Below are 51269 nucleotides of genomic sequence, written 5' to 3' on the forward strand. Positions count from 1 at the left end.
ATCTAGTGCCCTGCCATATGCTGGCCGATGGTGTTGCGATCGGTATCCTCGATCCGGCTCACATAGGTGATGGTCCCCCCGCTCATCACCGCGACCCGGTCGGACAGTTCCAGAATCTCATCGAGGTCCTCGCTGACCAGCAGCACCGCGGCGCCGCGATTGCGCTGTTCCATGATCTGGCTGCGGATTTCCGAGACCGAGGCGAAATCGAGCCCGAAGCAGGGATTGGCGACGATCAGCACGTCGACATCGCCGGAGAGTTCGCGCGCCAGCACGGCGCGCTGCACATTGCCGCCCGACAGGGTTTCGATCGGCGCATCGGGCGAGGTGGTCTTGACGCGGTAGCGGGCGATCAGGTCCTCGGCCTTCTTGCGCATCGGGCCGGGCGACATCCACCAGCCGAAGCGGGCGACGGGGGGCTTGTCGAAGCCGCGAAAGGCGATGTTTTCGGCCACACTCATCTTGGGTGCCGTGGCATTCTTCAGCGGCTCCTCTGGCAGGCCGAACACCTTGAATTTGTCGAAGGCGGCGCGCCTGGGAAAGAAGTTCTGGCCATGAATGCGGATGGCGCCATCGGACAGTGAGCGCTGGCCGGCGAGGGCCTCGACCAGCGCCGATTGGCCATTGCCGGAGACGCCGGCAATGCCGACGATTTCGCCGGCATTGACCTTGAGATTGACCGCCTCGATGACATTGGCGCCATCGACATCCTCGGCAAAGAGCCCGGCCAGTTCGAGCACTTCTCTGACCTCGTTGTGGACGCGGCGGGTTGCGCGTTCGCGCACTTCCGTGTCGCCGATCATCATCTGGCTCATCTCGGCAATGGTGGCCGATTGGGCATCGCCCGAGCCGGTGAAGCGGCCACGACGCAAGACGGTAAAGCCATCGCAGAAGGCCTTCACCTCGCGGAATTTGTGCGAGATCATCAGGACGGTGATTTCCTTGCGCGCGGCCATGTCGCCGAGCAGGCCCAGCATTTCGTCGGCCTCGCCCGGCGTCAGCACCGAGGTGGGTTCGTCCAGAATCATGAAGCGCTGGTCGAGATAGAGCAGCTTGAGGATTTCGAGCTTCTGCTTTTCGCCGGCCGAGAGCGAGCTGACCTGCGCATCGAGGGGCACCTTGAAGGGCATCTGCTCCATGAAGGCTTCGAGCGCCTGCTTTTCTTTTTTCCAGTCCATCACCGCAGGCGCATCGGCGCGCGAGATGACGAGGTTTTCCGCCGCGGAGAGGCAGGGGACCAGGGTGAACTGCTGATAGACCATGCCGATGCCATGGGCGCGGGCATCCCTGGGCGAGCGGATCGACACCTCCTTGCCGTCGAGCAGCACCTGGCCCTTGTCGGCCGAATAGAAGCCCATGATGGATTTGACCAGGGTCGACTTGCCGGCGCCGTTCTCACCCAGCAGCGCATGGAACGAGCCGGCCGGGATATCGATGCTGACATCATCGAGCGCCACCAGCGGCCCGAAGATCTTGGTCATGCCGATGGCCTTGAGCGAAGGCGCGCGGCCGGCGGCAAGGATGGGCGCGGCAGCGTTCATGGCAGCACCGCCAGCAGGTCAGCCGAATTGCTCACCGCCCCGAAGACGCCCCCCTGCATCTTGATCATGTCGATGGCGGCGAGGTGGTTTTCCACCTTGGTGGCGGCGCAGCAGTCCTCCAGCAGCAGGCATTCATAGCCGCGGTCATTGGCGTCGCGCATGGTGGTGTGGACGCAGACATCGGTGGTGACGCCGGTGAAGATGAGATTGCGGATATTCTTCATGCGCAGCACCAGCTCGAAATCGGTGGCGATGAAACTGCCTTTGCCGGGCTTGTCGATGATCGCTTCGCCGGCCAGCGGTTGCAGCTCGGGAATGATCTCCCAGCCGGGCTCGCCGCGCACCAGGATACGGCCGCAGGGCCCCTGGTCGCCGATGCCGGCGCCGATGCGCTGGCTCCGCCAGCGCTTGTTGGCGGGCAGGTCGCTCAGGTCCGGCTTGTGGCCTTCGCGGGTGTGGATGATGGGGTAGCCCTTGGCGCGCATGCCGGAGAGAACCGCCTGGATGGGGCTGATGGGTGCGCGGGTCAGGCTGATGTCATAGCCCATCGAGTCGACATAGCCACCGGGCGCGCAGAAATCGACCTGCATGTCGATGACGATGAGCGCCGTATTGTGCGGCCCCCAATTGCCGTCGAAGGGCCAGGGATAGGGATCGGCGCTGGTGATGGTTGTGCCGCCGGGGACCATGGCGTCGTCCACGCGTTCGTCACTCAAGCTCATGGTCAGCCTCATCGGTGCAAAGCCTCATTTGGTGATCGACAACTCGCCCGGCACCTCGCGCGCGGCGCCCTTGGAGCGGGCCGAGGCGATCATGATGAAGAGCGTGAGGATGTAGGGGGCGGCGTTGAAGAAGTAGTAGCCCTGCGAAATGCCCACCGATTGCAGCGAGGGGCCGATGGCGCCGGCGGCGCCGAACAGCAAAGCGGCCCAGATGCAGCGGATCGGGTCCCAGCGGGCGAAGATGACGAGGGCTACCGCCATCAGGCCCTGGCCTGATGAGAGCCCCTGGTTCCACGAGCCGGGATAGTAGAGCGACAGGAAAGCCCCGCCCACGCCGGCCAGGAAACCGCCGGCGGCTGTCGCGAGGAAGCGGACCCAATCGACCGACACGCCCATGGCCTTGGCCGAGGCGGCGCTGTCGCCGGTCATGCGCACGATGAGGCCCCAGCGCGTATTGGCGAAGGCCCAGCTCATGGCCACGGCGAGGATGATGCCGACAAAGAACAGCGGATTGACCTGCAACGCCTGCGCCAGCGCGGGATTGCCGGTCCAGTCGCCGAGGTGGATGGCATCGAGGCGCGGCGCAGAGGGCTGGATATAGGGCTTGCCGAAGAAGAAGGCGACGCCCGTGCCGAAGCTCATGATGGCGATGCCGACGGCGATATCGTTCACCTTGGGCAGCTTGCAGATATAGCCGTGCAGCGCACCCAGGATCAGCCCCGAGCCCCCGGCGGCGAGCACGCCGATCCAGGGATTGCCGGTGTGGAAGCTGATGGCATAGGCGACCATGGCGCCCAGCACGAGATTGCCCTCGAGCCCGAGATTGATGCGGCCGGATTTCTCGGTGAGGCATTCGCCCAAAGCCACGAACATGAAGGGGGTCGAGACGCGGATGGCGCCGCCCAGCATGGCGATGAGGACGGTGATGAAGGCACTTTCCATCATGTCCGGTCTCCCCTGGCTTCAGGCTGGAAGAACTTGATGCGCCCGTAAAGTGTGTCGCTGGCCAGCAGTACGACGAAGATGATGCCCTGCAGCACCAGCACAGTGGCGTCGGGCATGCCCATGCGGCGCTGCACGAGGCCCCCCGCCGCGGCGATGGCGCCGAAGATGATGGCGACGGGCACGATCATCAGCGGGTTATGGCGGGCGAGGAAGGCGACGAGAATGCCGGTAAAGCCATAGCCGGCCACCAGCGACGCATTGGCCTGGCCGTGGATGACGGTGACTTCGAAGAAGCCGGCAAGGCCGGCGCAGCATCCGGCAATGGCGCAGCAGGTGACGACAAGGAAGCCCACCGGCAGGCCCTGCGCCTTGGCGGCGCGGACATTGCCGCCCGTCATGCGCGCGGCAAAGCCAAAGGTGGTGCGGGACATCAGGATGTAGAGGATGATGGCGAGAACGACACCCGCCGCAAAGCCCCAATGTACATCGGTGCCGGGGATGGAGCCGATGCGATAGGCATCGCCAATGGGCATGGTGCTGGGCTTGTTGGCCGAAGCTGGATCGCGCAGCGCGCCTTCAACGAAGAAGTTCATGATGGCGATGGCGATATAACTCAGCAGCAGCGAGGAAATCGTCTCGTTGACCCCGCGATAGTGGCGCAGCCAGCCGGCCAGCCCGATCCAGAGACCACCCGCCGCCATTGATGTGATGGCCATGATGAGCCAGGCCACGGGTGCCGCAGCGCCTGATGTCACCAGCGGAATGGCAATAGCTGCCGCTGTGAAACCACCCAGCACCAGCGCCCCCTCTGCCCCGATCATGGTGAGCCCGATGCGGGCGGGTATGGCAAAGGCCAAGGCGGTCAGGATCAATGGCGCGGAACGCTGCAGCGACTGCTGGATGGAAAAGCTCGAGCCGAAGCCGCCGGTCCAGACCAGGGTGAAGAAATCGACCGGCGATTTGCCGATGACGAGGAGGAAGAGCGAGAAGATCAGGAACGAGCCCACCAGGGCAAAGACCGGCACGAACACGGATTCGGCGAGTTTTAGGGTACGCACATTGGGGGTGCGGGTCGTTGGAATCGGTCCGGCTGCTTCTGCGCTCATGAGGATACTCCGCTGTCCCCCTCCTGGCCTCCCCCCGAAGGGGGAGGAACGGTTCGGTTGACGTGGCGCCTGTCTGGCCCCGATCGGTCCCTCCCCCTTCAGGGGGAGGTTCGGTGGGGGCGCCGCTTGCGCCGGATTCCGATCAGGTAATTGACCCCACCACCCCTTCGAGCAGGTAGTTCATGCCGTCGAGCACCGGGTCGTAATTGTCCATCTCGCCTTCGATGACGACATTGCCGGCATTGTCCTTGAGCGGGCCGACATAGATGGGCTTGCTTGCCTTGAGGTCGGCAATGGCCGCGTCGGCTGCCGCGATGGCTTCGGGCGTGGCGCCGGCGCCATAGGGCGAGTTCTGCAGCATGTCATTGTGGTAGCCGCCGGCGACGAAATTGGGCAAAGGCTCGCCCTTGGCCAGGAGGTCGGCATACATCGCGTAGATGGTGCTCCACTTGTATTCGGCGCCGGTAATGAAGCCGTTGGGGGCAAGCGGGGCCTGGCTGGCATTGTGCCCGCAGGTCTTGACGCCACGACCCTCTGCCGTTTCCACGACCACCTTGGGACCATCGACATGGCAGGTGATAACGTCGCAACCGGCATCGATCAGCGCGTTGGTGGCCTCGGCCTCGCGCACCGGCATCGACCACTCGCCGGTGAAGATCACCTGCACGGTCGCGGCGGGATTGGTCTTCTTGGCGCCGAGCAGGAACGAGTTGATGTTGGACAGCACCGACGGGATCGGCTTGGCGGCGACGAAGCCGAGCTTGCCCGTCGGCGAGGACAGGCCGGCGGCGACGCCGTCCACATAGTGGCCCTGGTTGAGGTAGCAGAAATAGGAGCCGGCATTGGCCGGGTCGCCTTCCTTCCACAGCGGCGCCGCGTGGCGGAACTGCACGTCCGGGTATTTCTTGGCCAGCTCCACCACGAAGGGGCTGTAATAGCCGAACGAGGTGGCGAGGATCAGGTTGGCGCCATCGAGGTTGATCATCGATTCCATCGACTGGCTGACGGCGTCGGTTTCGGGAACGTTCTCTTCCTCGATGACGGTTACGCCCGGCACGGTCTTGAGGATTTCCATGGCCGTGGCATGCGCCTGGTTCCAGCCGAAATCATCGCGTGGGCCGACATAGACGGCACCCAGCACGATCGGGGATTGCGCCCGGGCCAGGCCCATGGGCAGCGCCGCCGCCGCAAGACCGGCAGCGCCGGCTTTGAGCAGTGAACGACGGGAAAGATTGAGTCGCGACATGTTTTGCTCCCTGCATCCGCCCGTAGCGAGCGGCTGCAAATCCCGTTGCAAGCCGCATGCCAAATGTCGCGTTGGAATGATTTGCAGCAAAATCAATAGATTAGCGCAAGCGACCCCATTTCGCTCGCGGGGTGGTTGCCTCAGATGCATACAATAATCTCACAAATGCTCAAAAAATAAGCAGAAGCGTGGCTATTGCATACAATACCTTTACGATGCCATTCTGCGCGAACTTGCTCAACGAGACCCCGCAATGCTGTCCACTATTCTCGACCTCTCCGCACTCAGCCAGTTCTACGCCCAGGGCGGGACGCCGCTCGACATGGTGGATGCGGTGCTGGCCCGCTGCGATGCCTGGCCCGACAAGGCAGTCTTCATCACGCCCGCCAGCGCCGGGCAGTTGCGTGCGGCGGCGCGCCAGTTGATGGAAAGCCACCCCGATCCGGCCAGTCTGCCGCTCTGGGGCATTCCGTTTGCCGTCAAGGACAATATCGATGTCGCCGGCTTCCCCACCACCGCGGCTTGCCCGGCCTTCGCCTATTCGCCCAGCGCGGACGCCGCCGTGGTTGCCCGCCTGCGCGCGGCCGGCGCCATCGTTATCGGCAAGACCAATCTCGACCAGTTCGCCACTGGCCTCAATGGCACGCGCTCGCCCCATGGCGCGCCGCGCTCGGTCTTCGATGCCAGCTATATTTCGGGCGGGTCCAGTTCCGGCTCGGCCGTGGCCGTGGCAGCAGGGCTGTGCAGCTTCGCGCTTGGCACCGACACCGCCGGTTCCGGCCGTGTCCCCGCCGCGCTCAACAACATTGTCGGCATCAAGCCGACTCTGGGCCTGCTGTCGACCTCGGGCGTCGTGCCAGCCTGCCGCACGCTCGATTGCGTCAGCATATTCGCCGCCAGCGTCGGCGACGGCACCGTCGTGCGGCAGGTCGCCGAAGGCTTCGATGCCGCCGATCCGTTCTCGCGGCGCGCCGAGCCGGTCGCGTTGCCCCGGCAGCGGCGCATCGGGGTCCTTGCGGGCAGCGAGCGCGAATTCTACGGCAATGCCGAGGTCGAGCGCCGCTACGATGCCGCCATTGCCGCGGCCCAACAGGGCGGCGCCACCATCGTGCCGATCGCCTACGCGCCGTTCCGCGCCGCCGCCGATCTCCTCTATGGCGGGCCCTGGGTCGCCGAGCGCCTGGCGGCAATCGCCGACTTCTTTGCTGGCAACGCGGCCGAGATGGATGCCACGGTCCGCTCCATCATCGGTGGCGCCCAGGGGCAGACCGCGGTCGATGCCTTCGCCGGGCGCTATCGTCTCGCCGCGCTCAGGCGCGAGACCGAGGCCACCTGGGCATCCGTCGACATGCTGCTGCTGCCCACGACGCCCACGACTTATACGGTCGCCGAGATCCAGGCCGAGCCGATCCTCCGCAACAGCCACCTTGGCCGCTATACCAATTTCGTCAATCTGTTCGATCTGGCCGCCATCGCCATCCCTGCCGGCTTCGATAGCGCCGACAGGCTGCCTGCGGGCGTCACGCTGGTGGGTCCCGCCTTCAGCGATGACGCGCTTGCCGCCTATGCGGCCGAGCTCCATGCGGCGATCGGACGGGGCGCTGGCAGGGACAAGTCTACAGCCGTCAAATCCACACTGCCGTCGCGCCCAGACGCAGGTTCGGTTCCGATCGTGGTCGTGGGCGCCCATCTCAGCGGCATGCCCCTCAATGGCGAACTGGTGGATCTGGGCGGGACGCTGCTCAAGCGCTGTCGCACGGCGGGCGATTATCGGCTGTTTGCCCTGCCCAACACCACCCCGCCAAAGCCGGGCCTGGTCCGCGCGCCCGGCTATGCCGGGGCCGGCATCGACGTCGAGGTCTGGCACCTGCCGGTCGCCGGCTTCGGCAGCTTCGTGTCGCGCATCCCCGCGCCCCTGGGCATCGGCAAGATCACGCTCGATGATGGCACCAGCGTCAGCGGCTTCCTCTGCGAACAGCACGCCATCGACCCCGCCGGGGAAGTAACCCGGTTCGGCGGCTGGCGCGCCTATGTCAACCGCGACACCGGTGCTGCTGACCGAGCTACCGTCGCAACGAGCAGATAGTCACATGCCATGTCATAGCGATGCCCATACTGGTCAAAAGCTTATACGACATCAATGAGTTGAAATGGTGCTGCCGGACAGGATTGAACTGTCGGCCTCCCCCTTACCAAGGGGGTGCTCTACCACTGAGCTACGGCAGCATGTCTTTGCGCGGCTTGGTGCCCGGCGCGACGGGGGCTCCTTTGCCATAGGCCCAACCTCGACGCAAGGCTAAAAAGCGCCTATCAACCGCCGAGGCTCCAACACGATTCCACTGCGAGCGATGACCAAATCCGAACAGGCTGCCTTGCGCGAGCAAAGATTGGCCGCAAAGCTGCGTGAGAACCTCAAGCGCCGGAAGGGGCAGGCCAAGGCGCGCGCCGATTCGGAGCGCCAGGCGCCAGACCCACAACCGCCACCCGGAACTGATACGGTCAATAAACCGTAAACCAGATTCGGGCGACTATCGACTAACTACAGGCAGAGCCATTCGGGCATGCCTTCATCGAGAACGGCGAGTCTGGCTTACGTGGCAACTAGGACTTGGCCTACCTCCAATCCAGGTAGCAGGGCATCATGCCCGCCATATAGGACAAGACTATGGACCGTATCCGTTTGATCGGTGGCAACGAACTCAATGGCGAAATCCCGATTTCGGGCGCCAAGAATGCCGCCTTGCCGCTGATGATCGCCTCACTGCTGTCAGACGAGCCGCTGGTGCTGCAGAACGTGCCGCGCCTCGCCGACGTCAAGCAGCTCGAGCGCATTCTCGAAAACCATGGCGTCGATATCGCCGTACATGGGCGCCGCCGCGGCGAGGACGAGGGCGTCGGCCAGCGCATGACCTTCCATGCCGCCGATATCGTCGACACCACCGCCCCCTATGAGCTCGTCTCCAAGATGCGCGCCAGCTTCTGGGTCATCGGCCCGCTGCTGGCCCGTTGCCACGAGGCCCGCGTCTCGCTGCCCGGTGGCTGCGCCATCGGCACCCGGCCGGTCGATCTTTTCCTCTTCGGCCTCAAGGAACTGGGCGCCGAGATCGATATCGACGAGGGCTATGTCGTCGCCAAGGCGCCCAAGGGCGGCCTCGTCGGTGCGCATATCAAGTTCCCCAAGGTCTCGGTCGGTGCCACCCACACCATCCTGATGGCGGCGACCCTGGCCAAGGGGACCACCATTATCGAGAATGCCGCCCAGGAACCCGAGATCACCAACGTCGCCGAGTGCCTCGTCGCCATGGGTGCAAAGATATCCGGCATCGGCACGCGCACCCTGACCGTCGAAGGCGTGGACAAGCTGCACGGCGCCACGGTGGATGTGATCCCCGATCGCATCGAAACCGGCACCTTCGCCATGGCAGCCGCCATGACCGGCGGCAATGTGCTGCTCAAGGGCGCCCGGCCGGAACACCTGCAGGCCGCCCTCGACGTCCTGGCCCGCACCGGCGTCGAGCTGACCGTCGAGCCCGGGGGGCTGCGTGTCCATCGCAACGGCAACGGCATTCTGCCGGTCGATGTCGAAACCGACCCGTTTCCTGGCTTCCCCACCGACCTCCAGGCCCAGTTCATGGCCCTGATGACCATGGCCAATGGCACCAGCCATATCCGTGAGACCATCTTCGAGAACCGCTACATGCATGTGGCCGAACTCGCCCGCTTCGGCGCCGATATCTCGGTCGATGGCCAGGTCGCCACCGTCCGCGGCAAGCCCCAGCTCAAGGGGGCCCAGGTGATGGCCACCGATCTGCGGGCCTCGGTGTCGCTGGTTATTGCCGGCCTCGCCGCCAAGGGCGAGACCGTGGTCAACCGCATCTACCACCTCGATCGCGGTTTCGAGCGCCTCGAAGACAAGCTCAGCCGCTGCGGCGCCGAAATCGAACGCGTGGCGGGCTAGCAGGCGGCCGAAGGCAAAATCGCTCCGGCGGAGCGATTTTAGCGTGCTAGGCCATGAGACCTATGGTCGAATGGCGGGGCCGATGCCGCCACACCCACCGCACTGCCCTCGGACTTGATCCGAGGGCCACTTTCAACCCGGTAAGCGACGAGTAGTCCTCGGGTATTGCCCACGCGACCTAATCCAGCGTCTGCCGATAGCGCAGCATGGCCAGCACCGAGATCACGCAGACGATCACCGCCAGCGCGGTGAATTCCCCTGTCAGGTCGCCGCTATCGGCGCCCTTGAGCATGACCGCGCGGACCAGCCGGATAAAATGCGTCGCCGGCACCGCCAGGCCCAGGCCCTGCGCCCAGTCCGGCATGCCGGCAAACGGGAACATGAAGCCACTCAGCAGGATCGACGGCAGGATGGTGAAAAAGCTCAGCTGCATCGCCTGCATCTGGTTGCGCGCCAGGGTCGAGATCAGGAAGCCCAGCGCCAGGTTGCCCAGGATGAAGAGGTTGAAGCCGATGAAGAAGGCCATGAACGTGCCCTCGAACGGCACGCCGAACACCACAAACGCCGCCACCAGGAACACCGCCGTCTGCACATAGCCCACCAGGACATAGGGCAGGATCTTCCCCAGCATCACTTCGAATGGCCTGACCGGCGTCGAGATCAGCATCTCCATCGTGCCGCGCTCGCGTTCCTTGACGATCGCCACCGCCGTGATCATCACCATGGTCATCGAGAGGATGATGGCCAGCAGCCCCGGCACGATATTGGTCGATGTCCTGCCTTCTGGATTGTATTCCCGGTGCACGATAACGCCGAACGGGGCAGGGGCCGCACCCACTGCCGCCACCGGCCCGGTCAGTGTCTGCGCCATGGCGCCATTGACGATCCCGCTCAGCGCCGCCGCCGCCCCGCCCACTGCTGACGGGTCTGCCGCATCCGCCGCCACCAGAATATCGGGCCGCAAGCCCCGCACCACGTCGCGCTCGAAATCGGCGGGGATGACCACAACGAAGTTGGCAATCCCCCGCCGCAGCGCGTCCTCACCCGCATCGGGTCCATGGACCACGCCCTGGAAATCGAAATATCCCGACGTTTCCATCCCCGACAGCACCGCGCGCACGATCGGTCCGTCATCATTGAGCTCCACCAGCGTCGGCAGGTGTCGTGGATCGGCATTGATGGCAAAGCCGAACAGCATCAGCTGCACGATGGGCAGGCCGATCATCATGGCAAAGGTGACGCGGTCGCGCCGCATCTGGATGAATTCCTTCATCAGCACAGCGGCAAAGCGGGAGAATGAGAAGGGGCTCATGCCGCGTCGCGGGCGAAATTATCCCGCGCCCCCGTCATCAGGTAGATGAACGCCTCTTCCAGCCCTGCAGGCATCAGGCTCCAGCGATGGACGCCGCGCGCCTCGAAGGCGCGGACGGTGGCCTCCAGCCCCGCCGCATCCACCCCCGACACATGCAATGTCGAGCCGAAGCGGGCGATCTGTGCCACGCCCTTCTGGCCTGCCAGCTCGGCCTCCAGCGCCGCCAGGTCCGGCCCTTCGGCACGCCAGGTGGTCAGCCCCACCATGGCGGGGATTTCCGCCGATTTCCCGTCGATCAGCTTCTTGCCATAGGCGATATAGGTGATGAAATCGCACTGCACGGCCTCGTCCATGTAATGGGTCGAGACCAGCACCGTGACGCCCGTCTTGCTCAGCCGGCGGATTTCGTCCCAGAAGTCGCGCCGTGCCTTGGGGTCGACGCCCGCCGTCGGCTCGTCGAGCAGCAGCAGTTGCGGGTCGTGGATCAGGCAGGCGGCCAGCGCCAGCCGCTGCTTCCAGCCACCCGACAGCGTTCCCGCCAATTGCCCCGCCCGATCGGCCAGCCCCAGATCCTCAAGCGCCGCCGTCACCCGCTTCCGGCGGTCCTTGACGCCATACATCCGCGCCACGAAGTCGAGATTCTCCCGGATGGAAAGATCCTCGTAGAGGCTGAATTTCTGCGTCATGTAGCCGACTTGCGTCTTGATCGCGGCGGCCTGCTTGCGCACGTCGAAACCCAGGCAGGTGCCCTCGCCGGCATCGGGCAGCAGCAATCCGCAGAGCATGCGGATGGTGGTGGTCTTGCCCGAGCCATTGGGGCCCAGAAAGCCATAGATCGCCCCGCGCGGCACTTCGATGTCGAAATGGTCGACCACCGTCTTGTCGCCAAACCGCTTGGTCAGCCCATGCACCGAAATGGCGTTGCCCTCGTTCACGGCGTCACCGTCACCGGCTGCCCGGGTCGCAGGTTGCCCGGCGCGTCGAGCTGCGCTTCCACCAGGTAGACCAGCCGCCCACGCTCCTCGCGCGAATAAATCACCGGCGGTGTCGTCTGCGGTTCGCTGGCAAGGCGGGTCACCACGGCGGTCATCGCCATGCAGCCGTCGCAACTCACGCTGACCGTCTGGCCCACCGCCAGCGCCGCCCGCTCCGCCTCCGGCACGAAGAACCGCGCCTCGAGCGCGCCTTCGGGCAGGATGGCGACGACAGGCGCACCGGCCATGGCGATTTCGCCTGCTGCGTAGAACAGCCGGTCCACCGTCCCGCCCACCGGTGCCCTGGTGTGCCGCTCTTCCAGGTCCAGCGCCACCCTTCCGGCATCCGCCTCCGCGGCCGCAAGATTTGCCTCGGCGGCGACCTGCTGTGCATCGCGCGCCGGCAGTTCCGCCACGTTGACCTGCGCCGTCAGCTGCGCCACCTGCGCTTCGGCCGCGGCGAGTGCCGCCCGGTCCTGCTCCACCCGCACCGAGGCGACGGTGCCGGCGGCCAGCAGCTTTTCGCTGCGCGCGAGATTGGATTGCGCCAGCGCCAGATCGGCCCGCGCCTTGCCGAGATTGGCGCGGATGACGTCGATTTCTTCCGAACGGCCGCCCGATTCCAGGTTCTGCAGCGTTGCCCGCGCCGCTTCCACCCGCGCCTCCGCCGCATCGAGCAGCGCCTGCTGTTGGCCGCTTTCGAGCGTGAACAGCAACTCGCCCGCGGCGATGGCCTGTCCCTCGGTCACCGCAATGCCGGCTATCCGCCCCGCACTGATCGGTGCCGCATAGACATAGTCGGCCTCGAGATACCCCGCATAGCCGGCATCTTCCGCAGCCCCGCCGGGCAGCATGGACATGAGGGCGGCCAGTACCCCGGCAAAGAACTCGTTCATGGCGTCGCCTCGCCGGGCTCGGCACAGATGCCATGAAACAGGATATCGAGGTGGTTGGCGACCAGTCCGTCGAGCCCCAGACCCTCGCCCTCCGGCTTGATGCCGAAGATCTCGGCCAGCGCTACATGAGCCAGCACCGGGCCGATGATCGAGCGCACCGTCAGGTCCGGATCGACCTTGCGCAGCTTGCCCGTCTCGACGCCCCGCCGGATCAGCCCGGTCAGCGCCGGCATGACCTTGCCCAGCACTTCCTTGCGATAAAGCTCGGCGATCGAGGGAAAGCTCATCACCTCCCGTAGGATCAGCCTGGGCACGGCGATCTTGTCGGGTTGCGCCAATTGCTGCACCAGCACGGTCAGCAGCATGGTGATCGGCAGTCGCGGATCGCCCTCGAACTGTTCTAGATCGGGCAGGGCCCGCACCGCGATCGGCGCCACCGCCCGCCGCACAATGCCCTCGATCAACGCCTCCTTCGAGGGAAAGTAGAGATAGACCGTCCCCTTGGACACGCCCGCCCGTTTGGCGACCTCCTCGACCTTTGCCGCCGCAAATCCCTTTTCCACGAACACCGCCAGCGCCGCATCCAGCACCTCATCAGGCCGTGCATCAGCGCGGCGGCGGAATTTTTTGGATGTGTCGGTCATGCGGAACGCTCCAGCCTCATCTTTATTAATAACTGACTGGTCAGTCAGTTGCAAGAGGCGTGGGTGGTCGGTAGGGTATTGGGAAGTGGGACTCGACCGCTCCCACGAGTGGAGCAAGAACCTCCCCCTCTGATGGGGGCAGGAGGGGGTGGGGCCACTTGCGCCAGTTGTCCTGATGCGACGGCGGCTTTGATGATGACGTCCGGCTGTAAGGTTTGGCCGCCCGGCAATTGCCTGGCGATCTACCAGTCGTCTCCCTCCCCTCAAGGGGGAGGTGGGTCCGGCGGATGTTGGAACACTCCCGCCACCTACAAATAGCTCTTCTCGTGCCTCGAACCGGGGCAATTGCTGGTTGAGGGCGTCAGTTCGTGGCCGTTTGAAGAAGCTGACTTATCCCCACCCACCAAAACCTGCCGCATACTCCTTCCATCTTCACGGCAGAGCCGGTCATGACGAGTGATGACCGTGGAGGCAGCCAGGGATGGGAGGTCGCTCCCATTGGGCGGGGGGAACTCGGCAGCTGCGCTTGCGACACAGCGTACCTGGCCCGGACCCGCGAAAATCCTGGCGTGGTGGCGAGGCAAAGGCCTCACTTCCTTTAACTACCACTTCGAGGCAGGAGCCTCGCCACCATAGCTCTCTGAGCGCCCCTTGGCGTCTCGACACCGAGCGAACCGAACCCATGACAACCGCAATCCAGGCGGCGCTTTCGCATGTCCTTTTCTCGCCGCTCGCATTGCCCCGCTCGCTTCAAACTTGTAGATCGGGGTTGGGGTGACCAGATACGGCGCACTCCAGTTCCAAGGGCCGACCAGACATGACCGACCTGAAACTTCTCGCGCTTGATACCGAAGACCTCGAAGTCATTTCCGCCCATGTGCAGGACGCCATCGTGCGCGTTGCCGACATGGGCTATGCCCGCGGCGACCGCCGCTTTGCGCTGCTGATGAACCGGTTTGATTGGGAATCCGGCAAGGGCCGCCGCGACAAGGGCCTGCGCAAGCGCGCCGCCCTGCATTTCGATGCGGTGCAGTCCGTCGTCACCAGCGGCTTTGATCCCGCCGCCGCCGAAGGCGTGCTCGAACTGCTGGCCATCACCTTCCAGCCCATCGATGGCCCCGCCGGCATTGTCGAGCTCAGCTTTGCTGGCGGCGGCACGGTGCGGCTGGGCGTCGAATGCCTCGAAGCCCGCCTGTCCGACCTGGGTGCCGCCTGGGCCGCGTCAGCCAAGCCGGCCCATGCGCTGGACTGACCCTTTGCTGCTTGCCCGCTAGACCCCGGTAGAAATTGTTCGGTCCAGATGCCATGCTGGACCCGTCAAACCAAGGCCCTTCCATGCCCATCCGCCTCGACAGCGCCGACACCGACTTTGAAGCGCGCTTCCAGGACCTGCTCGGCGGCAAGCGCGAGTCCAGCCAGGACGTCAGCGACACCGTTGCCGGCATCATCGCCGATGTCCGGAGTCGCGGCGACGTTGCCCTGGTCGAACTGACCAACCGCTTCGACCGCACCCACTTCACGGCCGCCGATCTGCGCATTCCCCAGCACGAGATCGATGCCGCCGCCGCCCGCGTCAGCGATGAGGTCCGGGCTGCTCTGCAGACTGCGCATGATCGCATCAAGGCCCATCACGAAAAGCAGAAGCCGGTCGATCACATCTATACCGACCCCCTCGGCGTCACTCTCGGCACGCGCTGGACTCCCGTCGATGCCGTCGGCATCTACGTGCCCGGAGGCCTGGCCACCTATCCATCTTCGGTGTTGATGAATGCTGTGCCGGCCAAGGTCGCCGGCGTCGAACGCATCGCCATGGTCGTGCCCACGCCGGGCGGCCAGATCGCCGCGCCCATCCTGCTCGCCGCCAAGATAGCGGGCGTCACCGAAATCTATCGCGTCGGCGGCGCCCAGGCCGTGGCCGCTTTGGCCTATGGCACGGCAACCATTGCGCCGGTCGACAAGGTCGTCGGCCCGGGCAATGCCTATGTGGCGACGGCCAAGCGCCAGGTCTTTGGCCAGGTTGGCATCGACATGATCGCCGGCCCCTCCGAAGTGCTGGTCATTGCCGATGGTTCGGCCAATTCGGCCTGGGTCGCTGCCGACCTGATCGCGCAGGCCGAGCATGGGGCAGGGGCCCGCTCAATTCTCGTGACCACCGAAAAGGGCCTGGCCGATGCAGTCGCCGCGGAAGTCGACCGCCAGATCGACCTGCTGCCCAGCCCAGCCAATGCCCGCGAGGGTTGGGACCAGTACAGCGCCATCATCACTGTCAGCTCGCTGTCCGAGGCCGTGACCCTCGCCAACCGCATCGCCTCCGAGCATGTCGAACTGGCGCTCGATGATCCGCAATCGGTTCTGCCCGCCATCCGCCATGCCGGGGCGATTTTCCTCGGCCACCACACGCCCGAGGCGATTGGCGACTATGTCGGCGGCTCCAACCACGTCCTGCCCACCGCCGGCACCGCCCGCTTCGCCTCCGGCCTGGGGGTCCTCGACTTCATGAAGCGCACCTCGATCCTGGGTTGCGATCCGATGACCCTGTCGATGCTGGGCGGAGCCGCAGTCACCCTGGCCGAGGTCGAGGGGCTTGATGGTCACGGCCGCTCGGTCTCCATAAGGCTCAACCGTTGAGCATTTCGATGGAAACCCAGGCGAAGCCGACCGACACCGATCGCCTGGTCACCGTCACGCTCGACCCCAATACCATCACCTCGATCAATCCCGACGAGGTGCATGAATGGCGCATCGCCATCTATGACCTCCTGGAGCAAAACTCCTTCCGCCCGGCCCGCGTCGCCGCCAAGGGGCCCTTCGCCCTGCACATGTCGATCATCGGCAATTCCATCGTGCTCGACGTGCGCCACCCCGAGACCTTCCAGCCCATTGCTGCCCATTACCTGTCGCTGACCCCGTTCCGCCGGCTGATCCGCGACTATTTCCGCATCCGCGACGCCTATTACGAGGCCATCCGCTCGGCCCAGCCCTTCCAGATCGAAACCGTCGACATGGCCCGCCGCGGCATGCACAACGAGGCGGCCGAACTGCTGCGCACGCGGCTCGACAACAAGATCATCATCGATCTCAACACCGCGCGGCGCCTGTTCACCCTGATCTGCGCCGTGCAGCCCTATGCCTCCAGAATCGACGAGGCGACAAGCGAGCTGCCAAGCGTCCTCTTCGTCTGCTCGATGAATTCGGTGCGCTCGCCCATGGCCGCGGCCCTGGCTCGCCAGGCCTTTCCCGGCCGCGTCATTGCCCGCTCGGTGGGGGTCAATGGCGGCAAGGCCGACCAGTTCGTGCATGAGGTGATGGAAGAGATCGGCATTGATATGAGCGTGCACACGCCCCATATCCTGGACGAGCTGGTTGCCAACCGTTTCGATCTGGTCATCACCCTTTCAGAAGACGCGCCCGAAGCCGTGACCCGCAAGGGTCTCGAAGCCGGTGCCGTCGAGCATTGGAAGACTCCCGATCCATCCCTGGTGGAAGGCAACCGCGAGCTGGTGCTGGCGGCTTATCGCGAACTGCGCGATAGCCTGCGCAAGCGGGTACGTGAGCGTCTCGAGCCACTGGTTTCCGGAGCGCTTCCAGCAAAAGTGGACACCACTTTTGCGGTTCGGAAGGGCGACCAACATTGACTTGCGCGCCCGCGCAGCGGACGTGGCGCAAGTGGTTCACAAATCCATTGAATTGAAGTAGGTAAAGGCCACTTTCCGACCCGTGGCCGGCAAGCTATGCCCCTATGGGTCTATTAGGAGACAGTATGGCGAAGGAAGAAGTGCTCGAATTTCCGGGCGTGGTGACTGAATTGCTCCCCAATGCGACGTTCCGCGTCAAGTTGGAAAACGAGCACGAGATCATCGCCCACACCGCTGGCCGCATGCGCAAGAACCGCATCCGCGTGCTGGCTGGCGATAAGGTCCTGTGCGAAATGACGCCCTACGACCTGACCAAGGGCCGTATCACCTATCGTTTCAAATAAGGCTTGAGTCATGGCCAGCCGTCCGGATCTGATCCTGGCCTCCGCCTCGCCGCGCCGGCTTGCGCTGCTCAACCAGATTGGCATCGAGCCTGAGCACTTGGTGCCGGCCCATGTCGATGAGACGCCCGAAAAGGGTGAGCTCCCGCGCAAGCTTGCCATCCGCCTCGCCGACCTCAAGGCGCTGACCGCCCAGCACAAGGCCCGCTCTGCCGGCTTCGGCCAGGGCGCGCTGGTGCTCGCCGCCGATACGGTGGTGGCGGTGGGCCGCCGCATCCTGCCCAAGGCCGAGACCATGGAAGAGGCCACCGAATGCCTCCGCCTGCTCTCGGGGCGGGCCCATCGCGTCTATACCGCGCTGACGGTGCTGACCCCGTCCGGCGCCAAGCGCCAGCGCTTGGTCGAAACGCGCCTTCGGTTCAAGCGCCTGTCCACCCGCGAGATGGAAGCCTATCTCGCCAGCGCCGAATGGCGCGACAAGGCCGGCGGCTACGCCATCCAGGGCATTGCCGGCGCCTTCGTGGTCAAGCTCTCGGGTTCCTACACCGCCGTTGTCGGCCTGCCGCTGATGGAAACCGCGCAACTGCTGGCCGGCGAGGGCTATCCGGTCCATTTCAACTGGCTCAACCAGTCCACCCTGTCAGGCGTCTGATGGCCGCGGAACGGAAATGCCCGATCTGCGGCAAGCCGAGCGTCGAGGCTTTCAAGCCTTTCTGCTCCAAGCGCTGTGCCGACGTCGACCTCAACCGCTGGCTGACCGGCAGCTACGTCATCCCAGCCAGGGACGACGAGCCGGCCGCCGAAGGCGACAATGTTGTCCCCGACTACGACGAAGACGATAATATCTGACGGCCAGGAGTGCCTCAGTAGACCTCGTGGTGAGCCTGTCGAACCACGAGGACGTGTCACCATGCAAACTCCTTTTCCACAAACCCTTTTCCCGCTTGCACCCTCAAAACCCATCACCTATAAGGCCCGTGGCTTTGAGCCGGGCGGTCCTTCCGCCCCATTGCCCGGGTAGCTCAGTTGGTAGAGCAGCGGATTGAAAATCCGCGTGTCACTGGTTCGATTCCGGTCCCGGGCACCACTTCCCCCATCGCGATCGTCCACAGTCGTCCACCAGCGTCCAGCCGGTTGGCGATTCATCAACGATGTTGGCAACTTAGAGTCCGCAGTCGTCCACGTGGACTTGCTGAAATCCAGCGCATCTGTTGGTAGGCACTGGGCCTGTTGGTATGGGAGGTTCAATTGCCTCTAAGCGCGCGGCTTGTTGAATCGGCCAAGCCCACAGAAAAGCTTCAGAAGCTTTCTGACGGGGGTGGGCTCCAGCTGTGGGTCATGCCCACAGGATCAAAGTTGTGGCGGCTGGCGTACCGCCATGGGGTAAGCAAAAGGTTCTGGCGCTGGGGGCATACCCCGTCATTTCCCTCTCCGAAGCGAGAGAGAAGCGCGAAGCCCAGAAGAAGATTCTTGGTACGGGAATGGACCCCTCCCTTCTGCGCAAGCTCTCGCTCGACAATTCCTTTGACGCCGTTGCTGATGAATGGATCGGTCAGCAGATAAAGAAGGGGCAGGCCGAGGCGACGATCACCAAGAAAAAGTGGCTGCTGTCCTTTGCCCGAAAGGGTTTCGGCTCCCGTCCAGTCAGTGAAGTGTCGCCTGTTGAAGTCCTTGCTGTGCTGCGCGGAATTGAGGCCCGGGAACGTCTGGAGAGTGCCAACCGCGCTCGGACGACGATCGGCGCCGTGTTTCGGTACGCGATATGGACCTCAAAAGCCAAAGACGACCCCACGGTCGCGCTAAAGGGGGCCCTCTTACCGGCACGGCCCGAAAGCCGAGCGGCCGTCACCACGGCACCTGAGTTTGGGCAGTTGCTGAGGGCTATCGATGGCTATAGCGGCAACGTGCCAACCAGGATTGCCTTGCAACTCGCCGTACTGCTTCATCCGAGGCCGGGCGAGCTGAGGAAGGCAGAATGGGAAGAATTCGACTTTGCCCATGCCGTCTGGCGCGTGCCGCGCTTGCGCATGAAAATGCGCCGGGTCCATTATGTGCCATTGGCGCGCCAGGCCGTCGAGCTCCTGCTGCGCCTGAGGGATTTCACAGGCCAAGAGCAATTGTTGTTTCCCGGGATGCGCAGCAGCACGCGTCCGATGTCAGAGAATACCTTGAACGGTGCGCTGAGGCGACTGGGCTTCTCCAAATACGAACAGACAGCGCATGGACTTCGCGCGTCATTTTCCAGCATGGCGAACGGCAGCCTGCTCTGGGACAAAGACGTCGTCGAGCGCCATCTTTCCCATGAGGACGAGGATGAGGTGCGCGCTGCATACAACCGTTCTGCGTATTGGAAGGAGCGGACACAGATCGCGCAATGGTGGGCGGACCAATGCGATGAGTTGCGTGCTCAGCCGTTTGTGCCCAGTCATCCATGGGAATTGGCGAGGGATTAGGTTGGCTGAAGGCAACCTGTTCAAACCGATACCGGAAAAATACCTTCCCTATCCAGATGGAGAGCACGACTGGCGCGATGTTGCTGAAGGTGTTGTCGAGCTAATGGAGCGTCGTCACAAGCGGGTTCTGGCTGACCCGTCAAAGATAGACGTTCTGGGTCTTACGATGATGGCAACGTTTCATAATTGGAAAGAAAGCGAGCTGTATCGGAATTCGCCCTACGGGAACGTGGCCGGGCAGCTGCGAGGCATAAAAAACATCTTCGGCACAGCTATCAGATTGCGAAAGTTTGCGGTGTCCGACGACAACAGGGGCCTCAAGAGGACCTTATCGGAATTCTATCAACGGGATCCCGCGCGGGCGGAGCATGATGAGAACGTTCAGTTCTTCGGAGCTGACCCTGATGCCCCAATAGGCGAATTGGCAGAGATGCGTCCGGAATGGCTGTTTGGTACCGCGGGCGGACAGAACTGGGCGTTCTATGAATGGCTCAACGGGGCTGCGCACTTTGTGGCTGCCTTGGAGGACGTCAGGCGACAGTTGGAGCTCACGGACCAATTCGTGCCAATTGAACTTTACAGCTTAATTGGCGGGCGGTTTCCGGAGTTGTATCGAGAGCTTTATGGCTCCAAAGGTGGCGGTCGCCAGGGGGGCGACGTGCTCACGGGCCCCCTCTACACTTTTGTCGCGGAAGTTGCTCGTTTGGCCATGGGCAAGAAGCCGAAGGCCGACGCAATTGCCAAAGCCATCGAGAGGTGGAATTCGGACTGACGGCGCCGTAGCCGACGTCGATTTGAACTTTGAATGGACGTCCCCCCAGACTCTGAGGCGTCCACGTGGATGATGGTGGACGGCGATGGACATTCAGCCGCCGTGTGGCCGGACACCTCTCCGACCTGGACTCAGACAATTGGAAAAGATCGCACTTACGATCGAAGAAGCTGCTCGCGCCGCTAGCATCAGCCGGAGCCGCCTCTACGAGATGATCAAGACAGGCCTCTTGAATTCAAGGAAAAATGGGCGGCAGACGCTCATTCTCGCCGATGATCTCAAAGCATTCATCGCGTCGTTGCCGGCGAGCGATGCCAAATGACCCCGGTCTTGGACGAGACCCAACATTCCATCTGCGAGCCACAAAATGAAGTCGCCGCCCCTGCTGCAAACAGGGACGGCGAGGCAGAAGATGCGAAGCGTGGCGCTTCAGGACGAGATAATAACCCTATTTCGGATCCCGCAACAATAGCATCGAACTGCGCCAGCACAGAGGCCATTCCGAACTGGCTCGCGAGCCTTGTGATGACTAGACGTGGTGAGATTGTAGCCAACTTGCACAACGCCTCGATTCCGCTTGAGTGGGCACCAGAGTTCTTTGGATGTCTGGGCTTTGACGTGTTTGCAAGTAAGCCAACGGTTTTGGCTCCGTTGCCTTGGGACGACATTGAAGGCTATCAGCGAAGGGAATGGCAAGAGTTCGATGAATTGCAGGCTACCAGTTGGCTGCAGGTGCGCGAGATCAACGTCAATGTGCGGGATGTGAAGCATGCAGCAGCCATGGTTGCTTTCCGGCATCCATTCCACCCGGTCCGGCAATACCTAGAGTCACTTGAGTGGGATCGAAAACCCCGCCTCGATGGTTGGCTGACAGGGTACATGGGGGCTGAAAATTCATCATATACCAAGGAGATAGGTTCACGCTATTTGGTGTCGGCGGTCGCGCGCATCTTCCAGCCTGGATGCCAAGCCGACGTCACTCTCGTCCTCGAAGGGAGCCAGGGGCTTCGAAAATCTTCGGCACTCAGGGTTCTGGCCGGAGAGTGGTTTACCGATCGCATGCCACCACTCGGCACAAAGGATGCAGCGCTGCAAAACCCACGGGATGTGGATCATTGAACTTGGCGAGCTTGAGTCCCTAAAAACGACGACAGTAGAAACGATGAACGGCTTCCTAACCTGCCGCGTGGACCGATATCGCCCCCCATATGGCACTTGCGCCGTTAATGTGCCCCGGCAATGCGTTTTCTCTGGCACCACCAACAGCTACCTCCGCGATCCTACGGGTGCTCGCCGGATTTGGCCTGTTGCGGTGACAAAATCGGATGTTGAACGTTTGAGTGCTGACCGGGATCAGATCTGGGCAGAGGCGGTGCACCTTTATCGCTCACACCACAAGTGGTGGTTGGAAGAGGGGGAAGTGTTGGATCTAGCAGTGATCGAAAGTCGGCCCGCTACGAGGGGGATCCGTGGGATGAGCCGATCTACGACTTCATTGCTGACCGTACCTTCGTTACCATTCCTCAGATTCTGGGCGACTGCCTACAGATGAGCACGGCGCATTGGAAACAGTCTGACAAGAACCGAGTTTCACGCGTGCTTAGGGCCAGCGGCTGGAGGAGGGTGAAAGTGCGGGTAGGGCAGGCATTTCAGTGGCAGTACCATCCCGCAAGACGCTGAGAGTACTTAGGCGGCAAACGAACACCGGAGCAACTGTTCCCGGTGTTCCCGCTAAAAGCTGCCGATTCTGGAACAGCCAGCAGCATTTCAGCATTCTAATATACTTCTGGTTTGAGGCTTAAAACTGGGAACACCGGGAACAAAAGGCAAGAAACAGAAAGTCAAAGGGAGGGTGCCACAGTGCTCGCGCAGGTCAACTGCCAAAGGCAGTCCTCCGCTCCGCTCCGGCCCTGCGGGTGACTCTGCGCTGTGCGCTGTGGCGTTCTGGAGGTGTCGGGACGAAGGGCGTCCCCCAAAAAGATTCGACGAGCCTGCGGCGCGTCGAACAAAGGGCTTGGGAAAGGAAGAATGCGGCAACCGCCTTCTCTTTTCTACCCCAGTTCCTTGTTTGAAGGCCCGCGCCGAGCGGCCTGAAAACCCGCGCGCAGCGCGGAAGACGATGTTCCCCGCGCGATAACCACAGGATGCCACAGCTAAGCGCGCAGTCACCCGCAGGGCCGGAGCAAAGCGAAGGACGGCCTTTCTCAAGGCCGTTGACTGAATAGCGCGCAGCTGTGGCATGCTGGGGTTGTAGGGAGGGATTTTGACCAGACCGTTGGGTCTGGTCTCAATCTCGGCGGGACGCCGGCTGCCGCGCCACTAAGGTGGCGTGAAGGATATAAAGGAGGGGTCAACGCCACAATGAGCCAGCAAGAGCCAAGGCTCCACCGAGCCCCATCCATACTCGCCCTGGCCCTTGTCAGATGCTTGGATTGCCGTCCTTGTTGACGGTGCTACAACGGTACGCACCTCTAGAATCAATGCCGCGCCGCCCGAACTTTTGGCGTCGTCGACAAAACTGTCCGTCGGAGCAAACATGCGCACAGTCCATTGGCGGCAAGTCCCCTTGCGGTTTGGTACAGGGTGTCGCTGCAGCTTCGCACGAAAGTGGGATGAACAGTCTTTGGCCAAATGATCAAGGCTTTGTCGATGCCAACTCGACCTGATGTGGATCGTCCGGACTGGGCTGCAATTCGTCGCCTTCCGTCGCCGGTACTGCGCGAGCAGCTTGCACTATGCGCGGCCTATCCAGATCGCATAATGTTCTTAGACATCGAGACGACCGGACTTAGCCACTACTACGACGAAATCACCACTGTTGGCTGGTCCATCGGCGGCAGAGCTGAAACCTTCATCAAGGGCGGCGATGCGGCGCACCTACTAAGAGATGCAGCGTCCGCCAAGGTCTTGGTGACCTTCAACGGCATCCGGTTCGATGCTCGGTTTTTGCGGCAGGAGTTTCCAAACATAGCGCTGCCGGCTGTGCATATTGACCTAATGTACCTGTGCCGACGCCTCGGTCTGAAAGGCGGCCAAAAGTCCATCGAAACCGAACTGGGACTGAACTACCGCCAAGAGTTGGAAGATGTCGACGGCTTTGCGGCCGTCCTGCTCTGGCACCGGTATCTTCGCGGGGACGTCGAGGCTCTCTCGAGACTGATCCGGTATAACCGCGCCGACATCGCTGCCATGGGCGCTATCTTCGACAGGGCAATGTCTGGGTTCGCCGTTGAACCCGATCTGTTTTCATCTCCAGTTCGCTTTGTGGATTGGTCGGCCCCAGGCGGTTGGAACGATCTGCCCGGCGGTCTCCAGCCGGCACCGAGCCATCTTACCCACGCCCCGCGTTTCGACGACCTCTTTGCAGGAACATCAGCAGAAAATGCGCGCATAGTCGGCATTGACCTCACCGGCTCGGAAGTGCGGCCGACTGGGTGGTGCCTGCTCGACGGTTCAATTGCGGATACCAGGTCAATTTCAACTGACGCCGATATTGTCGCTGCAACCTTGGAGGCACGTCCAGACCTGGTCTCCATCGATTCTCCGCTTTGTCTCCCAGAGGGGCGGATCACCGTTGAGGATAGTGATCCCGGTCGCGACGTTTTCGGCATCATGCGGCAGTCAGAGCGCGAGCTGAAACGACGGGGTATCAACGTCTATCCTTGCCTGCTGCCCAGCATGCAGAAACTTACTGCCCGTGGCATGCGGCTGGCCGCGGTTTTCAGACAGAAGGGCGTTCCAGTCATCGAGAGCTACCCGGGAGCTGCTCAAGACATCATGCGCATTCCGCGCAAAGGTGCGGGGGTGGAATGGCTGCATTTAGGCCTCCGCGACTTTGGAATTTCCGGAACCTTCCAAACAGAGAAAGTGACCCACGATGAGCTCGACGCAATCACGTCGGCACTTGTCGGCACATTTCACCTAGCCGGTCTCTCAGAGTCCCTGGGAACTGAAGCGGAGGCGCCCCTGGTGATCCCAAAGCTTGATGCTGCCCCAGGACCACTCGTTGTCGGCGTGAGCGGACCGATTGCGGCTGGTAAGACAACGTTCGCCGAAGCACTCGCGGCCAAAGGCTTTGCGTATACTCGCTTCAGTCTCGCCATAGATGAATTGCTCGCGAACGACGGTCTGGAGCTCAACCGTGTCAACCGGCAAAAGCTCGGCACTGAGATCAATGAAAGCGGACGCCAACGCTGGTTGGCGGAACAAACGATCAAGAGAGCAGCAGGGGCTGCTCGCATCGTGATCGACGGCTTGCGATTTCCAGAGGACCACGCATTTCTCGTTGAAACTTTTGGCAACTGCTTTGTTCACGTGTATGTAGACGCCGATGAAGAAGTCAGGCGCAAGCGATACCGTGAGCGGGCTGCCGACGACGGCTTCGATGAAGCAATCGCATCAACGGTGGAGAGACGAGTGAATGAGCTGAAGGTGCTTGCGCACGAGTCCTTTGTGAATCATTCTAGCTTAAGTGCAGTTCAGGTGCGTGTTGACGAGTTATTCGGCGACATTCACGGAGAGGGAATATGCCAGTATCCATCGTAGTCGGCGGCCAGTTTGGTTCCGAAGGCAAAGGGAAGGTATCTCTCGAACTAGCCCGGCGCGCCCGACGCTCCAACATCCCAACAACCGTAGTTCGCGTTGGCGGACCGAATTCGGGTCACACCGGCTACGATAAATCGGGCAAAAAATTCGCTCTTCGGCAGCTTCCGGCGGGCTGCATCGATCGCGACGTCGACGTGGTGTTCCCAGCGGGCTCATACATCGACGTTGATTTGTTGCTCGCAGAGGTCAGCGAACTCGATTTTCCACGAAGCCGCATCACGATTAGCCACCATGCTCGGGTAATTACTCAGGAGCACAAGGATTGGGAACATAACGGTGATCTTATACAATCTATCGGCTCTACTGGGGCGGGGGTTGGCGCTGCAGTCATGGCTGCCGTCGCGCGACGGTCTAAGAATTTCGAACTGACGTCGCTTGAGGCGCAGGACAGTGCCTCGCTTCAGAGGTTCTTGGGCAACTCAACTGACGTTCTACGCAAGAAGCTCGATAACAGTCACCGCGTGATTATCGAGGGCACACAGGGCTTTGGGCTGTCTCTTCTTGATGGCGGGTATTGGCCAAAGGCGACTTCGCGGTCGACCACTGCAGCCGCAGCTCTAGCTGAGACCGGCCTAAGCCCCCTCGACGTAGATGACGTCACACTCGTCATCCGATCATTCCCTATTCGCGTAGCCGGCGACTCTGGGCCCCTGCCGAACGAAGTGTCGTGGGACTACGTATCGTCATTGACGGGGCGTCGGGCGGCTGAAATTCAGGAATATACTACCGTCACAAAGAAGTTGCGTCGGGTAGGGAAATTTGATCCAGCGCTCGTTCGAGCTGCCATTGCCGCAAACAGACCAAATAGAATTGTGATGAATCATCTCGACTATATTGGTGGTGAAGGCGGCTGGGGCACAAAATTGCGAGCTGATTTCATAAAGCTCGTGGAAGAAGAAATAGATCAATCGATCGATTGGTGGGGCGTTGGTCCACTTCAGTGCATTGACCAACCCTCGGAAAACGCTGTTTGATGCGGCGCGCGACTCCGCGAGCATCGAGATTCCAGGTGAGGCGACCTAGGCCTCGCATGCCGAGCCACGAAGAGAGGTATGCGGCAGACGAGAGCGAAGCTATCGAGCGTGCAAAGAAGTGGCGGGAAAGAGATCCTTATGAGGGACAAATAGAACCCTCTCTACTTTCATCAAACGAAATAGCAAAGTACGTTAAAGACACGGCGATGCTCTTTCCTTTTTATGAGGAAGATCTCAAAACAGCTTCGTATGCAGTTAAGTTTGGTACATATGCCTACGAATTTAATAAGTCCGGCGGCTACTTAATGACCAATTTGGGGCATTGCCCCGGCGGGTTGCTAAAACTGCCGGCAAATTCGATTGTATTTGTTCAGTGCGGTACGCATTTTCGTCTTCCTAAGTATATGGCGCTTCGATTCAATTTGCGCATTAAGCATGTTCATCGAGGCCTGTTACTCGGAACCGGGCCTCTCGTCGATCCGGGATTCGACGGCGAGCTCTTAATACCCCTGCACAATCTGACCTCTAAGGATCATTTTGTTGATGTAAATTCGCACGTTATTTGGGTCGAATTTACTAAAACAACGTACCGAAGGCCAGACAAGAGCGATCTCGTAAATTTCGATTCGAGCAAAACCAATCTGACCGCGAGAGAGTATCTTGATGCTGCAAGAAAATCCCTTGTCGATGGTGAGTACCTTCCAATCGAAAGCTCAATAAATGGATTGATGGAAAAGAGCATAGAGACCGCCAACAAGGCAATTAAAACGGCGAAGCGAACTGAGAAAACGCTGTGGGGTTTTGGTATAGCTTCAGTGGTTGGTGTGGCAATTGCTGTTATGGGTTTTCTTTATACATTCGTCCAGGCGACTTACGAGCAGGTGGATGAAGTTCGGCACATTATGAGCACCACGGCTGCGGACTCTGTTAGCTCCGCTGCGGTGCAAGCTGACATTGGCGGCATTGTTGCGACCAATGAAGAATTGAAACTCGAAATTGGTAGACTAGAGACAGAGTTCGCTTTGATGTCTTCACAAGTTGATCGTTTGCTGTCTCAGAGGACGTCCTCTAATATTGCAGAATAGATACGCCGCCGACATTGGTGATTACATCAAGCTTGCCCTGCTTCGCCACCTTTCTGCTGGTCGCAAGTTGGGTATAGCGTGGTACCTCTACCCTGACGAGGGTCACAATGGTGACGGCAAACACACAAGGTATCTGTCAGATTCGGAAAGGTGGCGCGCCCTAGACCCATCCCTTTTTGACGCGCTGGGCACCGTTGCCAGCGGAACGAGGTCAGTCGCCGCTCTTCAGGCGTCCGGCGCCATCCAGGCAACGGCGATCTGCAACAGACCCATAGTCAGCGACGCGCTTTCGAAAGACCGCAGCGCGGCCAGGGCGTCCTGGTTCGCGCATAACCTGACAGAACTGGAACAATGCGATCTGGTATTGGCGGACCCCGACAACGGCATCATTGATGACTCCGACCACCGTAGGGGGCAACCCGGGTTCGGAAAGCAAATGCCGCTCTCAGAGGTCCTTGCCCTCGCCGCAGGTCGTTCCGCGGTCATCTATCATCATAATACGCGCTTCAAAGGCGGGCACCATAAGGAAGTCGATCACTGGCTCGCCCAGCTCGGCCTCAACGCGATAGCGGTCAGGGCTAATGCATACAGCTGCCGCACGTTTTTCATCGTGAACCCTGATGGAGCTTTGGCGGTTCGCGCGGCCGAATTCTGTGACCGATGGAAAAACCACAAGGTATGGCTACATAACTCGGTCTAACCGGGGCCAGATTGAGCCTTCAGCAAGTCGCGCATTGAGGCGGCCTCCACTAGAAAATTGATGTGGGTATTGTCGATATAGTCGCTCATGCGATCGGCCGACCCAAGTGCTGGCAGCCCTTGTACCAATCTCAGGCACAAACCTTTGTGCGTCCTGCCGCATGTAGGCCGGGGTGACCCGAGCCCCGCTGGCTGCGGGCGGCGTGAGGGCGATCTTTGCCGATCTACTGGATGCAGGAAGCCCTTGCTAACGCGCTTCGCCATGGGCCGTTGGGAAACAAACGTCTTAACGTGTGAGCGCCTAGGTCTATGCCGTTTCAGCGCTGCTCGGAGGCGTACTCTCGGAATTTTCTTTACTCATTATAGCCGCTAAATTATCAAAAATACGTGCCAAAAAAATTATGGCAAGAAGAGCAACTGAAACTTGAGACAGAAGATGGCGAAAATGACGGGAGAAAACTCAGATTCCAAGTCCATTGGAAAACGAGAGAAGTTTGTTCAGCTTGCAGAAAGTCGCACCGTAAATGCTATAAAGGCTATCCGCGTAATCGGGAAACTGGGCAACAAATCCGCTTATGAATTTGACGAAAATGACGTTCGAAAAATCGTAGCGACGCTGAGCCGCGAAGTGGAAGCGCTAAAGGCGCGGATGATCTCGCCGGGCAGCAAGGAAACGATCGACTTCAAGCTTTAAGAACCAGCGAAGTAGGGGCGCACGTGAACAATCAGGAAGTCAAAGACCTTTGCCTGGCCCTAATGCGGGTCGATAGCGAAACTGAAGTTGTCGAGATCCTGAAAGGGCAGGGCCTTTGGGACGACCCACGTTGTTGGCGCTACTACGGCGACGACGAATTGAACTGGAATCGGGCGGGCAACCAGCAGGGGCGGGCAGATTTTGCCCTTAATGAAAAGCTAGTCAACACGATCGACACCCGCCTGATGTTGGAATGCATGTTGGCCGGAGTTGCCCCGGAGGGCCCAGACGCACCGCAGTCAATACGCGAGGCCGTAAACCGCTTTATCGAAAAGTCGTGGTCTGGGACCCTAAAGGTTTCCGGGGGGCGCATCGAAGATTGGCCGCGTGACTTCCGCCGACAGGTCGCTGAAAGCATTTCGGTGTTCGTAACCGGTCCAAAAAACCTTAAGCCGTGTGTCAACGTCGCGGATCTTGGTGAGGGCCAAACCCCCGAAGCGTTCCCGCATACCCTGCTGAGCCTGGGAAAAAACAACAAGATCAAGGTTAACTTCGTTCAAGGCAAGTTTGGTCAGGGTAGTACTGGAGCAATTCGCTTTTGTGGGAAGGAACGACTTCAGCTTATCATTTCGCGGCGCCACCCCAAGCTCTTGGGGAACGTCGCCGTTTCTCCCAACTATCCTGTTCACACGACGGATGAATGCTGGGGGTTTACGATCGTGCGCCGCGAAGGCGAAGGTCAGAAGGTCCGCTCACCCTTCCTTTCGTACCTAGCACCGCTGGACGTGGAGGGTGACGAACATGAGCGTAAGGGGCGTGTATTGCGCTTCCTCGCTGACGAGCTGCCCATTTTTCCGCAGGGTGACAGTGCTTACCAGCGTAGTGTCGGCCACGGCACCTTGGTCAAATTATACGAATACAACCTGAAGAATGTCTCCAACATCCTTCGCCGCGACGGCCTTCGTCCAAAGATCGATCTGCTACTGCCCGAACCCGCGCTTCCGATCCGGTTCCACGAGTGCCGTGAGCATCAGAAGACTGGTCAGGAACAGACCGAAACGATGAGCGGGCTTTTTTCGCGTTTGAACGGCAATCCCAATTTGGAAGACGTAAAGCCGGGTACAATTTCTCTAACTGTTCATGGCCACGAACTATTCGCGCGTATTTTTGCCTTCAAGCCCGGCTCAGCTAAAACGTATCGCGCATCAGAAGGCGTGATCTTCACTATCAATGGGCAAACCCAGGGCTACATCAAGGCCAACTTCTTCGCCCGGCCGAAGCGGGTTGGGCTACAGCGCCTGGCGCAAGACTTGCTCGTCGTTTTGGACTGCTCGTCACTTTCCGCGGTGGAGCAAGATGACATGTTCATGCCAAGCCGCGATCGCCTAGTCGAGGACAACGCCTTCGCGACGGAGATCGAGCGGGAGCTGGAGTTGGCCCTGCGCGACCATCCGGGTCTTCGTGATCTGCGGAATGCTCGCGCCAAGTTGGACATGGAAGAACAGTTGGCTGACAACAAGCCGCTAGAGGATGTGTTGAGGCGCGTCCTCAAGAGCTCTCCAAATCTGGCGCGCATTTTTGGGCTGGGCGTTCGGCTTCAGAATCCATTCAAGCCCGACACCGTGCAGAAGACCGAAAAGACATTCATCGGGAAGTTCCATCCGACCTTCTTTCGGTTCGCCGGTAAGGAGCAGGGGGATGTGCTAGCGCGCGCCGCCCATCACGGCAGCCGCGTCCGGCTAACCTTTGATACCGACGTGGAAGATGAATACTTCACGCGTAAAATCGACAAGGGCGAAAAGGTTTTTGATCGCGTATTGAACGACACACGGTACCCAATTTCGGATTATGTCGGTCCCAGCCTAGTCGATGGTAAAGGCAACGTTACGTTCGATCTTCCCGCAGGTGTTGCGGTTGGCGACACCCTAGAGGTCGAGTTCACGGTGCGCGATCCCGTCAATGGATCGGAGTTCACCAGCCGAGCCAAGCTACCGATCTTGGCATCCGTCGAACCTCACACAGGTCCAAAGCCAAAATCAAAGTCGAATCCGGGCGACCCGCCGGGTAAGGAAGTAGAAGGAAATTCCGGTATCAATTTTCCGGAAGTATCATGGATTGAGCACAAGAAGCCGAATTGGGTATCACACTTTTCGACGCTCGATGATTGTTTAGATATCCTGGACGAAGGCGATACGCTCAACGGCAAGTACGAGCCTGCCTACAAGTTCTATCTGAACGCTGACAACAAGGCGCTAAAGAACGAACTGGCTTTCACAAAGCTGCCGGCCGACGTCGTGAAAAAGCAGTTCGAAATTGGTATCGTCCTGCTAGCGATGGCGCTTCTACATGACGATAAGCAGCAAAAAACTCATCCGCAAAAATCAGATGGTGGCTCTGATGGAGGTGATGCCGACGATGACGGAGGGGTTGAGAAGCGTGCCGCTCTGCTGACTCGCGCGGTGGCACCCGTTATCATTCCAATGATCCAGGGCTTGGGTGACCTTGCAGATGATGCGATCGACGTAAGTGATCTCGCTGGGCAGGCTGCGTAACCGCCTTCCCAACAACGCGATGGATCAGAACCACTTCCTGGCTCCCTGGGGTCTCCCCACGTTGATAGGCATACCAGCGACGATTGGGAACGCTCCGCCACAGGCGACCGTCCCGGTCATCTGCGAGGGCGGGCAAGAACGCTTCCTGAAGGCCCGCTTCTTCCATGACCTCCAAGTACTTAGGAAGCTGCCAAGTTGGATCAGAAAACGCGACCATCTGCACGACCGTGGTACCGGTATCGCATAGGCGAACGATAGATGATGTCGTGGCGAGAAGGTTTTCGAAGTAAGTGCGAAGTTCCGGGTTCTTACGATCGCCCATCGTATAGTAGCTGAGGCCAGCGCCATCGAGCTTGTTGGCAATCCAGAACGGCGCTGCCGTTTCCTTGCGCCCATCCACCTGCCAGCGGTGGTAAAGCACGTGGACCCCTGGATACGGTGGCGATGTGACGACGAGCTTGGGGGACGCCATCGACGAAAGCGCATCATCACCTTCAAGGCCGGCAGCAGATCGGTTGATTATGCGGATCGACGGGGGGGTGCTGTAGCGTCCGGTGGCGTCGCTCAGCTCCTGAGCGCCGGCAATCATCTGACCCGCCATCTCGCCCAACATGGCACGAAAGTCGGACACAGACGGCAACTTCCGGCGACTGTCTAGAGCCCATTGGCCAGTTCGCAGAATAACACAACGTGCGAAGGCCTCAAGACGAGGTGACGACAGACTTATCGCCGTTCCAAGCGCTTGCTCTATGGCCCGGCGGAGGCGCCAACGCGAAGGATCATCCAGGTGCCTGTAGTAGCCACGTTCCTCGTAGTCCGCAAAATGGATGGTGGGCTTGTTCTGGCAGACGGCATCTCCGACGCTGCCAGCCCACTTTTCAAGCGCAGCGATTTCTGCCTCGTCAAGAACAGTAGTTTTGACTGTCGCGACGAACTCCGCCAACTGGCTGATATCTATGCCGACGCCATGGCGTCCAAGTGCCATGGCTTCCACAAGGCTAGTCCCGCCTCCGACGTAGGGATCCAGGATGGTATCTCCCGGAGATGTAAACGTCTCTATGGCGGCGCGGACAAAGGCGGGTGAGAACCGAGCTGGGTACCGATAAAAATTATGGCTCAGGCCACTTACGGGCCGAGCATCGCGCGCGCCGTCGATGAGCGCCGTTTGGGCGGCTTCAGTCAGATCGAGCCAGTTAGGCGTTTTCGCTTCGGTCATGGTTAATATGGTATCGCCTAACAAGGTTAAGAAATGTCCCGACCTCTATCGGCTTGTGCATCCGAGTGAAGCGAGAAGGTGTATGCAGGAAGCCTTTTGCCGTCCCCGAGTTATGGTCGAGGACCCTGTGTATAGTCCCAAGGCATTCCGGCGTCCGTATCGATTGACCTGCCGCCCTCCATCAATTCAGCAAACTCCGCCGGCACTTGCATTGGCATCGAAATTGGGCACTCGCGAGCTAGCTTGCCCGCAATCTGTCGCACAAGGACAGCTACTGCCGGTGCGTCGGAGGTGCCCAGCTTTGCAATGAGCGCTGCATCTGGCGCGACGTTGAAAGGGTCAGCCCAGATTATCCATGCCTCGCAAACGTTGATGGCTCGATGGTCGAGGTCTGCTTTGAGCAGACCCCGGGCGCGGACGAAGCTTTCGGACCACTGGTGGCTTATCATGCTGCGACACCCAAAGCTCTGGGGAGAAAGTGAATGAACAACACCATCGTGCCCGCGCTGATCAGACCTGCGAACAATGTTACGATGGCTTGAGCAATTAGCGCAGAGGTTTGAGCGGCCTCCACATCGTGCAATTTCGCCGTCATCGTCCGCTGCGCGTGGCCGGCGGCAGCTGTGATGCTCGCCACCATGGGCTGACAGGCATCAGCGATCTGCTGTGCCGCTTGCCGTTGCACACCGCTGGCTGTCATATCAGCCAAGGCCTTCGCGGAACGCTTGTATTCAACCACCGACCGGTCGAGCGCCTGAGTTAGCTGCTCCACCCTTGCGGCTTGCTGATCAAGCGTCGCCCGCATCGACGCTGCATCGACTAGAAAATTGTTGATAGTATTTTCGATGTCGTCGCTCATGTACTTAATCTCCTAGAATTTCGGTGTCGGAAGGGTCAGGCGGATGACGCGCGCGATGGCGCCGCTGGCGCTAACGCGAGGTGCAATGCGCGGCATCTTCGGCTTCGCGCGGGCTTTTCTCAGTGCTGTTGCCAGCGCATGAGCACCGCTCGGTTTTGGTGTTGGCTGCGGCACGGCCTCGGCTGCGCTGATCTTCGGCGGCCGGTTTACCGCTGGCGTTGAAAACCGCCGCGCCAAGGCGGGGCCGGAACAATTGCGGCCGCAAGCGCTGGCCTTTGATCGCTCGCCGCGAGGACCCCGCAAAATGAGTCCACCCGCCTTTTGACCAGGGCGGGGCGGGGCAGCTTCAAGCTCCCAGCCAACCGACGCCAGACGGGCGTCCAGCTCGTCTCTGGAGCGCGCTGTCTGCATTGCCTCGATCACGGCCGCTGGCGGCTGCACATAGCCGCGCTGTGCTGCCTTTGGCCCTGAAAACCGCTCTCGACCAGGTGCTTTAGCCAGTCGACCAGGTACAGGCTGAAGGCCGCGTTCCGCCTCAATGGCGCGCAGCACTTTCTCGATCTTTAGTTTGGAATTGCTGTCGCTGACGCAGCGGCCATTGGCATCGACACGATTCACGACCAAGTGAAAGTGCGGGTATTTTTTGTCCTCATGGATGACGGCAAAAGCCTGATGCTCGCGCATCTCAAGCTCAACAAGAATCCGCTCGGCGTCTGCCTGCATCTGGGCCGGCGTCACCTTGTCCGTCGGCGAATAGCTGACAGAGAGGTGCAAAATTGGCTTTTTCGCGCGACGGCTCAATCCCGCCTGTGCCTCCATCAGGTCGAGGATTTCGGCAGGATCATCGGAGGATAGATGCATCGAGAAGGAGCCAGCGACGCGCTCCGATGCGGTGCCGCGTAAATAGGCGGCCAGTCGCTTCAGGTCTGCGCCCGTCGGCAGGTTTTTGACCTTGCCGATCATGGCTCGCCCCGCGTTGTGCTGGCCGGATTTTGTGGATTCTCAATTCTCGAGACAATCGCGCCCAGCCTGCGGAACATGACTGTAAGCGCATGCAGATGTTGCTGGTTCAGCGTCTTCGAGCTGTTCCCGATTTTCGCAATCTGGTTGAGGTTTGTGCCGATTGCGCTGAGCGCAGCAATTGCAGCGCGGTCCACTACATGAGCTTTCACTCGCGCGCTGACCGGCTGATCAATCATCATGGCCTGACGCGCAAACCCGGCCATGGTCAAGCCGGTCGCGGCGGCGCTGGCAGCCACAATCTCGCGCTCGGCATCGGACAGCATCAGTTCAAAGCGATGCGTTCTCTTCATTCTCAACCTCACTTGCACCCGGCTCACAGCCGGTTCCGGCCATGGGCCGGCAAGCTGGAGCCGCAGGCGACGTTTTTCGGTGGACCCGGCAAGGGCCCGTCGAAAACACTGCTTGCTTCCCTACCTATATCTGTCTAGCTTATAGCTTGCAAGTAGCTAGCAATCATGTCGATCGGACTCTTTATGGCCCTTCAGCAGGACGCCTTAGAAGCATGGCAATCGGGCGGGGCAGAAAGCTGGTCGATGCAGATGGTAGGGCAGGTCTTTGGGCCCCTCGGTGGTGCTGGTCCGACGCTGTTCAGCCTAAGTCTCGGCTATTTCAACATCGCCATGCTTGCGATAGGCGGGGTGCTGTTTTTCTACAACGTAACCGCGGGCGTTCTGCAGACGGCGCACGAGGGGGAAGTTTTGGGACGCCGCTGGAGTTCCCTCTGGGCCCCGATCCGCGTGATCTTCGCGATCGGCCTGATGACGCCGATGCCCAACCTCGGTGGATACAACACCGGCCAAGCGGCAATCGCTCAAATTGTCCGGGGGTCAACGGCCCTTGCATCGCTGATTTGGACAAGGGCTGTCCCGGCTTTACTCGATGGCCACGTTCAGATCGTCGCGTCAACACCAACTATTCCAACCCAGTTTCTCCGCGAAGCCTGGAACATGTCGGCATGCCTGTCTCTTGCGAACCATCAGCTCGGAGCTGCAGGTTCTGCGGTCCGCGCGATCGTGACTCAGGTTAAGCACGACAATGGAGCTGTGGCTTTCCTCACTGGACTCAGTCGGAGCGGCGAAACCGCGGGCATCTGCGGCTCATTGGCAACCCCGGCGTCGCCAACGCACCTGGCCGAGCCCGCTCGCACGGCATTTGCAGCTGCCCACACTGAGGCAATCGTAAAGCTGCTATCGGCAACGGGCGCTCTGACCGATCGCGCTTTGCAGTCCTCGCTATCGCGGGACGGGCAGCCGCTCTCGATAGCCGATGAGCTCAGAAGTGGATTGATCGCGGCAAACGCAGCGCTGCTGCCGGTGGCCGAGTTGGTGAAAGAGGCCTCTACTGGCGAGGGGCAGCAGAGGCTAAGGGAGTATATCGGGAACGATACCGGTCAGGGATGGCTAGCAGCTGGCAGCTACTATCTGGTCCTCGCCCGACTGCACCAGGAAGCGTCCTCAGTGCTGTCGGCGAGACCCACGGTCCTGACGCCTGCTCGGTACACCTTTGAGAGCACCGGCTCGAGCCTTGATGCAGCCGCAACGGGACGCTGGCAGGGGTGGCTCGGCAATGCCAGCGCCCAAAACCTGCCGCTGGATCAGGAAGAAGTGCAACGCATCGGCTCGGACATGGAGCGTGCATTTGCACGTGCATCGGCGACACTCTCATCTTTCGGGTTTGCCCTTCCTGACCCCGCGCTGGCCGCTGCACTTTCCCCGCAACAGGGCGAGGGCGGCGCAATCTGGGATGCATTCGGTGCGGCTGTCGATGGCGTTGGCCGACAACTCGCGCAGCAGGTCGCACTCTATTTCGCGCCAGACTCGCACGGCACCGACCCGCTGGTCGGTCTGGTTAGCCTGGGACAGTTCCTGGTCGGGGCGGCGGCTAGCCTGCTCGGTGCTCTGGCCGTCGCATCGGCAATACCGATGCTTGGTGCAAGCATAACGACGGCAATGGTTGTGATTGGGCCACTCGTGTTGGCCATGACCGTGACCGGCGGCGCCATGTCCGTCCTGCTGCCAGCCATGCCGTTCGTCCTGTGGGTGCTCGCTGTCTTTGGCTACTTCCTGGCCGTCGTCGTCGCCATTGTCGGCGCGCCACTTTGGGCCCTCGCGCATCTTCGGTTGGACGGGGAAGGCATTGCGCACGATTCGGCCAAGCCCGGATATCTGCTGCTTCTCCGGCTCGCGCTCACCCCCATCCTGATGGTCATTGGCTTTTTTGCGGCCATGGCAGTGTTCCGCGCCGTGTCTGGACTGAACGGAGTCGGCATCTACTACCTATTGAGCAGTTTCGGTGGTCATCCGATCTTTTGGTTGGTGTCGGTCGTCGTGATGACGGTCCTGACCGTGGCCATTTTCCTGATTGTGATCGAGCGATCCTTTTCGCTCGTCACTGCCTTGCCGAACGCAGTCCTGACCTGGATCGGCGGCGGCTCTAACAACGACGAAAACTGAAAGGACGAACGATGAAAGCAGCATTCGAAAAGTGGCAGGCCTGGCCCATGCCATTCAGAATGGTCAGCGTAGTGGTGGCGCTCTCTGTTCTTGCAGGTGTCTTCAGCGGGGGTATGTCATGAGTCCGCAGCCATCCAACATGGTGCGACTGGGGGCATACGTTCTCAAGCGTGCGGCGGGGCGCAGCTCAGGGGCAATTTCACCCGCGCGGTTGCGTCAGATCCTCCAGGGCGCCGCCCCCGTTCGGGAAGAGCGATTTTGTTTCTGGGCAGTGCTGGTTCAAAGTTCGCCAGTTGAGCGCGTGCATTTGGCGATTCACGTCGGGCAATCATGGCCCCAGTTTGCTGTGCGCTTCGAGGCCCTAACCGGCATTAGGCGTGATCGTGCGCACGTTGGGACCCGTCCTGGCCAAAAAGGTCTCTCAACGCCTCCTTGCTGACGCCCTAGGCTTCGACTACCGGCAAGTCAATTGCCGACGCTTACGACTGAGGTAATGGCGCACTTGGCCTTGACACAGCGGCTCTCGACCGGCCAATTCTCTATATATTGCAGATTATGCATCAATGGTGACAAATCACCTTCCGCGACGGCCACGTTTGACTTAATCTACTGGCGTTACATTCAGTACTACGTCGAGGGACGAAATGAGTGCACACGTCGGAATTGCTAGAACTTCAGAAGAGGCCAAACGTCGCGGATACTCGAAGATAGCTGCGCCCGGTGAACGTGACCCGAAGAAGGGGTGGATTCACATTTCCCATGGCAGCTCTACGAAAGATGTAGGTTCATTATGTTACATCGGACCGTGCTATCAGGACGGCTCGGGCACCCGGCCGGTTTGTTATATCGATGAGGAAGGAGCCTGCGACGATTGTTACGATGAACCGGATGCCCCCTGCGACTAGTTTTGGTCACACCTTCAGTCGATCGTCACTGACCCCGTAGCATAGCCTCCACGAGCCCAGTCGCGCGGTGACAGCGCTCCAATGACACTCACTTTCCGCCCTGTTGTTGGAACGGTCTGCCCCGCGCTGACCGATATGTTTTCGGCCGATCCACTTGACAGCTCCACGCGGTAGTCGACCGCGACTCTTCCACCATTTTGGACTCTATTCCGCTTGAGTATCAACGGGTGGTCCTCACCAAGAAGCACTACGTCGGCTTCTGCCACAGGCGTTCCAACCGGAAAATCAAGTCGCCAGGAAATTGTATTTGGCACCTAATAACTCCCTCCAAGCTGCAGCGAGTTCAACTCGCCGAGCATAAATTGATCAAATGCGCTGCTTCCGCGTAGCCGGTCCCCAACCCCCACGACCCCATTTCTAAGCAGCCATAGCAAGCTGTCAGCCTTGTAGACACCTCGAGTGGAGGCGAGGTAGTCCACCGCCGCCTGATTGACTGCGTACGCGAACATGCTGTTTCGTTCGGACATCGCAAGATAGCGCACCATCTTGGCACCAAGATCGCACCATTCCCCCACGCTTCCGAACGGCACGGAAGCCAAGTCATCGATCTTGAATAGCGCCTGCTCTACTGTGCTGCTGGCGGCGAAACCCTTGACTTGTTCGTCACAATACGGAAGTGGGGTGGTCCATTGGCCGATCATTAAAGGCGAGCCGGCGGAGAGATGCGCGCCCTCTCCTACCAGGCCACGGTGAATGATCTGATGCTCGGAATCCGCTTCGAACAAGAATTCCGGATCCAGAAATGGGAAAATTGCACCCCCCGCGCCAAGCGACGATACGTCCACAGCGGGCACCTCACTTCGAATATGGGGTTCCGCGTCACGCGGGCCGGACATCCAACCCTTACCGGTCGAGTAGGTGACCCCGTCACCGTCAGATTGCACGAAGAATAGTCCAAGGGCACTCTTGTCTTCCTTCTCCGGCGTCAGGCCTACAAGGAAGGGGAAAAACAGCGATGCAGTCGGGAATTGGTCACGGGTACCGACACTGCTCATACCTCGGCACGGCTCGTTGTAGTTAGTTCCGCATTTAGTCCTCACCAAGTGGCCAACTGTGGTTGAGAAACGATCAAAGTAGTCGAGGTCCCCAGTCAAACCGGATGCTGCTAGGTCTGCAGCAAGCCCGCTTGCCCGATACGCCTCAAGTACCTCATTGAAATTTCGCTCTAGCACGCGACCGGCCAAATAGACATCGATGTACGAGTCCATAGTGTCAGCGAGGGCCGGTGCACCTGTAGAGGCCAAGTAACCGCTATAGGCGCCCTCTACCTCGAGGGCGACCTCCTTCATCTTGCTACGAAATTCCAGGACTATCCGGCCATATGCATTCTCAAGTGCCACGATCTTGGCCTCTGGTATTCCACTCCCTGGGTGGTAGAGACGGTTTGTCGGAACGTGGCTCAGATCACCGACGTCATTGAAGGTCTTAGAGGCAGCGCCAGCCTCTGCACGAAATGCAGCCAATAGCGCGCCAACTATTCCGGCCTGGGGATGCAGCGATGATGCTGAGAGGGACGGATGGCCCACCGCAACGTGATCGATCGTAAGCATAACGTCTTTTTGGGTACCGGTATAGGTAAACGACAGACAAGCGCTAATCGAACTGCAATTGCTCGACAGTGTATCGCGATAGCCGCCAAGATCATTGATCACAATCTCGTCGATGTTGATCGCAAGACTGCGAATGTCTCCCTCAAAACGTCCTTTAACCGCGGCGCGCTGCGCGTCAAAACTTGCCTTGAGTCTGGCGAAATAGGTTCTATTTGAATCGGCTGCTAGCCAAGAAATAGTGTTAATATTAGAGGAGGTGGGAAGCCGATAATATTGATAAACACCGTCGAGCGTGCCGAAATCGCTAAATAGTGATCGACTTACGTATTGGGAATGCTTCCTGAACGCTCTAGCGAACAAGGTATTGAGCAGCAGTCCGTCATGCTTTGATACCTGCGTTGTCAGACTCATATAAAGGGATGAGATCATCTTGAATCCAAGAGGGCTTCCCACCAAGAACATGTTCTTTGTAGTATCCGTTAGACGAACAATTCTTTTTTCAAGTAAAGATGATAGAATATCTGGATCTTGCAGCAGAAGCAGCCTGCTATCAAGCGCTGTGTTTGCAGTGAGTACTGTCGACGGCGAGAACAACATGTTTATGCCGTCCGGATGAAACAACCCATCGGCATCCACGTACCCTGGTAGCCACTCTACCCCTTGCCCGGCATCAAGCACTGAAGGCCGCATCGCTATGTCCCCAAGCGTGGCGGTCGAAAAAAGTCGGTCTACGCATTGGGCCTTACCGTCAAAATCCCCCGATCGCAGGGCTTTCAATAGCTGACCAATGGTATTTTCCAGAGCAGTCTTAGTGTCTTGGGCTGTCTCAAGATCCCGTCTGAGACGATCATAACAGTTGGTCGACCCGACAAAACGGGGGTGCGCTATACCGGTGTTTCCATTGCCAGATGCCAAATACGTCGACATAAACGTGTCGACCTCGCTTACAACTGCCAGCTTTGCGGCCTCTGGTGTGCTTCTCTTCGATAGCAAAGCGGTCCAGAAGTGGACGTTGTACGTGTCAATTTGGCTAGCCAACGCATTTAGTCGAAACTGGTACTCCTCCTCCGCACTCGACGTCGCCAAATCATTAAGATCAGTCAGCTGATCTTCAATGAGTCTGAAGTTCGAAATAAGGAATGCGAACTGAGTATCGAGTTTTCGATCTATCTCGCTTAGGGCCCGATCAACGCGATCGAATCGGTCGTTCATTTCCTGGCGCAAATTCGCAATGTCTCGACGAATTGCCGCAAGTTGCTTCAGCAGTGCTGCAGTCTGGCCCTGCGAACCGCCACTGCCCGATCCAAATATCTCACCTGCGATCTGTACGCCAATAGCCGCGACGGCTACATAGTTTTGCGTAGAGGCCGCCATGGCAAGGTTAGTTAGGGTCTGAATGTTGTCTATATATTGACCAACTGCCGGATCGTCGATGCCCACTAGAACGGCCGTCTTCTTCAAGGTGTCATATAATGACTTGGCGTTCTTATCGTATTGCCTAGCAAACTCCTGCCACTCGGCACGTTCTGATGGTGTTTGATCGGCTACTGTCTGGCTTGCTGTCGCCCTCAAGGGCGGCGTCGACAGCATCGCCACTGCTGCTTCAGTTGCCAACACCAGTTCGTTCGCTATCGCGTCGATCTCGTCGATAAGAGCATCTTTTTCTTCATCGGTTGTGCCTGGCGCGTCGACGAGCGCATCCAATTCCTCCATGTGTTCCCGCGCGGCAGCGAAGAGCTGCGTCAATGGAGAGGCAGGAAACAGACCAGGAGAAAAGTTTGCCGCCGTGGTGGTGTCGCTAATCGCAAACTGGTTTGAGGGGGACAAATCAAAGGATCCTGAGAAGAATCCGCGAAATTCCCGATTTCCCGGGTCAAAAGCGTGGACTATCGAGAAGAAGGGCGGGCGGTCTTCCAGAAGGTTGGCGATTTGTGCGAACTCGTGACCCTCGTAAAAGGCGCCATCCCCCGGTACGTCATCAAATGCTCGCGTGATAAACTGTGGAAGCAACCGAACAGTGGCCATTTGCCCAGCGCTCAGGCGCATTCGGTCGATCTGGAGATGATAGCCCATATTGTTGGCGTGAACCAAAATCCGCGCCAGCGCTGAGGCGTCTAGCTGCGAGAAATGGGCAGCGCGTTTTTGGTAAAATGAACGAGCCTCACGCCGTCCACTAAATTGCCCGAAGTTGAGGACCACCTCCAAGAACGCGAAGTGACTGGCGGCTCGGCTGCGACTATTCCCACCACTGAGTAGCTGCCGAAGCAGTTCGGCAGAGACTATGTACTCAATAGAGCTTGTCGGACGCTCCTCGATCACAAGTGATCGGGTTACATTGTCTAAGAGTACCAGCCCATCGTCCCCGAGCCGGAGGTTTGTTAGGTTGGGCAAATTGTCATCAGAGATGCCCTGCCACAATGTCGATAGGAAAGCGGCCAGCGCAATTGTAAGGAAAACAATTACCTTGCGAAACAAGCTCCTAGGCATGGTCCCTCCACCACCAATGAGATGGTCTCTTCACGGTAACTTCCTGCGTCAGGCACGCACCGAATGATAGTTCTAAATGCACCTAGTCAATGGCAATATACACCTGCCCTGAACTTGGGCAATACATGTTGCGGTTAGTCGATTTGAGCGGCGACCCTATAGACGTCGGTGATCGCGCCACCACAGTGCATGCATCGACGGCGTTGCGAATTATTGATGATTGATAGTAGCTATGCTGAAGCCTCCGTGGGCTCGCGGTCCTGAGCTAGCTTGGCTCCTCCCCGCGGAAACTAAGTGCCGAGCAATTCCGCCGTTGTCTCGTCAGCAGGTCACCTAAGGTCCCATTTGGACTTAGGAGCGGGTCGAGGTTGGGGCGAGGCTCAACTAAGGTTGGGCTGGTTGGGTCAACCTGAACTAGCCAAGTCCCGAGATCAGTGGCTTGTGCTAATCGTTTCCGGGCTCACGGCCAGCGTCTAGATTAGGCGCGCATGTGTGTGGATCGCGACGTTGGGGCCCTGCAGCCAGGTAAGCTGGGAGGTGGATGCGAAGGCTTGGAACCCTTCGATCAAAACGGTCTACGACGGGAGGCTTTGCTACTTCGAGACCCCCTTTTTTAAGTCAGGCTGAGGGTTCGCAGTCGTGTCCTTTAGACCTAAGCGTCTCCGGATATCCTCAGCTCGGGCCTCATTTGCGCCATTCACGACCGCCCCAGCATCGTAGAGCGAAAGCCATGCTCGATCAGTCAAGTCGCGCATAGCTTTCGCCGCCTCCTGCTTGTCAGCGGCGCGAATGTAAAAGTTTACTTGAATCACTCCCGCTTTTTTCCGGCGCTCACGCATGGCGACGGAGTTATCTTGCTTGGAAGGGGGCGCAGACTGGTCACTCATCGGGCATTTCCTAGAAAATAGCTAGCGATTTTGGGAATCAATCGCATAGCATGTTTCTAGCAACATCCGCCGTCTCGGGAAATCTCACGTTTATTAGCGTTGGTATAGATGTTGGTATCCAGCCGTATGCAAAACTGGGAGACGTGCACGTATGCTAGCCATACGCGCAGATATTCGATTCCGGTCCCGGGCACCATTTCTCTGTTCGCCAAACCCCGCGAATGAGTGAGAAAACTCCAGAAATCTGGTGAAAATCTGCAACGAATGACCGGGCGTGTCCGGCATGTTCGCCTGCAGCCAAGCCCTTTTGGGGTATAATTTGGGGTATACCTACAAGCTGCGGGCAATCGTCAGGGGAACGCTAGCAAGGAGCATTGCCTCTTGGGAAGCAGGCTGGCCAAAGTCCTGCGATTGCTGCGGGACCATTTCATTCAGTGGGGCACCAGAGCCGCCGGGTGGTCCGGTCCCCGCACCACAGTTCATTTCTGGTGGCGGCCGTCTGTTGCGGCGACCGCGCCGCGTTGTGCACCCCCGTGCTGGCAGTCATACCTAACGACATGCTGCGCCGATCCCTGCAAGGCGATCCATCTTTGGAACTGCAGTTTCATTCTGCTGGGTTATTCTCCCCGACGGGTTCGAGGGCAGGATGATGGACACCGACAGTGCTCTGCTGCTGCGGCTGCAGACTGAGATACTTGAGACGGTGGCCTGTGGCGAACCGCTGGTGGCCGTTGCCGATCTGCTGTGCCGTCGCGCCGAGGCCCTTGCACCCGGCGCGATCTGTTCCATCCTTACCGTCGACGCCGACGGCCTCATGCATCCGCTGGCAGCGCCCAGTCTGCCACTGGCCTATTCCAGCGCTCTCGATGACCTTCCCTGCGGCCCGATGACTGGCTCCTGCGGCACTGCCGCATTCCGCAAGGAAGCGGTAATCGTCACCGATATCGCCACCGATCCGCTATGGCATGACTATCGCGGCCTGGCCGAGCCCCTGGGCCTGCGCGCCTGCTGGTCCACGCCCATCTGCGATCGGGACGACCGGGTCGTGGGCACCTTTGCCTTCTATTATCGCACCAGCCGCGGGCCGGACGAGCTCGAGCGCAGTATCGTCGAGACCTGCGTGCGCCTATGCGCCATCGCCATCGAGCACGAGCAGGTTCGGCAGCGCAATCATCGCCTGGCCTATTTCGACGCCCTGACCGGCCTGCCCAATCGCGGCCGGTTCAATGAAATGCTGACCCGCGCCATCGCCATGGACGAGCCGTTCGGCCTGCTGCTGGTTGACATTGATCACCTCAAGCTCGTCAACGACACCGTCGGGCACATCTTCGGCGACATGCTGATCCGCACCGTGGCCGAGCGTATCGCCGATTGCCACCCTTCGCTGACCGCATACCGGCTGGGTGGCGACGAATTTGCCGTGCTGGTCACCGATTGCGCCACCCATGATGCGCTCGAACAAGCCGCCAGCCGCATGCTGGCCGCCGTGCGTGGTCTCATTCAGGCGGGCGAGCAGACGATCGATCCCCACATCACCGTTGGCGGTGCACTGTTCGGGTCCGACGGTACCGATGGCGCTTCGCTCAGCCAGAACGCCGACTTCGCCCTCTATCACGCCAAGGATATCAGGCGCGGCGGCTATGTCCGGTTCGTGCCCGGCCTGCGCACCTCCATGCTGGAGCGCGCCAATATGGTTCGATCCGTCGATCAGGCGCTGCGGGAAAAGCGCATGCTCGCGCATTACCAGCCGATCGTCAGGCTCGATACAGCCGAGGTGGTCGGTCTTGAAGCGCTGGCGCGCATGCGCATGCCCAACGGCCGCATCGCCTCAGCCGGGGAGTTTCACGCCGCGCTGGCCGATCCGCGCATTGCCTGGCAGTTGACCGGCCAGATGCTGACCCAGATTGCCGGTGACATCAGGCATTGGCTGGATCTGGGTATCGACTTCCAGCATGTCGGCATCAACGTCACGACCGGAGACTTCCAGCGCGGTGATCTCGAACATCGGATCGTTGACACTTTCGAGCGCGCCAGCGTGCCGCTCAAGCATGTCGTGCTCGAGGTCAACGAGTCCGTCTATATGGGCGGCAATGACCAGATGGTGCCCCGCGCCGTCAAGGCGCTGCGCGAGCGGGGCCTGCTGGTGGCGCTCGATGATTTCGGCACCGGCTTTGCCTCGCTCACCCACCTGCTGAGCTTTCCTGTCGATATCATCAAGATCGACCGCTCCTTCGTCTCCCGTCTCGGCACGGACGCGGCCTGCGACGTCGTCGTGGGCTCGATCATCGACATTGCCCGCAAGCTCGATATGAGGCTGGTTGCCGAGGGCATTGAAACGCCCGAACAGGCCCGCATCCTGTCCGATCTCGGCTGCGCCATGGGGCAGGGCTATCTCTATGCCCGCCCATCCTCGATGGAAGATGCCACACGCCTGCTCACCCTGTTTGCCGAGAAGCCAGGCGGTGCCCACGACGCCGAAAAGCGCCGCATCGCCTGAGTTGCAATCGCGCCGCCACTGGCGCAATCTGTCCCTGGCTATCCAGCTGGACCAAAGTCGCATGGCGCACGCGCCGCGCTGACAGGACGGTGACAGGGACGCGACCTATTCTCCCTCGTCACGAACGCAACGACGTTCCGGATAATACATGGGAGGACTTATGAACAAGCTGCTTTTGGCTGCGCTGGTATCCGGCGCAATGGCTGTTCCCGCTTTCGCCGCAGACTACACTATCATGGCCCCGGCATCGCCGGGTGGCGGCTGGGATCAGACCGCTCGCACCATGCAGGAGGCCATGCAGGCCGAGGGCATTTCGGGCAATGTACAGGTGACCAACGTTCCCGGCGCCGGTGGCACGATCGGCCTGGCTCAGTTCGTCAACCAGTATACCGGCAATCCCAACGCCCTGATCGTGGGTGGCTATGTCATGGTTGGCGCCGTGCTGACCAATGCCTCCCCGGTATCGCTCGCCAACGTCACCCCGATTGCCCGACTGACCGGTGAATCCGATGTGATCGTGGTGCCTGCCAATTCCGAATTGCAGTCGCTCGATGACCTGGTTGCCATGCTCAAGGCCGATCCCGGCTCGGTTTCCTGGGCCGGTGGCTCCGCTGGCGGCGTTGACCACATCGCAGCCGGGCTTATTGCCAAGGCAGTTGGTGTCGATCCCACTGCCGTCAACTACATCGCCTATTCAGGTGGTGGCGAGGCCCTTGCGGCCGTCCTCGGTGGTCAGGTGACGGTCGGTATTTCCGGTGCTGGCGAATTCGCTGCCCAGATTGAAGCTGGGGACCTGCGGGCGCTGGCGGTGACGGGCGATGAGCCCTTCAACGGCATCCCGACCCTGCAGGATGGTGGCGTCGATGTGGTGGTGCAGAACTGGCGCATGGTTGCCGCGGCTCCCGGCCTGACCGACGAGCAGAAGGCCGCCATCAATGCCGACATCGAAAAGCTGGTCGCATCGGCAACCTGGACCGAAGCCCTGGCCACCAAGGGTTGGGTTAATACCTACCTGGCTGGCGACGCCTTTGATGCCCAGCTGACCAAGGACATTGCGGCCACCGAGGCCATCCTGAAAGACATCGGCCTGGTGCAATGAGCATTGGCGAACCCAAACTAGCGCGTCGCCCCGATGGGGCGGCGCTTTTCATTGCCGTGATTCTGGCGGTGATCGCCGGGATCATCATCTGGCAGATGAGCCTGATGCGGGTGCCGCCCGTCCAGCAGCGGGTCGGCCCGACGGTGTTTCCCTATGCCATCGCTGGCGCCCTGATCCTGCTGTCCATCGGTACCGCGGTGTCGGCATTGCGCGGCAGTTTCCCGGCTCGTGAAAAGGGCAGCATGGCCCCCATGGCATGGATCGTCGCCGGCCTCCTGGCGCAGATTCTGTTGCTCTCGACCGCTGGCTTTGCTGTGGCCACCGGGTTGTTGTTCGCCTTCACCGCCAAGGGATTTGGTCGCGGCCCGCTGTGGCAGACCATTCCCATCGGTATCGTCTTTGCCCTGATCGTCTGGTTCATCTTCGCGCGCGGCCTGCAACTGTCGCTGCCCGCCGGACCACTCGAACGCCTTCTGCCGTGATCGGACCGCGCTGAAATGGACACATTCGGCCTTCTCGGACAGGGACTGATCGCTGCAATGCAGTGGCAGAACCTCATCTATGCCTTCATTGGCGTGACCCTGGGCACGGCGGTCGGTGTATTGCCCGGCATCGGCCCGGCACTCACCGTTGCCTTGTTGCTGCCGGTCACCTACCGACTCGATCCGGCCGGATCGCTCATCATGTTTGCCGGCATTTACTATGGCGGCATGTATGGCGGTTCCACCACCTCCATCCTGCTCAACACGCCGGGCGAAAGCGCCTCGATCGTCACGGCGCTCGAAGGCAACAAGATGGCCCGCAAGGGCAGGGGCGGTCCGGCTCTTGCCACCTCGGCCATCGGCTCGTTTGTCGCCGGACTCATCGCCACGCTGGGCCTGGCCTTCATCGCTCCCTTCGTTGTCAAGTTCGCGCTGATGTTCGGTCCCGCCGACTATTTCGCGCTGATGATCCTGGCTTTCATCACTGTTTCGGCCGCGTTCGGCGACTCCGCCCTGCGCGGGCTGACAGCCCTGTTCATTGGCCTGGGCTTGGGCGTGATCGGCATCGACCTGCAGACTGGGCAGGCGCGTCTCGCCTTCGGCATCCCCGACCTGCTGGACGGTATTGAAGTCACCACGCTTGCGGTGGCCATGTTCGCCATCGGCGAAACCCTGATGATCGCCAGCACCAGCGGCAGCATCAAGGACGAGGTCATCGCCGTCAAAGGCTCGATCTGGATGACCGCCGAGGATTGGAAGCGCTCCTGGGGTGCCTGGCTGCGTGGTACTGCCATCGGCTTTCCCATCGGCGCCATGCCGGCGGGCGGTGCCGAGATCGGCACCTTCTTCTCCTACGCCACCGAGAAGCAGCTCACCAAGCATCCCGAGGAGTTCGGCGAGGGCGCCATCGAAGGCGTGGCCGGGCCAGAGGCGGCCAACAATGCATCTGCCGCCGGAACGCTGGTGCCCCTGCTGACGCTGGGCCTGCCCACCACCGCGACTGCCGCCATTATGCTGGCGGGCTTCCAGCAATTCGGGCTGCAACCAGGCCCCCTGCTGTTCGCCAATAACGCCAGCCTTGTCTGGGCGCTGATCGCCAGCCTGCTGGTCGCCAATTTCATGCTGGTTGTGCTCAACCTGCCGCTGATCGGCCTATGGGTGCGCCTGCTGACCATTCCCAAGCCCTGGCTCTATGGCGGCATTCTGGTGTTCGCGACGCTCGGCACACTGGGCGCCAATGGCGCCATGTCGGGGCATATCGGCCCGATCAGCTTCTCGTTCGAGCTGATGATGCTGCTGGCATTCGGCATACTGGGCTACCTGCTGCGCCGCTTCGGTTATCCCATAGCGCCAGTCGTTGTTGGCCTGATCCTGGGCCCGATGGCCGAGCAACAGCTACGCCGCGCGCTGGCCATCAGTCAGGGCGACTTCACTGCCCTGTTCCACTCGCCTATCGCCATTGTTCTCTACATGCTGGCCACGGCCGCCATTCTGATCCCGCTCTACTTCCGCCTGCGCGGCAAGGGCGAGGTCTTTAGTCAGTTGGCGAGTGACGAGGACTGATCGATAAAGCAAAAGCCCGGACGCCCCTATTCTGGGCATCCGGGCTTTCTTGCATTCAATCGACCGCTCGGCGCGGCGCACAGCGAGGGAAGCGCGCGCCAGGGAGACTTTAGAGCTTGCCGATCGAACGGAAAGCGTCGACGTCGATACCCAGGGACTTGAGGTGCTTGGCCTTGGGCGCGCGCCCACCCTCGACCGCGTTCGAGACGGCAGCAGCGCTGCCGAACACTTCGACAAAGGTGCCAAGGGTCGCAAAGAACGACTTGCGGGTGGTGCTCATAGCCAGTCTCCTCATCAGCCCCGACCGAATTGCCGGGCCGCTTTCATGACTAGACAAATGGGCGCATCCGACCTCTTTCGCTAGGCCCAAAAGGTCAACTCAGCCATGCACTCGGTGCAATCGTGTTCTTGTTGATCGCAAAAACACCCAGCATACGCCAAATTTTATAAGACCTTTGTCCTATCCATGCGTCGAGAGCATGGCTGGCAGGCCCAAACTAGGGCTTGGGTGAAACGATCTCGCCCCAGCTGTCGAGGAACCGCTTCCGCCGCTGCTGGTCCAGCGACACCAACAGCGCGGGCCCCAGCGGAATAGGCTGGATAACACCGCGGCCGCGCGCCGCGATGGCCTCGCCGGTCCATTCGCCGCTGCCACCCGGCACCACCGAACCCAGCGCCGTCTGCTCGGCCGCTATGGCCTGTCCGGCCGGCGACAACGCAAAGTCCACGAAGGCCTTGCCCAGTTCGGGGTAGGGTGCATCCCGCGGGATCAGCATGGCCCGCGTCAGCACCAGCACATAATCATCAGGCACCACGATTTCGATATTGGCGCCATCGGCCTGGCGCGCAAAGGCATATGACCCCAGCACATTGTAGCCCAGCGCCAGCGACCCATCGGCCACGCCATTGAGAATGGCCGGGCTCGACCCGGAAAACACCGCCTCCACCCGTCCGAAGGCCGCGGCCAGCCGCCAGAAGTTGGATGAGATCACCTGGTCCTGCGAGGCCAGCAGATAGCCCACCCCCGACAGGGCGATGTCATAGGTCGCGATCGAGCCGCGGAAGCGTTCGGTCTGCGTTTCCAGCATTTCCGCCAGCCTCAGATGGGTGCGTGGCACCTCCTCCGCGCTGATGCGATTGGGATTATAGATGATGACGGCCGGCTCGAAGGTAAAGCCGAACACCTCATTGCGCCAATGCGCCCAGTCCGGCAGGTCGCCCAGAAAGGGGCTGTCATGGGCCATGGCATGGCCGTCATTGGCGAGCTTGATCTGGAGGTCCGACGCCGAGCTGACCAGCAGGTCGGGCTTGGGCAGCATGTTGCCGCTCAGATACCGCTCATAAAGCGGCACGGAGTCGGTTTCCTCATAAACCACCGTCACGTCCGGCCGCATTGCCTGGAAGCCGGCGATGAATTGCGCAAACAGCGGCGTGTCGGTCACCCCCACAATCGTCAGCACCACATTGCTGCTACCATCAGGCGCCGGATAGCTGGTCGTGTCGGCCGCCGCTCCGCGGGGATCGAGCAGCAGCAGGCACAGCACCAGCGCCGACAGCGAGCCGAGCGCCCGCCGCAATTGCTCGGTCTTGGGGTTGCGCCCCACTGTGGGCAGCTCGATTTCCACCACCAGCCCCCCACCGGCCCGATCCTTGAGCCGCAACACCCCGCGATGGGCCTCCACCACGCGCTTGACGATCGACAGCCCCAGCCCCGAGCCCGCCGTCGCCCCGCTGGCCGTGCCGCGTTTGAACCGCTCCAGCACTGCGGGCTTTTCGTTGTCTGCAATGCCCGGTCCGTGGTCGCTCACGTCGAGTGTCATCACGCCATCGGCCACGCCGCCGCTGATCTCCACCGCTCCCGTCGAATAGACCAGCGCATTGTCCACCACATTGCGCAGCATCTCGCGCAGGGCCACGCGGTCGCCGCGGATCTGCGCCCCCGCAGCCGCCTCCGACAAATCCACCACCAGCCGTCCGGCCTGGTCGGGGTCCAGCCGCTGCCGCACCTCCTCCACCACCAGCCCGAACGCCGTGGTGTCGGTCTCCTGGTTCTCCAGCCGGTGCGAAATCGTCGCCTCCATCAGCAGTTGGCTGACCAGCTGGCTGGCCTGCACCGCACCCTGGTGGATGCGGCCCACCCGGGCGCGCAGGGCCGCCGGGTCCTGCTCGTCCATCGCCACCTCTGCCTGCGCCCGCAGCGACGCCAGCGGCGTCCGCACCTCGTGTGCGGCCTCGGCCACCAGCCCTGTCACCCGCTCCATGGCGCTGCCCAGCCGCGCCATGAAGGCGTTGAGGCCGGCCACCAGCTGGCTCACCTCGTCCGGCACCGGAACGTTGATGGGGCTGAGGTCATCTGGGGCCCGTCCGCGCAGTTCCTGTTCGAGCTGGTAGAGCGGCGCAAACATGCGGCCGATGCCGAACCACACCAGAGCTATGGCCAGCAGCGTCAGGGCGATCACCGGCACGATGGCATTGGAGAGGATCTCCCCCGCCAGCGCCTCGCGCTCGCTCTGCGTTTCGGCGACATGGATGGTCACCCAGTCCGCCTCGCCCCCCGATGAGGTCAGCCGCCCCACGCTGGCCACCCGCACCAGGTCGCCCCGATAGATCATGTCCGCGAATACCGGCCCCGCCGATGTCATTTCGGGCAGCATGCCCGACAGGTCCTCATAGCCCGTCACGCCACCGCCATCAGGGCTTTCCACCGCATAGAACACGCGGTCCCGTCCCGAAAACATGCCAAACGAGGCAAAGGGCAGTTCGACGATGACAGCATCGTCTTCCACCTGCACGGCCCCGGCAATGGTCAAGGCCGACGCCGCCAGCAATCGGTCAAATGCCCGGTCGGCGGCCCGCTCCGCATAGTCGCGGATGAAGATGATCAGCACCACCGCCGCCGCCAGCAACAGCGCCAGCGCCAGCGCCAGGATGCGCCGACGGATGGAGAAGGTTTTGTCGGTTTGCCCGGCCACTATCCCACCCCACCCACCGGGTCCACCCTCCCCCCTGTGGGGAGGGAAGCGAGATAGGACTT

General features: G+C 60.7%; 41 protein-coding genes, 2 tRNA genes and 1 pseudogene. 26 read left to right on the top strand and 18 right to left on the bottom strand.

Translation table 11 applies throughout. From position 1 onward, the window contains the following. Positions 1-2: 2 nt before the first annotated feature. The 5 genes from IH615_RS12045 to IH615_RS12065 all read right to left on the bottom strand — a co-directional run bounded on the left by IH615_RS12045 (position 3) and on the right by IH615_RS12065 (position 5560). Entirely contained in the window at positions 3-1541 is a 1539-nt protein-coding gene (locus IH615_RS12045; RefSeq protein WP_291362118.1) for an ABC transporter ATP-binding protein, read from the bottom strand. Further along, positions 1538-2230 carry an isochorismatase family cysteine hydrolase gene (locus IH615_RS12050; RefSeq protein ID WP_291362154.1) on the bottom strand — a complete coding sequence of 231 codons (693 nt, stop codon included), beginning with the start codon at positions 2228-2230 and terminating at the stop codon, positions 1538-1540. The genes IH615_RS12045 and IH615_RS12050 overlap by 4 nt, the downstream gene beginning before the upstream one ends. Before the next feature lie 57 nt (positions 2231-2287). Next, on the bottom strand, positions 2288-3208 hold the full coding sequence (locus tag IH615_RS12055) for an ABC transporter permease (RefSeq protein ID WP_291362119.1): 921 nt from the start codon (positions 3206-3208) through the stop codon (positions 2288-2290). Then, positions 3205-4314 carry an ABC transporter permease gene (locus tag IH615_RS12060; RefSeq protein WP_291362120.1) on the bottom strand — a complete coding sequence of 370 codons (1110 nt, stop codon included), beginning with the start codon at positions 4312-4314 and terminating at the stop codon, positions 3205-3207. The genes IH615_RS12055 and IH615_RS12060 overlap by 4 nt, the downstream gene beginning before the upstream one ends. Positions 4315-4456: 142 nt before the next feature. Continuing rightward, positions 4457-5560 carry a BMP family ABC transporter substrate-binding protein gene (locus IH615_RS12065; protein WP_291362121.1) on the bottom strand — a complete coding sequence of 368 codons (1104 nt, stop codon included), beginning with the start codon at positions 5558-5560 and terminating at the stop codon, positions 4457-4459. Between the two features lie 253 nt (positions 5561-5813). Here IH615_RS12065 and atzF point away from each other — a divergent pair, with 253 nt between their 5' ends. Then, entirely contained in the window at positions 5814-7646 is a 1833-nt protein-coding gene (gene atzF / locus IH615_RS12070) for an allophanate hydrolase (RefSeq protein WP_291362122.1), read from the top strand. 65 nt (positions 7647-7711) lie between these two features. On the opposite strand, the gene IH615_RS12075 is transcribed toward atzF, so the two are convergent. Continuing rightward, positions 7712-7786: transfer RNA gene (locus tag IH615_RS12075), tRNA-Thr, on the bottom strand. A gap of 439 nt (positions 7787-8225) precedes the next feature. Here IH615_RS12075 and murA point away from each other — a divergent pair. Beyond that, positions 8226-9518, top strand: a complete 1293-nt coding sequence (murA, locus tag IH615_RS12080; RefSeq protein ID WP_291362123.1) for a UDP-N-acetylglucosamine 1-carboxyvinyltransferase — start codon at positions 8226-8228, stop codon at positions 9516-9518. Positions 9519-9696: 178 nt separating this feature from the next. Here murA and IH615_RS12085 read toward each other — a convergent pair whose 3' ends face one another. Genes IH615_RS12085 through IH615_RS12100 form a run of 4 tightly spaced genes read right to left on the bottom strand, consistent with a single transcriptional unit; the run spans position 9697 to position 13344 of the window. Further along, a complete protein-coding gene (locus IH615_RS12085) occupies positions 9697-10830 on the bottom strand; it encodes an ABC transporter permease (protein WP_291362124.1) in 1134 nt (377 codons plus the stop codon). After that, positions 10827-11765, bottom strand: coding sequence for an ABC transporter ATP-binding protein (locus tag IH615_RS12090; protein ID WP_291362125.1), 939 nt, complete (start codon positions 11763-11765; stop codon positions 10827-10829). The genes IH615_RS12085 and IH615_RS12090 overlap by 4 nt, the downstream gene beginning before the upstream one ends. Beyond that, positions 11762-12700, bottom strand: coding sequence for an HlyD family efflux transporter periplasmic adaptor subunit (locus IH615_RS12095; RefSeq protein ID WP_291362126.1), 939 nt, complete (start codon positions 12698-12700; stop codon positions 11762-11764). Before IH615_RS12095 ends, IH615_RS12090 begins: the two co-directional genes overlap by 4 nt. After that, complete coding sequence (locus IH615_RS12100; protein WP_291362127.1) at positions 12697-13344, bottom strand: TetR/AcrR family transcriptional regulator; 648 nt, start codon at positions 13342-13344, stop codon at positions 12697-12699. Before IH615_RS12100 ends, IH615_RS12095 begins: the two co-directional genes overlap by 4 nt. 817 nt (positions 13345-14161) lie before the next feature. Here IH615_RS12100 and IH615_RS12105 point away from each other — a divergent pair. The 19 genes and pseudogenes from IH615_RS12105 (at position 14162) to IH615_RS12190 (ending at position 31154) form a co-directional block, all read left to right on the top strand. Continuing rightward, the gene (locus tag IH615_RS12105) at positions 14162-14596 is read left to right on the top strand and encodes a DUF2948 family protein (protein ID WP_291362128.1); all 435 of its coding nucleotides are present in this window, start codon (positions 14162-14164) and stop codon (positions 14594-14596) included. Positions 14597-14679: 83 nt separating this feature from the next. Then, complete coding sequence (gene hisD / locus IH615_RS12110) at positions 14680-15972, top strand: histidinol dehydrogenase (RefSeq protein ID WP_291362129.1); 1293 nt, start codon at positions 14680-14682, stop codon at positions 15970-15972. 8 nt (positions 15973-15980) lie between these two features. Next, positions 15981-16979, top strand: coding sequence for a UPF0262 family protein (locus tag IH615_RS22245; RefSeq protein WP_316358799.1), 999 nt, complete (start codon positions 15981-15983; stop codon positions 16977-16979). 125 nt (positions 16980-17104) lie between these two features. Beyond that, entirely contained in the window at positions 17105-17323 is a 219-nt protein-coding gene (gene infA, locus IH615_RS12125) for a translation initiation factor IF-1 (protein WP_035082742.1), read from the top strand. A gap of 10 nt (positions 17324-17333) precedes the next feature. After that, positions 17334-17972 (top strand): Maf-like protein, encoded by a 639-nt coding sequence (locus IH615_RS12130; RefSeq protein WP_291362130.1) that lies wholly within the window; start codon positions 17334-17336, stop codon positions 17970-17972. Then, a complete protein-coding gene (yacG, locus tag IH615_RS12135; protein WP_291362131.1) occupies positions 17972-18169 on the top strand; it encodes a DNA gyrase inhibitor YacG in 198 nt (65 codons plus the stop codon). Before IH615_RS12130 ends, yacG begins: the two co-directional genes overlap by 1 nt. Positions 18170-18331: 162 nt before the next feature. Further along, a tRNA-Phe gene (locus IH615_RS12140) sits at positions 18332-18407 on the top strand. A gap of 161 nt (positions 18408-18568) precedes the next feature. After that, positions 18569-18765, top strand: a pseudogene (locus IH615_RS22250) (Arm DNA-binding domain-containing protein); the annotation flags it as partial. Positions 18766-18801: 36 nt separating this feature from the next. Further along, a complete protein-coding gene (locus IH615_RS12145) occupies positions 18802-19773 on the top strand; it encodes a site-specific integrase (RefSeq protein ID WP_366485051.1) in 972 nt (323 codons plus the stop codon). A gap of 1 nt (position 19774) precedes the next feature. After that, the gene (locus tag IH615_RS12150) at positions 19775-20545 is read left to right on the top strand and encodes a hypothetical protein (protein ID WP_291362132.1); all 771 of its coding nucleotides are present in this window, start codon (positions 19775-19777) and stop codon (positions 20543-20545) included. Positions 20546-20684: 139 nt separating this feature from the next. Then, positions 20685-20867, top strand: a complete 183-nt coding sequence (locus IH615_RS12155; RefSeq protein WP_291362133.1) for a helix-turn-helix domain-containing protein — start codon at positions 20685-20687, stop codon at positions 20865-20867. Positions 20868-20875: 8 nt separating this feature from the next. Further along, positions 20876-21664, top strand: a complete 789-nt coding sequence (locus IH615_RS12160) for a VapE domain-containing protein (protein WP_291362134.1) — start codon at positions 20876-20878, stop codon at positions 21662-21664. Beyond that, entirely contained in the window at positions 21651-22097 is a 447-nt protein-coding gene (locus IH615_RS22255) for a VapE domain-containing protein (protein ID WP_366485044.1), read from the top strand. Before IH615_RS12160 ends, IH615_RS22255 begins: the two co-directional genes overlap by 14 nt. Before the next feature lie 1079 nt (positions 22098-23176). Next, positions 23177-25090, top strand: coding sequence for a ribonuclease H-like domain-containing protein (locus IH615_RS12165; protein WP_291362135.1), 1914 nt, complete (start codon positions 23177-23179; stop codon positions 25088-25090). Continuing rightward, on the top strand, positions 25072-26124 hold the full coding sequence (locus tag IH615_RS12170) for an adenylosuccinate synthetase (protein WP_291362136.1): 1053 nt from the start codon (positions 25072-25074) through the stop codon (positions 26122-26124). The genes IH615_RS12165 and IH615_RS12170 overlap by 19 nt, the downstream gene beginning before the upstream one ends. A gap of 56 nt (positions 26125-26180) precedes the next feature. Then, positions 26181-27209 (top strand): hypothetical protein, encoded by a 1029-nt coding sequence (locus IH615_RS12175; protein ID WP_291362137.1) that lies wholly within the window; start codon positions 26181-26183, stop codon positions 27207-27209. Continuing rightward, positions 27199-27909, top strand: a complete 711-nt coding sequence (locus IH615_RS12180; protein ID WP_291362138.1) for a hypothetical protein — start codon at positions 27199-27201, stop codon at positions 27907-27909. Before IH615_RS12175 ends, IH615_RS12180 begins: the two co-directional genes overlap by 11 nt. A gap of 435 nt (positions 27910-28344) precedes the next feature. Then, on the top strand, positions 28345-28602 hold the full coding sequence (locus tag IH615_RS12185; protein ID WP_291362139.1) for a hypothetical protein: 258 nt from the start codon (positions 28345-28347) through the stop codon (positions 28600-28602). A 23-nt stretch (positions 28603-28625) separates the two neighbouring features. After that, entirely contained in the window at positions 28626-31154 is a 2529-nt protein-coding gene (locus IH615_RS12190) for a hypothetical protein (RefSeq protein ID WP_291362140.1), read from the top strand. Here IH615_RS12190 and IH615_RS12195 read toward each other — a convergent pair. From IH615_RS12195 to mobC, 4 genes are all read right to left on the bottom strand, one after another. Further along, positions 31075-32370 carry a DNA methyltransferase gene (locus tag IH615_RS12195; RefSeq protein WP_291362141.1) on the bottom strand — a complete coding sequence of 432 codons (1296 nt, stop codon included), beginning with the start codon at positions 32368-32370 and terminating at the stop codon, positions 31075-31077. The genes IH615_RS12190 and IH615_RS12195 overlap by 80 nt on opposite strands. Before the next feature lie 445 nt (positions 32371-32815). Next, entirely contained in the window at positions 32816-33229 is a 414-nt protein-coding gene (locus IH615_RS12200) for a hypothetical protein (RefSeq protein ID WP_291362142.1), read from the bottom strand. Positions 33230-33241: 12 nt separating this feature from the next. Beyond that, positions 33242-34192, bottom strand: a complete 951-nt coding sequence (locus IH615_RS12205; RefSeq protein WP_291362143.1) for a relaxase/mobilization nuclease domain-containing protein — start codon at positions 34190-34192, stop codon at positions 33242-33244. After that, positions 34189-34542 carry a plasmid mobilization relaxosome protein MobC gene (gene mobC / locus IH615_RS12210; RefSeq protein WP_291362144.1) on the bottom strand — a complete coding sequence of 118 codons (354 nt, stop codon included), beginning with the start codon at positions 34540-34542 and terminating at the stop codon, positions 34189-34191. Before mobC ends, IH615_RS12205 begins: the two co-directional genes overlap by 4 nt. Positions 34543-34707: 165 nt before the next feature. Between mobC and IH615_RS12215 the strand changes: the two genes are divergently transcribed. Continuing rightward, positions 34708-36705 (top strand): DotA/TraY family protein, encoded by a 1998-nt coding sequence (locus IH615_RS12215; RefSeq protein ID WP_291362145.1) that lies wholly within the window; start codon positions 34708-34710, stop codon positions 36703-36705. A 1219-nt stretch (positions 36706-37924) separates the two neighbouring features. On the opposite strand, the gene IH615_RS12220 is transcribed toward IH615_RS12215, so the two are convergent. Both IH615_RS12220 and IH615_RS12225 read right to left on the bottom strand, forming a co-directional pair. Further along, positions 37925-41695 (bottom strand): hypothetical protein, encoded by a 3771-nt coding sequence (locus IH615_RS12220; protein WP_291362146.1) that lies wholly within the window; start codon positions 41693-41695, stop codon positions 37925-37927. Positions 41696-42300: 605 nt separating this feature from the next. Beyond that, entirely contained in the window at positions 42301-42594 is a 294-nt protein-coding gene (locus IH615_RS12225; RefSeq protein ID WP_291362147.1) for a hypothetical protein, read from the bottom strand. 649 nt (positions 42595-43243) lie between these two features. Here IH615_RS12225 and IH615_RS12230 point away from each other — a divergent pair. The 4 genes from IH615_RS12230 to IH615_RS12245 all read left to right on the top strand — a co-directional run bounded on the left by IH615_RS12230 (position 43244) and on the right by IH615_RS12245 (position 48235). After that, the gene (locus IH615_RS12230; RefSeq protein ID WP_291362148.1) at positions 43244-45091 is read left to right on the top strand and encodes an EAL domain-containing protein; all 1848 of its coding nucleotides are present in this window, start codon (positions 43244-43246) and stop codon (positions 45089-45091) included. A gap of 160 nt (positions 45092-45251) precedes the next feature. Further along, positions 45252-46190: a tripartite tricarboxylate transporter substrate binding protein gene (locus tag IH615_RS12235; RefSeq protein ID WP_291362149.1), complete on the top strand. Its 939-nt coding sequence runs from the start codon at positions 45252-45254 to the stop codon at positions 46188-46190. Next, entirely contained in the window at positions 46187-46672 is a 486-nt protein-coding gene (locus tag IH615_RS12240) for a tripartite tricarboxylate transporter TctB family protein (RefSeq protein ID WP_291362150.1), read from the top strand. The genes IH615_RS12235 and IH615_RS12240 overlap by 4 nt, the downstream gene beginning before the upstream one ends. Positions 46673-46687: 15 nt before the next feature. Further along, a complete protein-coding gene (locus IH615_RS12245) occupies positions 46688-48235 on the top strand; it encodes a tripartite tricarboxylate transporter permease (RefSeq protein WP_291362151.1) in 1548 nt (515 codons plus the stop codon). Positions 48236-48344: 109 nt separating this feature from the next. On the opposite strand, the gene IH615_RS12250 is transcribed toward IH615_RS12245, so the two are convergent. Both IH615_RS12250 and IH615_RS12255 read right to left on the bottom strand, forming a co-directional pair. Next, complete coding sequence (locus IH615_RS12250) at positions 48345-48515, bottom strand: hypothetical protein (protein ID WP_291362152.1); 171 nt, start codon at positions 48513-48515, stop codon at positions 48345-48347. A gap of 217 nt (positions 48516-48732) precedes the next feature. After that, positions 48733-51207, bottom strand: a complete 2475-nt coding sequence (locus tag IH615_RS12255) for an extracellular solute-binding protein (RefSeq protein ID WP_291362153.1) — start codon at positions 51205-51207, stop codon at positions 48733-48735. Between the last annotated feature and the right edge of the window lie 62 nt (positions 51208-51269).

The organism is Devosia sp., assembly GCF_014860165.1.
In the GTDB taxonomy this organism is placed as follows: domain Bacteria; phylum Pseudomonadota; class Alphaproteobacteria; order Rhizobiales; family Devosiaceae; genus Devosia.

What these genes read in the sequence shown, in the direction of transcription:
- IH615_RS12045 (WP_291362118.1), bottom strand. Translation starts at nt 1,541, where the DNA reads ATGAACGCTGCCGCGCCCATCCTTGCCGCCGGCCGCGCGCCTTCGCTC.
- IH615_RS12050 (WP_291362154.1), bottom strand. Translation starts at nt 2,230, where the DNA reads ATGGTCCCCGGCGGCACAACCATCACCAGCGCCGATCCCTATCCCTGG.
- IH615_RS12055 (WP_291362119.1), bottom strand. Translation starts at nt 3,208, where the DNA reads ATGATGGAAAGTGCCTTCATCACCGTCCTCATCGCCATGCTGGGCGGC.
- IH615_RS12060 (WP_291362120.1), bottom strand. Translation starts at nt 4,314, where the DNA reads ATGAGCGCAGAAGCAGCCGGACCGATTCCAACGACCCGCACCCCCAAT.
- IH615_RS12065 (WP_291362121.1), bottom strand. Translation starts at nt 5,560, where the DNA reads ATGTCGCGACTCAATCTTTCCCGTCGTTCACTGCTCAAAGCCGGCGCT.
- atzF (WP_291362122.1), top strand. Translation starts at nt 5,814, where the DNA reads ATGCTGTCCACTATTCTCGACCTCTCCGCACTCAGCCAGTTCTACGCC.
- murA (WP_291362123.1), top strand. Translation starts at nt 8,226, where the DNA reads ATGGACCGTATCCGTTTGATCGGTGGCAACGAACTCAATGGCGAAATC.
- IH615_RS12085 (WP_291362124.1), bottom strand. Translation starts at nt 10,830, where the DNA reads ATGAGCCCCTTCTCATTCTCCCGCTTTGCCGCTGTGCTGATGAAGGAA.
- IH615_RS12095 (WP_291362126.1), bottom strand. Translation starts at nt 12,700, where the DNA reads ATGAACGAGTTCTTTGCCGGGGTACTGGCCGCCCTCATGTCCATGCTG.
- IH615_RS12100 (WP_291362127.1), bottom strand. Translation starts at nt 13,344, where the DNA reads ATGACCGACACATCCAAAAAATTCCGCCGCCGCGCTGATGCACGGCCT.
- IH615_RS12105 (WP_291362128.1), top strand. Translation starts at nt 14,162, where the DNA reads ATGACCGACCTGAAACTTCTCGCGCTTGATACCGAAGACCTCGAAGTC.
- hisD (WP_291362129.1), top strand. Translation starts at nt 14,680, where the DNA reads ATGCCCATCCGCCTCGACAGCGCCGACACCGACTTTGAAGCGCGCTTC.
- IH615_RS22245 (WP_316358799.1), top strand. Translation starts at nt 15,981, where the DNA reads ATGGAAACCCAGGCGAAGCCGACCGACACCGATCGCCTGGTCACCGTC.
- infA (WP_035082742.1), top strand. Translation starts at nt 17,105, where the DNA reads ATGGCGAAGGAAGAAGTGCTCGAATTTCCGGGCGTGGTGACTGAATTG.
- IH615_RS12130 (WP_291362130.1), top strand. Translation starts at nt 17,334, where the DNA reads ATGGCCAGCCGTCCGGATCTGATCCTGGCCTCCGCCTCGCCGCGCCGG.
- yacG (WP_291362131.1), top strand. Translation starts at nt 17,972, where the DNA reads ATGGCCGCGGAACGGAAATGCCCGATCTGCGGCAAGCCGAGCGTCGAG.
- IH615_RS12145 (WP_366485051.1), top strand. Translation starts at nt 18,802, where the DNA reads ATGGACCCCTCCCTTCTGCGCAAGCTCTCGCTCGACAATTCCTTTGAC.
- IH615_RS22255 (WP_366485044.1), top strand. Translation starts at nt 21,651, where the DNA reads ATGTGGATCATTGAACTTGGCGAGCTTGAGTCCCTAAAAACGACGACA.
- IH615_RS12165 (WP_291362135.1), top strand. Translation starts at nt 23,177, where the DNA reads ATGATCAAGGCTTTGTCGATGCCAACTCGACCTGATGTGGATCGTCCG.
- IH615_RS12170 (WP_291362136.1), top strand. Translation starts at nt 25,072, where the DNA reads ATGCCAGTATCCATCGTAGTCGGCGGCCAGTTTGGTTCCGAAGGCAAA.
- IH615_RS12175 (WP_291362137.1), top strand. Translation starts at nt 26,181, where the DNA reads ATGCCGAGCCACGAAGAGAGGTATGCGGCAGACGAGAGCGAAGCTATC.
- IH615_RS12185 (WP_291362139.1), top strand. Translation starts at nt 28,345, where the DNA reads ATGGCGAAAATGACGGGAGAAAACTCAGATTCCAAGTCCATTGGAAAA.
- IH615_RS12195 (WP_291362141.1), bottom strand. Translation starts at nt 32,370, where the DNA reads ATGACCGAAGCGAAAACGCCTAACTGGCTCGATCTGACTGAAGCCGCC.
- IH615_RS12200 (WP_291362142.1), bottom strand. Translation starts at nt 33,229, where the DNA reads ATGAGCGACGACATCGAAAATACTATCAACAATTTTCTAGTCGATGCA.
- IH615_RS12205 (WP_291362143.1), bottom strand. Translation starts at nt 34,192, where the DNA reads ATGATCGGCAAGGTCAAAAACCTGCCGACGGGCGCAGACCTGAAGCGA.
- mobC (WP_291362144.1), bottom strand. Translation starts at nt 34,542, where the DNA reads ATGAAGAGAACGCATCGCTTTGAACTGATGCTGTCCGATGCCGAGCGC.
- IH615_RS12215 (WP_291362145.1), top strand. Translation starts at nt 34,708, where the DNA reads ATGTCGATCGGACTCTTTATGGCCCTTCAGCAGGACGCCTTAGAAGCA.
- IH615_RS12225 (WP_291362147.1), bottom strand. Translation starts at nt 42,594, where the DNA reads ATGAGTGACCAGTCTGCGCCCCCTTCCAAGCAAGATAACTCCGTCGCC.
- IH615_RS12230 (WP_291362148.1), top strand. Translation starts at nt 43,244, where the DNA reads ATGGACACCGACAGTGCTCTGCTGCTGCGGCTGCAGACTGAGATACTT.
- IH615_RS12235 (WP_291362149.1), top strand. Translation starts at nt 45,252, where the DNA reads ATGAACAAGCTGCTTTTGGCTGCGCTGGTATCCGGCGCAATGGCTGTT.
- IH615_RS12240 (WP_291362150.1), top strand. Translation starts at nt 46,187, where the DNA reads ATGAGCATTGGCGAACCCAAACTAGCGCGTCGCCCCGATGGGGCGGCG.
- IH615_RS12245 (WP_291362151.1), top strand. Translation starts at nt 46,688, where the DNA reads ATGGACACATTCGGCCTTCTCGGACAGGGACTGATCGCTGCAATGCAG.
- IH615_RS12250 (WP_291362152.1), bottom strand. Translation starts at nt 48,515, where the DNA reads ATGAGCACCACCCGCAAGTCGTTCTTTGCGACCCTTGGCACCTTTGTC.